Origin of the sequence: Pseudomonas sp. NFACC14 (assembly GCF_900106885.1) — a bacterium.
GTDB lineage: Bacteria > Pseudomonadota > Gammaproteobacteria > Pseudomonadales > Pseudomonadaceae > Aquipseudomonas > Aquipseudomonas fluorescens_AA.
The window spans coordinates 223,762-279,951 of the sequence record NZ_FNOA01000003.1 but is presented as its reverse complement, the minus strand read 5'-3'; the positions used below and the strand labels follow the sequence as shown (position 1 = coordinate 279,951).

The window sequence follows — 56,190 nt, the reverse complement described above, 5'->3', positions numbered from 1 at the left end:
ATCGAGATCGAGATCAACCCGGCGGACCTGCGCATCGACACCTACCGTTCCTCCGGGGCCGGTGGCCAGCACGTCAACACCACCGACTCGGCGGTACGGATTACCCACGTACCGACCAACACCGTGGTCAGTTGCCAGAACGAGCGCTCCCAGCACGCCAACAAAGACACCGCGATGAAGATGCTGCGGGCCCGCTTGTACGAGCAGGAAGTGCAGAAACGCAACGCGGCGTCCCAGGCGCTGGAAGACACCAAGTCGGACATCGGCTGGGGTCACCAGATCCGTTCGTACGTGCTCGACGCCTCGCGGATCAAGGACCTGCGTACCGGCATCGAACGCAGCGATTGCGACAAGGTGCTCGACGGCGATATCGATGAATACCTGATCGCCAGCCTCAAGCAAGGGCTGTAACGCGACACCCATGCGGCGGTCGGGCACGCTTCCCTCAGGAAGCGCGGCTCGCCCGCGAACTCCGGCCCGGGCCGGGGGCAACGAACCTGTGATGGAATCCTTAAAGACATGAGCGACCTAGAACTCGACCCGCAAGCCCTGCAACAGGAAGAAAACTCCCTGATCGCCCTGCGCAAGGAAAAGCTTGCTGCCGAGCGCGCCAAGGGCCAGGCCTTCCCCAACGACTTCCGCCGCGACGCCTACTGCGACGTCTTGCAGAAGCAGTATGCGGACAAGACCAAGGAGGAGCTGGCCGAGGCGGCGATTCCAGTCAAGGTGGCCGGTCGTATCATGCTCAATCGTGGTTCGTTCATGGTGATCCAGGACATGACCGGGCGCATCCAGGTCTACGTCAACCGCAAGACCCTGCCGGAAGAAACCCTGGCGGCCGTCAAGACCTGGGACCTGGGCGACATCATTGCCGCCGAAGGCACCCTGGCCCGTTCCGGCAAGGGTGACCTGTACGTCGAGATGACCAGCGTGCGCCTGCTGACCAAGTCCCTGCGCCCGCTTCCGGACAAGCACCATGGCCTGACCGACACCGAGCAGCGCTATCGCCAGCGCTACGTCGACCTGATCGTCAACGAAGAAGTGCGCCAGACGTTCCGCGTGCGTTCGCAAGTCATCGCCCACATCCGCAGCTTCCTGATGAAGCGTGACTTCCTGGAAGTCGAGACGCCGATGCTGCAGACCATCCCTGGCGGTGCGGCGGCCAAGCCGTTCGAAACCCACCACAATGCCCTGGACATGGAAATGTTCCTGCGCATCGCGCCGGAGCTGTACCTCAAGCGGCTGGTGGTCGGTGGCTTCGAGAAAGTCTTCGAGATCAACCGCAACTTCCGTAACGAAGGCGTTTCGACCCGGCACAACCCCGAGTTCACCATGCTCGAGTTCTACCAGGCCTACGCCGACTACGAAGACAACATGGACCTGACCGAGGAACTGTTCCGCGAGCTGGCGCAGCTGGTCCTGGGCAGCACCGACGTGCCGTACGGCGACAAGGTGTTCCACTTCGGCGAGCCGTTCGTGCGGCTGTCGGTGTTCGACTCGATCCTCAAGTACAACCCTGAGATCACCGCCGCCGACCTGCAGGACATCGACAAGGCCCGCGCCATCGCCAAGAAGGCCGGCGCCAAGGTGCTCGGTTTCGAAGGCCTGGGCAAGCTGCAAGTGATGATTTTCGAAGAGCTGGTCGAGCACAAGCTGGAACAGCCGCACTTCATCACCCAGTACCCGTTCGAAGTGTCGCCGCTGGCCCGTCGCAACGACGAGAACCCAAGCGTGACCGACCGTTTCGAGCTGTTCATCGGTGGTCGTGAAATCGCCAACGCCTATTCCGAGCTCAACGATGCCGAAGACCAGGCCGAGCGTTTCATGGCCCAGGTGGCCGACAAGGACGCCGGCGACGACGAAGCCATGCACTACGATGCCGACTTCGTACGCGCCCTGGAGTACGGCATGCCGCCGACCGCCGGCGAAGGCGTCGGCATCGATCGCCTGGTGATGTTGTTGACCAACTCACCGTCGATCCGGGATGTGATTCTCTTCCCGCACATGCGGCCTCAAGCGTAAGTGCTTCAACTAAAAAGCCGCCTCGATGGGCGGCTTTTTATTGCCTGTCTGGTACAAACGTATCAATTGGTTAGTTTTTCAAAGAGCGAGGAAGACCTGTCGTGAATCGTGCAATGGCTTCAGAAGGTGCAGCGGGCGTCGCCACGGCTGTCGCTGAAAGTGTTCAGTACCAGGGCCGCAAGGCCAGCCGACAGGGCAGTGAGCAGCGTCGCCAGGAGATTCTCGATGCGGCCATGCGCATTGTCGTGCGCGATGGCGTGCGTGCGGTGCGTCACCGCGCGGTGGCCGCTGAAGCGGGCGTGCCGCTGTCGGCCACCACCTATTATTTCAAGGACATCGATGACCTGCTCACCGATACCTTCGCCCAGTATGTGGAGCGCAGTGCCGCGTTCATGGCCAAGCTGTGGACCAACAAGGAAGGTCTGCTACGGGAAATGGTCGCCTACGGGGACGGCAGCGCCGGATCCCGCTCGCAACTGGCAGACGATATGGCACGCCTGGCCGCCGACTACGTGCAGCATCAGTTGCACACCCGCCGCGAATACCTGATGGCCGAACAGGCCTTTCGCCAGGAAGCGCTGCTCAACCCGCGACTGGCTGAACTGGTGCGTTCCCATCAGCAGATCCTGCTGCAAGGTACCTGTCATATTTTCCAGGTATTGGGCTCGCGTGATCCGCAACAGGATGCCAAAGTGTTGACGGCGATTATCGGACGGATGGAATATCAGGGCTTGCTCAATGGTGCCGAGCCAGTCGCCGATGAAGATATGCTCGGCATCCTGACCCGCTACATGCACCTGGTACTGGCGTCGGTGTGACCCATTTGTGGGCCACCACAGCCTTTGTGGCGAGGGAGTTCAAATGAAAGCCTGGCGTGCCGTTGTACTGGCCGTGTCGTTGCTGCTGCTCAGTGGCTGCCTGGTGTCGTTCAAGGCACCGTTGCCTGACAGCGAAGCCGCGCCCGCGGGCCTGCTCGGCCACTGGACCAGCACCAATGCCTGGGGAGAACCGTTGAACCTGGAGTTGACGCAGGTCGGCAAGCACCGCTACCAGGCCATCAGCTACTTCAGGGCCAGGCCCCATGAGCGCGAAGCCATTCCCCTGACCGTCTCCCGGCACGGCAGCCGCTGGTACCTGTCGGCCAAGGTGCCGGCCCGCTATGGGGGACATTTCCTGATCGCCGGTTTCGAATTGACCGATAAACAGGAACTGGTGGTCTACAACCTGGATCTGGAACAGATCAACCAGGCTATCGACCAGAAGCTCCTCAGCGGCCAGCCGAACCAGAGCGAGGAGGGCGAAGGCGTGTTGGTGGACAGCGACATGAACAAGGTTTTCAGCTACCTCGACGACCCGGCCAATTCCGATGTGTTCTCGGAAGCCGTGCGTTACCAAAGACCGGCCAAATCCCAATAATTGCTACAAGCGGACGTTTTTTCACAGGAGTTCCGGGTGGACGATTACCAGCAGACGATACGCAACTTGTCCGATCGCATTGTGCTGGCGCAAACGCCGATTCGCATCCTCGATGCGGTGAAGTGGGACGAGAACATCCGCAAGGGGTTTCTCAAGGCCAAGGGCAAGGAAATGCCTGCGGTGGATCGCGACTATTACCTCAACCGGCCACTGTCCTTCGACTCCAGCAAAGTGAAGCTGGAGTTCCAGAACATCGAGCGTGACATCACCCGTCAACTGGGGCAGTTCAACCCGGTTGGCCAGATCATGCGCCGCATGTGCAAGGAATACCGCATGGTGGTGCGCATGCTCGAAGCGCGTGGCACCGAGGATTTCGGGCTGATCTCCCAGGAACTCTATGGCGCCGCCTCCGATGCCTTCCACGCCGGCGACCCGACCCTGGCCGACCTGGGCCTGATGCTTTCCGATTACCTGAATAATATCGATGGCCGTGGCGACCTCAAGGACGAGCCGAAAGTCCTCAGCGCCAAGGAAGCCGTCAACCTGTTGCAACACCGTCTCAACCGGGTGTTCGGCGAAGCGGAGGAAACCATCCGGGTGTTCGAGTCCGACGGCATCGTGGCCGACGCGGCGGCGGGCGCGGACTACATCAAGATCCGCACCGATGCGATGTTCAACGAACGCGATGTGCGGGCGCTGGAGGTCCATGAAGGGCTGGTGCACGTCGGCACCACCCTCAACGGCCTGAACCAGCCGATCTGCACCTTCCTGTCCAAGGGCCCGCCCTCGTCCACGGTGACCCAGGAAGGCCTGGCGATCCTGATGGAAATCATCACCTTCGCCTCCTACCCCAGTCGCCTGCGCAAGCTGACCAACCGCACCCGGGCCATTCACATGGTGGAGGAGGGCGCCGATTTCCTGCAGGTCTTCGAGTTCTTCCGCGAGCAGGGTTTTGAAATGGCCGAAAGCTACGGCAACGCCAGCCGGGTGTTCCGTGGCTCGGTGCCGACCGGGCTGCCATTCACCAAGGACTTGTCCTACCTCAAGGGCTTCATCATGGTTTACAACTACATTCAGCTGGCCGTGCGCAAAGGCAAGCTGGAGCAGGTGCCGCTGCTGTTCTGCGGCAAGACTACCCTGGAGGACATGCGCACCTTGCGCCAGTTGGTGGACGAAGGCCTGGTGGTGCCGCCCAAATACCTGCCCGAGCAGTTCCGCGACATGAACGCCCTGTCGGCCTGGATGTGTTTCTCCAACTTCCTGAACCACCTGAGCCTGGACCGGATCGAGGCGGATTATTCCAATATCCTTTGAATACAACACTCACCCCCTGTGGGAGCGAGCTTGCTCGCGATAGCAGCAGGACAGTCAACACAGCCGTGACTGAACCGCCGCTATCGCGAGCAAGCTCGCTCCCACAAGGGGGGATGTTTCAACCTGATCTTGCGAGGTTTCACCGGATGCGAACCCTCGGCATCTTTTGCCTGTTGCTGGCCCTGAGCGGTTGCAGCTCACTGCTGTTCTACCCCGAGCGCGGCCTGCCGTTTACCCCCGAGCGGGCCAAGCTCGAGTACCGCGACGTCACCCTGACCACCGCTGACGGCCTCAAGCTCCGAGGCTGGTGGCTGCCCGTCAAACCAGGCGTGGAGGTCAAGGGCACGGTACTGCATTTGCACGGCAACGGCGGCAACCTGGCCTGGCACCTGGGCGGGAGCTGGTGGTTGCCGGAGCAGGGGTACCAGGTGTTGATGGTCGATTACCGGGGTTACGGCGTGTCCGAAGGCGAGCCGAGCCTGCCGGCGATTTACCAGGACATCGACGCCGCGTTCCAATGGCTCGACCAGTCGCCCGAGGTCCAGGGCAAGCCGCTGGTGCTGCTCGGCCAGAGCCTGGGCGGCGCGCTGGCGGTGCATTACCTGGTGGAACATCCCCTGCGGCAACGGCAGCTCAAGGCCTTGGTGCTCGATGGCGTGCCCGCCAGTTACCGCGACGTCGGGCAGTTTGCCCTGAGCACATCGTGGCTGACCTGGCCGTTTCAGGTGCCGTTGTCCTGGCTGGTGCCGGACGGTGACAGCGCGATCAGTTCCGTGGCGCAGTTGAATGGCGTACCGAAATTGATCTACCACAGCCTGGATGACCCTATCGTGCCTCTTTCCAACGGCATCCGCCTGTATCAAGCTGCGCCGCCACCGCGGGTCCTGCAACTGACCCGCGGCGGCCATGTGCAGACATTCGCCGACCCGACCTGGCGCACCGTGATGCTGCGCTACCTCGACGACCCCCAGCACTTTGACGGCCTGCGCCGCCTGGGCGAAGTCCCGAACTACCCGAAATCATCCGTTGAATCACCAGAGAAGCCGCAATGAGCGAAGAACGTAACGCCATCCCCCTGATCATCACCGGTATCTGCAGCATCCTCGGCACCGTTGCGGTGCTGTGGTACTACGGCTACCTGCACTTCGCCAAGCCCGAGGATGCGTTGCTGCTCAACCAATTCACGATGCTCAAGACCGTGCCGGGGGAGGACTACAAAGTGTCCCTGGAGCCGGCCCCCCAGGTCGCCCAATGCATCGACGGTGTACTGGTGTTGTTCGACACCGAGCAGAAAGGCCTGACCGGTGTGCTGATCAACGAGAAGAAACGCGCGGTGCGCTGCATGGGCCAGGAGACGCCGCAGAAGCTTCAGCCGTAACAATTCCCTGTGGGAGCGAGCTTGCTCGCGATAAAGGTGGATCAGCCAACGCCTATGTCGACTGACCTGTCGCCATCGCGAGCAAGCTCGCTCCCACAGGGGATACGACCAGCTCAACAAAATGTGCAGCCATTAAAAAGCCCCGCCTGATTGAAGTCAGGCGGGGCTTTTTTGTTGCGCTCAGCCGATCAGTTGGCGCTCATGGTCGAGCGCGGGGCCACTGGCTGGTTGTCGTTGGAGATGGTCACTTCCACGCGACGGTTCATGGCGCGGCCCGAGACGCTGGTGTTGTCAGCGACCGGGAATTCCTTGCCGTAGCCCTGGGTCACGATACGGGCTGGGTCGACGCCCATCTTCACCAGCTCGGTGCGCACGGAGCTCGCGCGGCGTTCCGACAGCGACTGGTTGTAGGAATCCGAACCGGTGCTGTCGGTGTAGCCTTCGATGATCACCTTGCGGTCCGGGTTTTCCTGGAGGAACTGCGCCAGTTTGTTCACGTTCGTTATGCCGCTGGCACGCAGGTCGGACTTGTTGGTGGCGAACAGCACGTCGCCGAAGGTCACCAGGGTGCCGCGTTCGGTCTGTTTGGCGTTCAGGCTGTCCTGCAGTTGCTTGATCTGCGCGTTGCGAGCGTCGAGCAGCGCACGGGCGCGTTCGTCGCCGGCGTTTTTCAGCTCGGCTTCGGCGTTGCGCAGGGCGATGGTCTGCTTGGCCACTTCGACGCGCTGATTGGTCAGGTAGGCCAACTGGTCGACCTTGGCTTCGTCTTCCTTGTCCAGGTAAGCCTTGTCGGCCTTGGCCAGGAAGTCCGCCGCGTCTTTGGTTTCCAGGGCCGCCACTTTGGTCGCCGCCGGGTCGGCCTGCAGGCCGTTGAAGTTGGTCCGCGCCTGTTCCAGGTTCGCGTTCGGGTCATGGGAGCAAGCGGCCAGGGCTACGCAGGCTGCGAGCAGGGCGGGCATCATCAAGTGTTTGTGCATCATAGTCTGTCGTCCTTTTATCAATGAGAAGTACGTCGTGGCGTGAACGGATTACTGAAGCTTGTTCATGCCTTCCTGACGCAGTTCCTGAACCCCTTTCTGAGAATCCTTGAGTGCTTGTTCGGCCTTGGCGGCCTGGGCCTTGCGCTCGGCGACGCGGGCATCCCATTCGGCCTGTTCGGCCAGTCGCTTGGCTTCGTCGTACTTCTTGTCATGCATGGCGATTTCGGCTTGCTTCAGTTTGTCCTGGGCCGATTTCATTTCCACGGCGGCGAATTCGGTGCCGCCGGCGCTGACCGCGCTGTTGACCGCCGATTGGGTCACCGCGTACTGCTCAGACGGTGGATTACCGGCGCAACCGGCGAGAATGAAGCTGCTACCGATCGCCAGGGCAGCCAGCTTCAAGCCGCGCAGGCCAGTGGATGAGGGTTTGGCAGTGCAGGTATTCATAGGCTTCAACTCCATTGGAAAACTCCTGAAAAAACGACAAATCCATGCTGGGACCGAAACCGTGACGTCTGGTTTGGCGTTGGCGCCAAGGCGCGTTTATTTAAACAACCGTTCCAGTATGGTTACTCGGTGTGACCCGAGGCGTTTTTCAAAAGTTCAGCGGGGATGGCCATTCGCCAAAAGGAATTACTGACTGATCGGTCAGTGGCAAAAAAGCTGAACTTTCAGGCCGCGCAGCGGTATTCCCGGCGTAGGGAGGCGTGCGTTTTTTGGGAGGGGGCGCGCGTAGGAGCTGCCGAGCGAAGCGAGGCTGCGATCTTTCCCCTGCCGCTTGAGTCTCAAGCGAAAGATCAAGATCGCAGCCTTCGGCAGCTCCTGCAAAGATTTTCGCCGTAGAGAAATCAGTGCTTGGACTTGTCGTTCTGCGAGGAAAGTTCGTGCAGATGCCGACGGGACAAGGCGAGGAATCGCGGGGTCGGGCCCACATCTTCGTACAGCGGGTCACCTTCTTCATCGGTGGCCACGACTTGCGAACCCTTGATATAGGGGAAGCTCGCTTCCAGCTCTTCCAGCGCCGCCCCGATCAGTTCGCCCAGCAGTTCCTCGGGCTGGCGCTTGGGGTACATGTCGCAAATCGCCGCCAGGCGCGCGGCGGCTTCCACGTCCAGATGGATCGTGTAGCCAGTCTGGGTCAGGCGACCCTTGGCGTTCTCTTCCCAATGCTGGGCAAGCTCACGAATTTTCATGATGACCTCAATCAGCCTGCTCGTGGCAGGCGCGGTGAGTGACGAGCCGTTGTGTGGCTTACTCATGAGACTAGCTGTGTTGGACAAGGTTTAAAGTCCCTTCGTCGCTTGTCATAAGTGGCGGGCATCGGCACTCTCTAAGCAAGAGCTGTCCGGACTTTTTTGCTGGAGAAATGCTGATGACCGATATCGATGCCCGCTTGCGCGAGGATGTCCACCTGCTCGGCGAACTGCTGGGCAATACCATCCGCGAACAGTACGGGGACACGTTTCTCGACAAGATCGAGCAGATCCGCAAGGGGGCCAAGGCTGACCGACGCGGCTCCGTGGACGCCGAACTCAGCGCCAGCCTCAACCAACTGAGCGAGGATGAATTGCTGCCGGTGGCGCGCGCGTTCAACCAGTTTCTCAACCTCGCCAACATTGCCGAACAGTACCAACTGATCCACCGTCGCGACGAGTCGCAACCGGCGCCCTTCGAGGCACGGGTCCTGCCCGAGCTGCTCGCCCGGTTGCGGGCCGAGGGCCATGGCGCCGAGGCGCTGGCCCGGCAGTTGGGGCGCCTGGAGATCGAACTGGTCCTCACGGCCCACCCCACGGAAGTGGCTCGCCGTACGCTGATCCAGAAATACGACGCCATCGCCGCGCAACTGGCCGCCCAGGATCACCGCGACCTGACCAGCGCCGAGCGCGCGCAGATTCACGAACGATTGCAACGCTTGATCGCCGAAGCCTGGCACACCGAAGAGATCCGCCGCACCCGGCCGACCCCGGTGGATGAAGCCAAGTGGGGGTTCGCGGTGATCGAGCATTCACTGTGGCACGCCATCCCCAATTACCTGCGCAAGGCCGATCAGGCCCTGCATGCCGCCACCGGCTTGCGTCTGCCGCTGGAGGCCGCACCCATCCGCTTTGCCTCGTGGATGGGCGGCGACCGTGACGGCAACCCGAATGTCACTGCTACCGTGACCCGCGAGGTGCTGTTGCTGGCGCGGTGGATGGCGGCGGACCTGTACCTGCGTGACGTCGACCAACTGGCGGCCGAGCTGTCCATGCAAAACGCCAGTGAGGCCTTGCGTGCCCAGGCCGGCGACAGCGCCGAACCTTATCGCGCCGTGCTCAAGCAACTGCGCGAACGCCTGCGCGCCACCCGCAACTGGGCCCACGCCTCGTTGAGTGCCGCCACGCCACCCGGCGCCGAGGTGTTGCGGCACAACCGCGAACTGTTGGACCCCCTGGAGCTGTGCTACCACTCCCTGCACGAGTGCGGCATGGGCGTGATTGCCGACGGGCCGTTGCTCGATTGCCTGCGTCGGGCGGTGACCTTCGGCTTGTTCCTGGTGCGCCTCGATGTGCGCCAGGACTCGACGCGCCATAGCGCCGCCATGACGGAAATAACCGACTACCTGGGCCTGGGCCGCTATGAGGATTGGAACGAGGAGCAGCGCATCGGCTTCCTGCTCGAGGAACTGAACAACCGGCGCCCGCTGTTGCCGGCCCATTTCAAGCCCTCGGCCGACACGGCGGAAGTGTTGGCGACGTGCCGGGAAGTGGCGGCGGCGCCAGCGGCGTCCCTGGGTTCTTACGTGATCTCCATGGCCGGCGCGGCTTCCGATGTCCTCGCCGTGCAGCTGTTGTTGAAGGACGCTGGCGTGTTGCGGCCGATGCGGGTGGTGCCGCTGTTCGAAACCCTGGCCGACCTGGACAACGCCGGGCCGGTGATCGAGCGGCTGTTGCTGCTGCCCGGCTATCGCTCACGGCTGCAAGGCCCCCAGGAAGTGATGATCGGCTATTCCGACTCGGCCAAGGATGCCGGGACCACGGCGGCGGCCTGGGCACAGTATCGGGCCCAGGAGCGGCTGGTGGACATCTGCCGCGAGCAGCAAGTCGAACTGCTGTTGTTCCACGGCCGTGGCGGCACCGTGGGCCGTGGCGGCGGTCCGGCGCACGCGGCGATCCTGTCCCAGCCACCCGGTTCGGTGGCCGGGCGTTTCCGCACCACCGAACAAGGCGAAATGATTCGTTTCAAATTCGGCCTACCGGACATCGCCGAACAGAACCTCAATCTTTACCTCGCCGCGGTGCTTGAAGCGACGTTGCTGCCACCGCCGCCACCCACGCCGCAGTGGCGGGACTTGATGGACGAACTGGCGGCCGATGGCGTCAGTGCCTACCGCGCCGTGGTGCGGGAGAACCCGCAATTCGTCGAGTACTTCCGCCAGTCCACCCCCGAGCAGGAACTCGGGCGCCTGCCCCTGGGCAGCCGTCCGGCCAAGCGTCGGGCCGGCGGCATCGAAAGCCTGCGGGCGATCCCGTGGATCTTCGGCTGGACCCAGACCCGCCTGATGCTGCCGGCCTGGCTCGGCTGGGAAACCGCGCTGAGCAAGGCCCTGGAGCGCGGCGAGGGTGAGTTGCTGGGGCAGATGCGCGAGCAATGGCCGTTCTTCCGGACCCGCATCGATATGTTGGAGATGGTGCTGGCCAAGGCCGACGCCGATATCGCACGCTCTTACGACGAGCGTTTGGTGGAACCTGGGCTGCTGCCTTTGGGTGCGCATTTACGCGACCTATTGTCGCAGGCTTGCTCGGTGGTCCTTGGCTTGACCGGGCAGTCGCAGCTACTGGCACATAGCCCTGCCACGCTGGAATTCATTCGCCTGCGCAACACCTACCTCGACCCGTTGCACCTGTTGCAGGCCGAGTTGTTGGCGCGCTCGCGGCAGCAGGATGTGGCCCAGGGCAGCCCCGTGGAACAGGCGTTGCTGGTGTCTGTGGCGGGGATCGCCGCCGGTTTGCGCAATACCGGCTAACATCAGACAACGCACCGAAACGGCTCGTCCGGCGTTGCCGGGCGTTGCCTGCAGGGGGAGGGAGCAGGTCGGGCAGGCGACAGTTTGTTGTTCGGTTGCGACGCTCGCCACCCCCTCCGAAGGTCGTATCGGGCGCGGGTTACTCCGACTTTCGGCGGCTTGTGTGGGTCGGGCCTGCTGTGTATCTTGATCAGCCTTTGGCCGTTTGGGCGGTCACGATCCTGTTTTTCGAAGATTGGCCCCACGAGGCGAATCCGAGCGTTTTACATAAAAAAATTGAGGAGCACATCGATGCGCGTCATTCTGCTGGGAGCTCCCGGGGCCGGTAAAGGTACTCAGGCAAAGTTCATCACCGAAAAATTCGGTATCCCGCAAATCTCCACTGGCGACATGCTGCGTGCCGCGGTCAAGGCGGGCACTCCACTGGGCGTTCAAGCCAAGAGCATCATGGATGCCGGCGGCCTGGTGTCGGATGACCTGATCATCGCCCTGGTCAAGGATCGCATCGCTCAACCCGACTGCGCCAATGGCTTCCTGTTCGATGGCTTCCCGCGCACCATTCCCCAGGCTGAAGCCCTGGTGACGGCTGGTGTCGAGCTGGATGCGGTGGTTGAAATTGCCGTCGAAGACGAGGAAATCGTCCAGCGCATTGCCGGTCGACGCGTTCATGAGCCTTCCGGTCGCGTTTACCACACCGTCTACAATCCGCCGAAAACCGAAGGCAAGGACGATGTGACGGGTGAAGACCTGGTGCAACGCAAGGACGACACCGAAGAAACCGTGCGTCATCGCCTGTCGGTCTACCATTCCCAGACCAAGCCGCTGGTGAATTTCTACCAGAAACTGTCGGCTGCCAATGGCAAGCCGAAATACAGCCACATCGAAGGTGTCGGTTCGGTTGAAGCGATCACGGCCAAGGTGCTTGCAGCCTTGAGCTGAAAAGTCTGATCCGTTGCAACAACTACGGCCCGCTTGCGGGCCGTAGTTGTTTATACTGGCGCACTTTTTTTCCACCTGATTTACGGACACATCGATGAGCACCTTGCTGGCCCTGGACACCGCGACTGAAGCTTGCTCCGTTGCCCTGCTGCACAACGGCAAGGTCACTAGCCATTACGAGGTGATCCCGCGCCTGCATGCGCAGAAACTGTTGCCGATGATCCAGCGACTGTTGAGCGATGCCGGGACGACCTTGCAGGCGGTGGACGCGATTGCCTTCGGTCGCGGGCCAGGGGCTTTTACTGGCGTGCGCATCGCCATCGGCGTGGTGCAGGGACTGGCCTTTGCCCTGGAGCGGCCGGTGTTGCCGGTCTCGAACCTGGCGGTACTGGCCCAGCGGGCGATGCGTGAGCACGGCGCCCGCCAGGTGGCGGCGGCTATCGATGCGCGTATGGACGAGGTGTACTGGGGTTGCTACCGCGAAACCGCCGGTGAGATGCGCCTGGTCGGTTCCGAGGCGGTATTGCCTCCCGAGGCCGCGGCGTTACCAAGCGGGGCCGACGGTGACTGGTTTGGCGCCGGCACAGGTTGGGGTTACGGCGAGCGCATTGCCGTCAGCCTGACCGGCCAGGACGCCACCCTGCTGCCTCACGCCGAAGACCTGCTGGCCCTGGCCCGTTTCGCCTGGGAACGCGGCGAAGCCATTCCGGCCGATGATGCGCAGCCGGTGTACCTGCGGGACAAGGTGGCAACGCCCAAGTCCGAGCGGTAACTCGACAGCGACGGGTATTCAAGCGAGCACCGTTGTGGCGAGGGGATTTATCCCCGTTCGAGTGCGCAGCACTCGCTAAATATGGCATGGCCCAGCACCGTCGGGGGGCGCTTCGCACCCCAGCGGGGATAAATCCCCTCGCCACAAAAGCATTCCCTGACACTGTGGAGTGCTTCATGCACACCCGGCACCCTCCCACCCAAAGTCATTTGCTCCTCCAAAAGTCACACCCGATATTGCCAGTCGTCACTTTTTCGGCCTGTTTTTAAACCTTTTTGACTTTATGTGTTCTAGTTATCACTTGCGCATTTGCGCGGCTGCGAAAGTGCCGCTAAATTGCCATCATTGATACCGAGCATTCTGTTATGCGTATAGACGGCTTTTCATCCCAGTCCTATCCCATCAAGCGTCGGCCTCGTGCGGGTAAAGCCACTGAGCCGGAAAACTTCGATGACATCGACGGTGACCTGGAATTTCCGTCCGAGGAACAATTGGCCGCCCGTGCCGCCAAAGCTTCCGCGCAACGCCTGAGCAATCTTCCCGCCCGTCAGCAAGACATGATTTATCACCGTGCGATGAGCCGCAGTGTCGCCACGGCCCTGGCGAGCTACCTGAGCACCGCCGGTTTCGTCGATTGGGATATGGAAGTGCTGGGACTCGATCTCTACATCTGATGGTCTTGCCTTACTACCTGGGCTGCCCGTCCTGGAGCGAAAACGCCTGGCGCGATTACCTTTATCCCCAGGACGCCAAAAGCACCGACTTCCTCGATCTCTATTCCCAAGTGTTCAATGCCGTGGAAGGCAATACAACCTTCTATGCCAGCCCGTCTGCGGCGACGGTCCAGCGCTGGGCCGACATCATGCCCGAGCACTTTCGTTTCACCGCCAAGTTTCCCGGTGACATCAGCCACAATGGCGACTTGCGCGAGCGCCTGACGGCCACCGAAACCTTCCTGCAACTGCTCAGCCCCCTGGGCGAGCGCGTCGCGCCGTACTGGCTGCAACTGTCCAAGGCCTTCACCCCGAATCGGTTAGCGGAACTGGCGGGGTTCATCGACGCCTTGCAGCGCCCCCTGGCCGTGGAAGTCCGTCACGATGAGTTCTTTGCCAAGGGCGACGCCGAGCGACGCCTCAATCGTCTGTTGCTCGATCGCGGCGTCGAACGCATCTGCCTCGATCCCCGGGCCTTGTTCAGCTGCACCTCCCTTGATCCCGCCGTGCTTCACGCGCAATCGAAAAAGCCCCGCGTGCCGCCCCGGCCCGCGGCGTTCACGCAATGTCCGCAAGTGCGCTTCATTGGCCATCCGGTGCTGGAAGCCAACGAGTCGTTCCTGACGCCCTGGGTGGAGAAAATCGCCGGTTGGATCGAAGAGGGGCGCACGCCCTATATCTTCCTGCACACTGCCGACAACCGGCTGGCGGCCCGGCTCGCGCAACGCTTTCACGAGCGTTTGATGAGTCGATTGCCTGGCTTGCCGGCCCTGCCTGCGCTATATAGAGAGCCCGCCGCCGAGCAACTGGGTTTGCTCTGAGGCCCACTCCTTCTCTGCTCAGGAGCGAACTACATGGATGCGCAAACTCGTCGAGCCCAGGCGTTCAAGGCCTTGCACGAACGCGAAGGGGCCTTTGTCATTCCCAACCCGTGGGATGCCGGTTCGGCCAAGATGCTGGCCAGCCTCGGCTTTGAAGCCTTGGCCACTACCAGTGCCGGTCATGCCTTTTCCTTGGGCCGACCCGATGGCGCGTTGGGCCTGGAGGACACGTTGGCTAACGTACGGGCGATTGTGGCGGCCACTGACCTGCCGGTGGCCGTCGACCTGGAGAACGGTTTTGCCGATGCCCCCGAGGACTGCGCCCGTAACCTGCTCCGTGCGGCGCAGGCCGGTGCGGTGGGTGGTTCGATCGAGGATGCCACGGGGCGCGAAGACAGCCCGATCTATTGCTTTGACCACGCCGTGGCGCGGGTCAAGGCCGCCGCCGAGGCCGTGCGCAGCTTACCGTATCCCTTCCTGCTGACGGCCCGGGCGGAAAACTTCCTGCACGGTAATCTGGATCTGGACGACACCCTTCGCCGCCTGACAGCTTTCGCGGACGCGGGGGCCGACGTGCTGTACGCCCCGGGGCTGAGCAGCGCCGGGCAAGTGCTCGCGGTGGTGCAGGCCGTGGCGCCGAAACCGGTGAATGTACTGATGTCCGGGGCACTGGACCTGACCGTCGCGCAGTTGAGCGAGTTGGGCGTCAAGCGCATCAGCGTCGGGTCGGCGCTGGCCCTGGCCGCGTATGGCGAGTTCTTCCGCGCCGCCGAGGAAATCCAGGAGCAGGGCTCGTTCACTTTCACGCGCCGCTCGATGCCGTTCAAGCAGGCCAACCAGTTGTTCAAGGGTTGATGCCGGAGGCCCCGCCGTGCGGTTCCTGAAAGGTATGGCGGTACTGACCCTGATCGTTGGTCTGGCCGTTTTCGGCGTATGGCGCGGCTGGCTGTCGCTGCCGCCACAGTGGAATCCGTGGGCGCCCCTGGACGTCAACCTGGCGCCCAACCTGCTGACCCGCTACAAGCTCATGGCCCTGCGCAACGACCCGCAGCTGTGTGACCAGGCCCTCGCCACCTCGGGGCTGCGCACCGCGCGCCAGGCCGACAGCGGTGCCAATACGACGTGCCCGTTGACCAACGTGCTGCGGGTGCAGGGCGGTGAGGTGGCGCTGAGCAGCAGTTTCCTCGCCAGTTGCCCGCTGGCGGTGGCGTTCGCGCTGTTCGAGCGCCATGGGTTGCAGCCGGCGGCAGTGGCGGCCTACGGGCAGAGAGTGACGCGGGTCGATCATCTCGGCAGTTTCGCCTGCCGCAACATGTACGGTCGCGAGAGCGGTGCGCGTAGCCAGCACGCTACCGCCAGTGCGTTGGATATCGCCGGGTTTCGCCTGGCCGATGGGCGCACGATCAGCGTGCTCAGGGACTGGCCCAAGGATAATGCCGATGCGCGTTTTCTGCGTCAGGCACGGGACGGCGCCTGCGATATGTTCAGTGTGGTCTTGAGCCCGGATTACAACGCGGCGCACCGCAACCATTTTCATCTGGACGTGGGGCCATGGTGGATCTGTCGCTGATTCAGGCGGCGATGCGCAGGTTCTGCAGCACGATCGGACGTGCCCAGCGGGTGTCGAAGTCCAGTTGTTTCTGCTGTGCCACGAGCTCTTCTTCCGGGAAGGGCGGGAACGGTTTGTCCAGCAGGTCCAGTTCGAACTCGGCGATCGGCAGGTGCAAGGGGCGCGGTTGTGGCGCCGGGCCTGGCTCTGGCAGCGGTTGGCCGGCGGCGAGGACGAGTGGGCGAACCCAGTTGCTTTCGAAGGTCTGCTGTTTTTGCTGGGCGGCGATTTCTTCCGGCGGGAAGGGTGGGAAGGGCTTGTCCAGCAGGTCGAGTTCGAATTCGGCGATGGGCAGGAACAGTGGTTCAGGCGGCTTGACCGGCGTGTCGGTCACTTCACAGGTGCGCTGGCTGACGATGTGCGCCAGCAGCTCGGCGCCGAGGGTCGGTTCAACGGCCTCATCGAGGGGCTCTGGCTGGTAGCTGCCAGGCACCGGTGCGTTATCACCCAGTTGATCGGCCAGGGCCCGGGCAAAAAAATCCTGCCACAGGTGACTGACGCCGCTCAGCGCTTGGGTGTTACGCAGGCTGTAATCGCCGTAAGGGGAGATAACGCCTATCGATGTGGATTGAATGTCTGACATTTTTCTCGGTCGACGCTCAGCTCTGGCAAAATGCCGTTCACCGTTGTTATCGGCCGTTTTTGCCGATCCTTAATTTTTTGAGCATGTTTCCATGAGTGAGCAACCCGCGGCCTGCCGCATCCATGTCGAGGCCCTGGCCCCGGCCTTCCAACCGCAGGCCGAACACTGGGCCGAGCGCCTTGGCCTGCCTATGCAAGTGGACGATGGCGAGTTTGCCTTGCAGGTCGGTGAGCAGGGTTTGCAATTGCAGCAGTTGGGTCCGGATGCACCAGGGCCGGTGCGCGTGGACTTCGTCGAAGGCGGTGCGGCCCACCGGCGCTTGTACGGCGGCGGCAGCGGCCAGATGATCGCCAAGGCGGTCGGCATCGCCCAGGGTGTGCGTCCGCGGGTGCTGGATGCCACGGCCGGGTTGGGCAAGGATGCGTTTGTGCTGGCCAGCCTGGGCTGCGACATGAGCCTGATCGAGCGCCAGCCGCTGATTGGCGCCTTGCTGGAGGATGGCCTGGCCCGTGGGGCCGAGGACTTCGAGGTGGCGCCGATCGTGGCGCGTATGCGTTTGCTCAAGGGCAATTCCATTGAGGTGATGCGCAACTGGGAAGGCGAACCGCCCCAGGTGATCTACCTCGACCCGATGTTCCCTCATCGTGAGAAAACCGCCCTGGTGAAGAAGGAAATGCGCCTGTTCCGCCCCCTGGTGGGCGATGACCCGGACGCTCCGGCACTGCTCGCCGCGGCCCTGGCCCTGGCGACGCACCGGGTGGTGGTCAAGCGCCCGCGCAAAGCCCCGTGCATCGAAGGGCCGAAGCCGAGCCATGGGCTCGATGGCAAGTCCAGTCGCTACGACATCTACCCGAAGAAAGCGCTCAAGCCCTGAGACCGGGTCGCCTGCATCGCGAGCAAGCTCGCTCCCACAGGGTTTGATGTGCACCACAGATCCAATGTGGGAGCGAGCTTGCTCGCGATGAGGCCCTTCCAGCCTGCGAAAGGCTACCGGTCGAGCTAAGGCCGATAAGCCCGCATGAACAACCCCACCACTTCCTGCACATGAGCCTCGGCCGCTTCCGGTTCCTGGGGTTCGCCGCAGCCAGACAATAACCGGAAATTCGCCGCGCCCTTGATCAGGCAGAAGAAATGCTCGGCGGCATTGCGTGGTTTATCGATGCTCAAGGCACCGCTCTGGTTGACCTTGGTCAGCAGCCGCTCCATGCCTGAGAGCATCCGCTGTGGGCCTGCTTCGTAGAAAATCGTCGACAGCTTCGGGTCCTGGCTGCCCAGGGCCATGATCAGCCGATGCAGGTTCAGGGATTCGGCGCTGTTGATCAGTTGGTTGAACCCGCGGGCGATGTTCAACAACACCTGTTCGATCGGAACGCCGTCGGGCCATTCATAAAACAGCGGCGGCACCTGCTCTTCGCACTTGGCTATCACGGCAGCGGAAAACAGCGTCTCCTTGTCGTTGAAATGGCTGTAGACCGTCAGTTTAGAAACCCCGGCCTCGGTGGCGACGGCGTCCATGCTGGTATTGGCATAACCCAGGCTCAGGAACAGGCGTTTCGCCGCGTCGAGAATGGCCTGGCGCTTGGCCAGGTCCTTGGGGCGACCAGGGCCGCTGGAGGGTGAAGGATTGTTCGACATTTCTTCGCTTTAATACTGGACTGGTGAGTTTGCTATTAATAACATACTCGCCAGTATAATTATTCCAAGCACCATTAGCGAAAGGTCACTCGCCATGTTCCGCTATGCCCTGCCCCTCGCCGTGCCAGTCACCCTGGTTTTTTTATTGTCTGCGTGTGGTCATGACGAGCCGGTGCCCGTCGCCGTGCGCCCGGCCATGGTGGTCAAGCCCGAGCCGTCGGCCCAGGCGATGGACAGTTACCCTGGCGAAGTGCGGGCGCGTTTCGAGCCCGACCTGGCTTTTCGCATTGGCGGCAAGGTGAGCCGACGCCTGGTGGAAGAGGGGCAGCGGGTCAAGGCCAATCAACCGTTGGCCGAACTCGATCCCGAAGACGTGCGCCTGCAACTGGAAGCGACCCGTGCCCAGGTCGCCGCCGCCGAGGCCAACCTGAACCTGGTCCGCGCCGAGCGTGACCGCTACAAAACCTTGATGGAGCGGCAGATGGTCAGTCGCTCCCAGTACGACAACGCCGAAAACCTTTATCGCTCCGGCACCGCGCGGCTCAAGCAGATCAAGGCCGAGTTCGATGTCGCCAACAACCAGGCCAGCTATTCGGTGCTGCGTGCGCCCCAGGATGGCGTGGTGGCCAGGCGTTCGGTGGAAGTCGGGCAGGTGGTCTCGGCCGGGCAAACCGTCTTCACCCTGGCCACCGACGGTGAACGTGAGGTGCTGATCAGTCTGCCGGAACAGGGGTTTGGCCGGTTCAAGATCGGCCAGCCGGTCTCGGTCGAACTGTGGAGCCAGCCCGACCAGCGTTTCAGCGGGCATATTCGCGAACTGTCACCCGCTGCCGACCCCAGGTCCCGTACCTTCGCCGCCCGCGTGGCCTTCACCTCCGGCAGCGTTCCGGCCGAGCTTGGCCAAAGCGCGCGGGTGTTTATCCAGACCGCCGACAAGGTGCCGCTGTCGGTGCCCTTGTCGGCCCTGACGGCTGAGAACGGCGCGACGTATGTCTGGGTAGTCAACGCCAACAACACCTTGAAAAAAGTCCCGGTGCGGGTTGGCGCCTTCGGCGAAAAGACGGTGCCGGTGCTGGAGGGCCTCAGCCCCGATGACTGGGTGGTGGCTGCCGGCGTGCATGTGCTCCTCGACGGCCAGCAGGTGCGACCGGTGGATCGCTCCAACCGCGTGGTCAACCTGACGGCCAAGGAGTAATCCGCGATGGGTTTCAATCTTTCCGAATGGGCGCTGCGTAACCGCCAGATCGTACTGTTCCTGATGCTGTTGCTGGCCATCGTCGGCGCGCTTTCCTACACCAAGCTTGGCCAGAGCGAAGACCCGCCGTTCACCTTCAAGGCCATGGTGATTCGCACCAACTGGCCAGGCGCCACGGCCGAGGAAGTTTCGCGACAAGTCACCGAGCGCATCGAAAAGAAACTGATGGAAACCGGTGACTACGAAAGGATCGTCTCGTTCTCCCGGCCGGGGGAATCCCAGGTGACCTTCATGGCCCGCGACTCCCTGCATTCGGCGCAGATCCCCGAGCTGTGGTACCAGTTGCGCAAGAAGGTCGGCGATATCCGCCACACCTTGCCGCCGGGTATCCAGGGGCCGTTCTTCAACGATGAGTTCGGGACCACCTTCGGCAATATCTACGCACTGACGGGCGACGGCTTCGACTATGCCGTGCTCAAGGATTACGCCGATCGCATCCAGCTCCAGCTACAGCGGGTCAAGGACGTGGGCAAGGTCGAGCTGATCGGCTTGCAGGACGAAAAGATCTGGATCGAATTGTCGAACGTGAAGCTGGCGACCCTCGGCCTGCCCTTGGCTGCGGTCCAGCAGGCGCTTGAGGCGCAGAATACGGTTTCCACTGCGGGCTTCTTCGAAACTGACAGCGAGCGCTTGCAGCTACGGGTTTCGGGGAATTTCCAGACGGTGGAAGAGATCCGCAACTTCCCGATCCGGGTCGGCGATCGTACGTTCCGCATCAGCGACCTGGCGGACGTGCGCCGTGGTTTCAACGACCCGCCAGCGCCACGCATGCGCTTCATGGGCGAGGACGCCATCGGCCTGGCCGTGGCGATGAAGGAAGGCGGGGATATCCTGATTCTGGGCAAGGCCCTTGAAGCCGACTTTGCCCGTATCCAGAACACCCTGCCGGCGGGCATGCAGTTGCGCAAGGTTTCAGACCAGCCGGCGGCGGTGAAGACCGGCGTCGGAGAGTTCGTCCAAGTGCTGGTGGAAGCGCTGACGATTGTACTGTTGGTGAGCTTCTTCTCCTTGGGGTTGCGCACCGGGATGGTGGTGGCCCTGGCGATCCCGCTGGTGCTGGCGATGACGTTCGCCGCCATGTACTACCTGGGGATCGGCCTGCACAAGATTTCCCTCGGCGCGCTGGTATTGGCCCTGGGGCTGCTGGTGGACGACGCGATCATTGCGGTGGAGATGATGGCGATCAAGATGGAGCAGGGCTTCGACCGGATCAAGGCCGCCAGCTTCGCCTGGACCAGCACCGCATTCCCGATGCTCACCGGTACGTTGATCACGGCGGCGGGCTTCCTGCCGATCGCCACCGCGCAATCGGGCACTGGCGAATACACCCGTTCGATTTTCCAGGTGGTAACCCTGGCGTTGCTGGCGTCCTGGGTGGCCGCCGTGGTGTTCGTGCCGTACCTGGGGGAAAGGCTCCTGCCAGACCTGGCGAAAATTCATGCGGCCAAACATGGCACGACTGACGGCCAGACCGACCCTTATGGCACGCCGTTCTATCAGCGTGTCCGGCGGATGGTGGAATGGTGCGTGCGTCGGCGCAAAACCGTCATCCTGCTGACCGTGCTGTTGTTCGTCGGCTCGGTGGTGTTGTTCCGGTTCGTGCCGCAGCAGTTTTTCCCGGCATCGGGGCGGCTGGAGCTGATGGTCGACTTGAAGCTGCAGGAAGGCGCCTCCCTGAGCAATACCGCCGAACAGGTCAAGCGCCTGGAAGCGCTGCTCAAGGACCATGCCGGCATCGACAACTACGTGGCCTACGTCGGCACCGGTTCACCGCGTTTCTATCTACCGCTGGATCAACAACTGCCGGCTTCCAGCTTTGCCCAGTTCGTGGTGCTGGCCAAGACTATCGAAGACCGCGAGCCTTTGCGCAGTTGGTTGATCGCGACCCTGAACGAGCAATTCCCGACCCTGCGCTCGCGGGTCACGCGCCTGGAAAACGGCCCGCCGGTCGGCTATCCGGTGCAGTTCCGCGTCACGGGCGAGCACATCGAAGAAGTCCGGGCCCTGGCGCGGAAAGTGGCGACGAAAGTTCGCGAAAACCCCTACGTGGTCAATGTGCACCTGGATTGGGAAGAGCCGAGCAAGGTGGTGTACCTGAACGTCGACCAGGACCGCGCCCGGGCCCTGGGCGTCAGCACCACCGATCTGGCGAGTTTCCTGCGCAGCTCCCTCACCGGCTCCAGCGTCAGCCAGTACCGGGAAGACAACGAACTGATCGAAATCCTGCTGCGCGGTACGGTGCATGAACGCACCGAGCTGTCGTTGCTGTCGAGCCTGGCGGTGCCAACCGACAACGGCAAGAGCGTGGCCCTGTCGCAGATCGCGACCCTGGAATACGGCTTCGAAGAGGGTGTGATCTGGCACCGCAATCGCTTGCCGAGCGTGACCGTGCGGGCCGATATCTATGGCAAGGAGCAACCGGCGACCCTGGTCCAGCAGATCTTCCCGACCCTGGAGCCGATTCGTGCCGAACTGCCGGATGGTTACCTGTTGGAGGTAGGCGGTACGGTGGAGGATTCGGCCCGTGGCCAGAAATCGGTGAATGCCGGTGTACCGTTGTTCATCGTGGTGGTGCTGACGTTGCTGATGCTGCAACTGCGCAGTTTTTCCCGCACGGCCATGGTGTTTCTCACCGCTCCCCTGGGGTTGATCGGCGTCACGCTGTTCCTGTTGGTGTTCCGCCAGCCGTTCGGCTTCGTCGCCATGCTCGGCACTATCGCGCTGTCGGGGATGATCATGCGCAACTCGGTGATCCTGGTGGACCAGATCGAACAGGACATCAAGGCTGGCCTGACGCCCTGGCAGGCTATCATCGAAGCCACGGTGCGCCGCTTCCGCCCGATTGTGCTCACCGCACTGGCTGCGGTGCTGGCGATGATCCCACTGTCACGCAGCCTGTTCTTCGGGCCCATGGCGGTGGCGATCATGGGCGGCTTGATCGTGGCCACGGCGTTGACGCTGTTGTTCCTGCCGGCGTTGTATGCGGCGTGGTTCAGGGTCAAGAAAACCTGAACCGATCCAGCGACCAGCGCAGATCCAATGTGGGAGCGAGCTTGCTCGCGATAGCGGTGCAACAGCCAACAAAGATGTTGAAGCTGATACCGTCATCGCGAGCAAGCTCGCTCCCACAGTTGGTTCGGGTTGGGGCTCAGAGGGTGCCGAAGACTTTCTTCGCCAAACTGGTCGCCGCAGCCGCCGGGTTCTGGCGAATGGTGGCTTCCTGCTCGCCGATCATCTCGAACAACCCATCCAGCGCCTGTTCGGTCACGTAGTTCTCGATGTTGGCGCTCTTGGCATCCAGCACGCCGAGCGTCGCGGCCTGGCCGGCGAAGGCATTGTATTTCTGGGCCAGGCCGACCTTGTCGGTGGCTTGCTTGACGATGGGCAGGAACTTGGCGCGGATCTGCTCGCGGCTGCTCTTGTTCAGGTATTGCGTGGCCGAGTCGTTGCCGCCGCTCAAGATGCCCTTGGCATCGCTCACGCTCATGTTCTTCACGGCATTGACCAGGATCGGCTGGGCCTGGACCACGGCGGCCTCGGCAGCCTGGTTCATGCTGGTTTCCAATTGATCGACCTGTTCACCCATGCCGAAGGCCTTCATCTTGCTGGCGACTTTGCCCAGCTTGCCTGGCAGTTCGATTTTCACATCCGGGTTGTTGCTGAAGCCGCCGGGTTTACCCAGCTGCTTGACCGCCACCTGTGCACCTTGGGTCAAGGCGTCCTTGAGGCCGCCCGTGGCATCTTGTTGCGACAGGTCGCCCAGGGACAGGGCCATGGCATTGGCGCAGATCAACAGGCCCGCGCACAGGCCGGTGAAACGGAGGGTAGAGCGGAGCATGATGGCGTCCTTGAAAAAAGTTGGAAAAAGCAATCAGCGTGCGGCGTTGACGCGGATCTTCAACGGCTGCGGATCCTTGCCATCGAGTTGTACGGCGTGTTGTTCGGTGGTGATGAACATCAACTGGCCGTCCACTTCGATGCGGGCGCTCACGGCATAACGATGGCCGGGCTTGACCTGGGCGGGATCATAACTGAGGTGGAACGGCAGCGGGACCTGGCCTTTGATCGGGCCGCTCTGTTCATCGAGCACCACCGCAGGAGCGTCGGCCAGGGAAACGTCCTGCAGGCTCACGCTCAAGGTGGCGTTGGGCGGCAGGGCGATGCGTTGCAGATAGAAGACTTCGCCGTCGAGGGACGCAGGGGGGGGCGTTGTCGATTGGCAAGCGGCCAGCAAGGCCATGGAGGCAAGCAGAGCGAGTTTTTTCATGGGGCAAGCACCTGGCTCGTTGACGCCAGCCACACATGGGCGTCAACGAGCATTTAACGGATTTGCGTCCAAGCATCCCTGCGTAATGTCGCGGCTCAGGAACCGAGCGCAGGCGCTTGAACAGTTTCAGCCAGCGATGCTGGCGCCAGGCTCAGGGGGATGTCAACGTGTTGATCGCCGCCATCCCAGGTGAAGGCCTGTTCGGTATCAAGGAGAAGAGCGGTACCACCTTGGTACATCTGCACCTTTACCGAGAGCTTCTCGCCGACGGACGCCCTCTCGGAATTGATCTGGAAGCGATATTGCCAAGGCTGCTGGAGCGGCTCCCTTGGCGCCATGTTGGAGCCCTGGCCGCCGCTGGTGCTGATCTGCACACCGGCGGCATTTCGAACGCTGATTTCGGCACGGCCGGCTTCCGGGAGTTGATAGCCTTCGGGCAAACGCAGGGTGAGGGTGATGATGTTCATGTTGAATTCCTTTTCAATACGTCGACATTGACGTGGGCTCATCCTAGAGGCCTGCTCCAAAGTTCTCTGTAGGTCTTTTCTTCGTTTGACGTCGCCTTGGCCGCTGCGCAGCGTCGGAGTACGCCTGTCGACTGACCGATCCACTCACCAGAACCGTTCCATGTCCGGGGTGAGTGATCGGTCAATGTCAAAGGTCTGGACTGACGGCGATCTCCGCCGCATCTTCACTGCGATGCAACGCCACCTGGCGAATCGACAGGCGAATCTCCGCCGGCAGCACCCGCTTGGCCGCGCCTTCGGCCAGTTCGCCCAGCAATTGGTGGTAGCTGAGCTTGCCGGCCTCGTCGCGGCGCAGTACATCCAGGTCCAGCATCGTCTGGATGAAGTGGCGGAACAGGCTCTTGTCGAAGAATTCCGGTGCGTTCAGGCCATGGAGGATCGACAGGCGCTGGGCCATGACGGTGCAGAGGTCTTCCAGTTCTTCGGCGCTGACGCTGTTCTGACCGCTGTTGAGCAGCAGCGAGACGGTCATGTAGAAGCGCTGCAAGGTCTGGGCAATGCTTTTGGACAGCAGGGTCAGCAGCACGAAGTGCCGTGAACTCGGCGCCGGACGCAGGTACAGGTCGTTTTCGAAACGCAGCAGGCCCTGTTCGACAAACGCGTCGAGCCATTGGTCGACCACACCGTCCAGCTCTTCCAGCGACCAGCGAATGAACAACTCCGATTGCAGGTACGGGTACAGCGCATGGGTGTAGCGCAGGATCTGTTCGCGGCTCATGCGCGAGCTGCTCTGGAAGAAGCTCGCCAGCAACGCCGGCAGGGCGAAGATGTGCAGTACGTTGTTGCGGTAGTAGGTCATCAGTACCGCGTTCTGCTCGTCCAGGTACAGAATCTTGCCCAGGGCGTCGCTCTGTTCCGACAGCAGGTCCATGCCCTTCACGTGTTCGATCAGCGCTTGGCCATCGCCTTCGGGCAGGGTGGTGTGGGGGGAGTACGGGACTTTGCGCAGCAACGCCAGGTACAGGTCGAGTACCCGCGCCATGGCGCGGTCGTCCAGGGCCAGGCGGCTGGTGGACAACAGTGCCAGGGCGACAAGGTTGACCGGGTTGATGGCCGCGGCCTCGTTCAGGTGCCGGGCCACGCGCTCGCCGAGGCGATGGGTGGTTGCATTGAGCCAGGCCGGTTTGAATTGCGGGCCCAGTTCCTGTTGGCGCCAACCGGGTTGTTCGCCGTCGAGGAATTCCGCCAGCTTGATCGGTTCGCCGAAGTTCACCGCCACCTGGCCGAAGCGCTGCTTGAGGGCGCCGATGACTTTGAAGATGTCGAAGATCGATTCTTTCTTCTTGCTGGCCCCGCGCAGTTCGCCCAGGTAGGTGCGGCCTTCCAACACCCGCTCATAACCGATGTAGACCGGCACGAACACGATGGGCATGCGCGAGGAGCGCAGGAAGCTGCGCAGGGTGATGGCGAGCATGCCGGTCTTGGGTTGCAGCATGCGCCCGGTGCGCGAGCGCCCGCCCTCGACGAAATACTCCACCGGAAAGCCTTTGGTGAACAGGGTGTGCAGGTATTCGTTGAACACCGCGGTGTAGAGCGGGTTGCCCTTGAACGTGCGGCGCATGAAGAACGCCCCGCCTCGGCGCAGCAGGCCGCCGATCACCGGCATGTTGAGGTTGATGCCGGCGGCGATGTGCGGTGGTGTCAGGCCGTTGCGAAACAGCAGGTACGACAGCAGCAGGTAGTCGATGTGGCTGCGGTGGCACGGTACATAGATGACTTCGTGGCCCTGGGCGACGTTCTGCACGCCTTCGATGTGGTTGACCTTGATGCCGTCGTAGATCTTGTTCCAGAACCAGCTCAGCACCACTTCCAGGAAGCGGATCGCGGTGTAGGTGTAATCCGAAGCGATCTCGTTGCCGTAACGCAGGGCCTGGGCCTTGGCTTTTTCCGGGGAGATCTTTTCCCGTTCGGCTTCCTCGGTGATCGCCTGCTTGACCAGCGGCTGGTTCAAAAGACCCTTGACCAGGTTGCGACGGTGGGAGATGTCGGGGCCGATGACCGCCGCTTTCAAGTTGCGGAAGTGCACCCGCAGGATCCGCTGGGCCATGCGCACGGTGCGCTCGTGGCCTTTGCCGTGTTCGATCAGTTCGCGCAGGTGGATCGGTGCGGAGAATTGCACGCGGGTCTTGCGCCCCAGGATCATGATGCTCAACAGGCGACGCAAGCGCCCGGTGACGGCCCAGCTGTCGGCGAACAACAGTTTCCAGGGGCTGGACTCGCTGTCGGGCGACTGGCCCCAGAACACGCTGACCGGGATGATCTGGGCGTCTTCGGCGGCATTGTGGGTCAGGGCGTCGACCAATCGGGTCAGGGTGGGCGGCGCACCACGTTTGTCCTGGCGGCCGAGCCAGTCCGGCGCGGGGGTCAGGTAGAAAAACGCCGCCGGCTCCAGCAGGTTACCCACCGAGACCGGCAGCACCGGACGGGGCAGGCCGGCCTTGGTGCATTCGGTGTCGAGCACTGCCAGGTCGGTGAGCGAAGGGTCTTGCAGGACGTAGAACACCGGACGACTGCGGTCGAGGTTGAGGGTAAAGGACGACTGGTTGATGGTCTCGGAGCGAACCCAGAGATACAACAGTCGGCGCAGGGTGCCAAACACAAGACGGCGGAACGGGGAGCGGGTCATACGGCTTCTGCATGAGTGGATAAAACCGAGCGGCTGCTCGGGCCCGCTAGTGTGCCGGATTCATCGAAAATCGGCAAAAAAGCGCCGAAGTAAAGTCAGTTGAGAGTTTTTTCGGGTGTCATATACTCGGCAGTTACCGCCCCGGCCTCCCATGGACGGCCAGACAGTGGTGAAAGTTCGTACGGCTTTCCATCGAAAAGTCGACTTATAAGATAAAAATGGGAGTGAGCATCATGGCAGCACGGGAAACCGGCAGTGTGAAGTGGTTCAACGACGCCAAGGGTTACGGCTTCATCCAACGTGAAGGCGGGGCGGATGTGTTCGTGCATTACCGCGCCATCCGCGGTGAAGGCCACCGTTCCCTGACCGAAGGCCAGCAGGTCGAGTACGCGGTCGTGGAAGGGCAGAAGGGCCTGCAGGCTGAGGATGTGGTGGGGTTGTAAGCTGGCTACACAAAACCCCTTGTGGAGCGAGCTTGCTCGCGATAGCGGTGTGTCAGTCACTTCTAATCTGGCTGATCTACCGCTATCGCGAGCAAGCTCGCTCCCACAGTTTTGAATGGGGTGTTCACATATTTCGTGCCCGCCATACATCCCCTGTGGGAGCGAGCTTGCTCGCGATGACGGCGGTACATTCAACATCATCGTTTCAGGCAGACCGTCATTGCGGGTTAGCTCGCTCCCACATTGGCTTTTCGCCTCAGGCCGTTTTCCAGGTAATCTCTTCTTCCCCGTCGGCGCTGATGCGAATCCAGCGGTCCGCCGATTCTTCCCCTTCTTCCTCCACCCATGACCCAGGCGCGCAACGCACTTCGACGTTCAGTGCGGCGAAGGCGGCGCGGGCGCAGGCGATGTCGTCTTCCCACGGGGTCTGGTCGCTTTCCAGGTACAGGCTGTTCCATTTGCCCACGGCCTTGGGCAGCCAGGTCACTGGAATGCTGCCGGCCTTGCACTTGTAGGTCTGGCCTTTCTGGACCCAGTCGCTGCACGGGCCCAGGGCCTGGCCGAGCCAGGCGGCGATGGCCTTGTGGTCGACGTCGGCGTCCTTGAGGTAAATCTCGATATCGGGTTGGCGCATGGATGTCCTCGCTGCGGTCTTGAAAAATCCATTCGCGGATTTAACGGGCCCCGGGCGGTTGCCCGGGACCGGAATCAAAAGGTTATTGAAGAACGAAATAATCGTAGCGCATCGACACCGTGACCTCGAATGGCTCGGCCTGCTCGATCACGCTGGCGCGGCGTTCGGCGCTGGCGCGCCAACCATGGGGCGTCATGGCCAGCAGGTTGGCGCGATCCTGGCCATTGTCGAGGGTCAGCTTGAATTCGAGGGTTTCGCTGTGATCCAGCGCCATGCCCGAGGGCACCAGGGCCAGGTGCTTGTCGTCGGTGTAGGCGCGCACTTCGTCGTACAGGCGCTCGCGCAACTCCATCAGGTGGCCGGCGGTAGGGCCGACCTTCATCAGGCCGCCGCCAGGACTGAGCAGGCGCTTGGCCTCTTGCCAGTCCAGCGGGCTGAACACGCTGGCCAGGAACTGGCAGCAACCGTCCGCCAACGGCACCCGGGCCATGCTGGCGATCAACCAGGTCAGTTGCGGGTTGCGTTTGCAGGCGCGCTTGACCGCCTCGCGGGAAATGTCCAGGGCATAGCCGTCGGCATGGGGCAACGCCTCGGCGATCTGCGCGGTGTAGTAACCCTCGCCGCAGCCGATGTCCAGCCAGCGCCCGGGCGCGCGCTCGGCGGCCAGTTCCGCCAGGCGCCGGGCGACCGGGGCGTAGTGCCCGGCGTTGAGAAAGTCGCGGCGGGCTTCGACCATCGCCTGGTTGTCACCGGGGTCGCGGCTGTTCTTGTGCTGCACCGGCAGCAGGTTCAGGTAACCCTGCCGCGCGCGGTCGAAGCGGTGGCCGGCCGGGCACGCCACGCCATTGTCCACCGCGTTCAGCGGTTCACTGCAGATCGGGCAGGCGAGCATCAGGCGAGCAACTTGATCAGCGTCTTGTAGTAGATCTCGGTCAGCACGTCGAGATCGGCAGCCAGCACGCGCTCGTTGACCTGGTGGATGGTCGCGTTGACCGGCCCGAGTTCCACCACTTGCGTGCCCATGGTGGCGATGAAGCGACCGTCGGACGTGCCGCCGCTGGTGGACGCCTGGGTCTCGCGCCCTGTGACATCCCGGATGCTCGACGACACCGCATCGAGCAGCGCGCCCGGTTCGGTGAGGAACGGCAGGCCGGACAAGGCCCAGTCGATGTGCCAGTCCAGTTGATGCTTGTCGAGAATGTCGGCGACGCGCTGTTGCAGGCCTTCGACGGTGGACTCGGTGGAAAAGCGGAAATTGAAGACCGCTTCCAGGTCTCCGGGGATCACGTTGGTCGCGCCGGTGCCGGAATTGAGGTTGGAGATCTGGAAACTGGTCGGCGGGAAGAAGTCGTTGCCGTGGTCCCAGTGCTCGGCGGCCAATTCGGCCAAGGCGGGCGCGGCCAGGTGGATCGGATTCTTCGCCAGGTGTGGATAAGCCACGTGGCCTTGCTTGCCGCGCACGGTCAGTTTTGCGCCGAGGGAGCCGCGGCGGCCGTTCTTGACCACATCGCCCACCAAGGTGGTGCTCGACGGCTCGCCGACGATGCACCAGTCCAGTCGTTCCTGGCGGGCCTTGAGCCGTTCGACCACAGCTTTGGTGCCGTGGTGGGCCGGGCCTTCTTCATCGCTGGTGATCAGGAAGGTCAGCGAACCCTTGTGGTCCGGGTAGTCGGCGACGAACCGTTCGGCCGCCACGACCATCGCCGCCAGGCTGCCTTTCATGTCCGCCGCGCCACGGCCGCAGAGCATGCCCTGTTCGTCGATGACCGCATCGAACGGGTCGAGCTGCCAGGCCTTTACCGGACCGGTCGGCACCACATCGGTGTGCCCGGCGAAACACAGCACCGGACCGTCATGCTTGCCATGGCTGGCCCAGAAGTTATCCACATCCTCGATGCGCATCGGCTCGAGCGTGAAGCCCGCGTTGCCCAGGCGCTGCATCATCAGTTTCTGGCAATCGGCATCCACCGGCGTCACGGACGGACGGCGGATCAGGTCGCAGGCGAGTTGCAGGGTCGGCGAGAGGTCGGCGTGGGCCGTCATGAAAACTCCGGGAATATAGTGTGAACACAAGGCTTGTGCAGGCGCGGGCTGGCTCGCGCAAAATGGCGGTTATCTTATAGCAAAACGACCACCATTGGCCCAAGTATGCCAACGGTGTGTGACACAGAACCTGTGGGAGCGAGCTTGCTCGCGATAGCGGTGGATCAGTCGATACTCTATTGACTGGACTGACGCCATCGCGAGCAAGCTCGCCCCCACAAGGGAAATGGTGAGATTCATTTTGCGACCCGCTCGAATTGCCACGGCAAAGCCCTATAATGCGCGCCGGTTTTTGGGGTAATGGTCATGAGTACAGAAGATCCACGGTTTGCCGGCATCGCCCGTTTGTATGGCATTGAGGGCCTGGAACGCCTGCGGGCGGCCCATGTGGCGATCGTCGGCGTCGGTGGTGTCGGTTCCTGGGCGGCGGAAGCCATCGCCCGTTGCGGCGTGGGCGAGATTTCGCTGTTCGACCTGGACGATGTCTGTGTCAGCAACGCCAACCGCCAGTTGCACGCCCTGGACAGCACCGTCGGCAAGCCCAAGGTCGACGTGATGGCCGAGCGGCTGCGGGGGATCAACCCCGACTGCACGGTGCACGCGGTGGCGGACTTCGTCACCCGCGACACCATGGCCGAATACATCACGCCGAACATCGACTGCGTGATCGACTGCATCGACAGCGTCAACGCCAAGGCTGCGCTGATCGCCTGGTGCAAGCGCCGCAAGATCCAGATCATCACCACCGGCGGCGCGGGCGGGCAGATCGACCCGACGCTGATCCAGGTCTGCGACCTCAACCGTACGTTCAACGATCCCCTGGCCTCCAAGGTGCGCTCCACCTTGCGCCGCGACTACGGTTTCTCCCGCACCGTGACCCGCCACTACAGCGTGCCCTGCGTGTTCTCCACCGAACAACTGCGCTACCCGAAACCGGACGGCAGTATTTGCTTGCAGAAGAGTTTTGTCGGCGACGGCGTCAAGCTCGACTGCGCCGGTGGGTTTGGTGCGGTGATGATGGTCACGGCGACGTTTGGCATGGTCGCGGCGACCAAGGCTGTGGATAAGATTGTGGCGGGTGTGCGGCGACCGGCGGACAGGGTCAAGCCTCAGGTTTGAGGGGGGCTGATGGCCTCATCGCGAGCAAGCTCGCTCCCACATGGGGTCGGGCTGAATGCAGTATTTGCGTACACCAAATCCCCTGTGGGAGCGAGCTTGCTCGCGATGGCGGTTACTGAGTCAACTCAAACATCCGCTTCAACACCGCATTCAAGCCATTGCTGCGCGACGGCGACAGCTGCCGCGACAATCCCAGTTGGTTGAACCAATCCGGCAGATCCACCTGCTGCAACTCGTCAGCGGACAACCCGTTGACCCGCGCCAGCAGCAACGCCACCAACCCACGGATCAACCGCGCATCGCTGCTGGCACAAAACTGCCAGTGCCCGTCGTGCAAGCGACCCACCAACCACACCTGGCTCTCACAGCCGTGGACAAGGTTGGCCTCGCATTTGTCCTCGTCGCTCAGGGGCGGCAGACGTTCGCCCCATTGCATCAGCAATCGGGCCCGTTGCTCCCAGCCTGACGCGTCCCTAAAGATCTGCAGCGCCGTGGCGGCATCGGCTGGCAGGTTCATCGCAACATCTCCAAGGCTTGGTCGAGGGCTTCGAAGAACCGTTCGATGTCGGCGGAATCGTTGTACAACGCCAACGACACGCGGATCGCCCCGGACAGCTTCAAATGCTTGAACAGCGGCATCGCGCAGTGATGCCCGGCGCGCACGGCAATGCCTTGCTCGGTCAGCAGGTGCGCCAGATCGGCGTTGTGGATGCCTTCGACCACGAAACTGACCAGGGCCAGGCGTGGGTTGCCCAGCAGGCGAATGCCGTTGCGGGCCTGCAGGCCATGGAGCAGGTAGTCATGCAGCGCCGCCTCATGGTCGATGAGCGCTTGCGGATCGAGGGCGGACAGGTAGTCCAGGGTCGCGCCCAAGCCGATCACGCTGGCAATCGGCGGCGTACCGGCTTCGAAGCCCAGCGGCGCCGGACGGAAGGTGGCGCTGTGGTAATCGGCCTGTTGCACCATTTCACCGCCGAACTGCCAATGGCGCAGCTTGCCGAGGGCTTCGGTACGGCCGAACAGCACGCCCAGCCCGTCGGGGCCATAGAGTTTGTGGCTGGAAAACACGTAAAAGTCGCAGCCCAGCGCTTCCACGTCGTGGCGGCCATGGACCACGCCCTGGGCGCCGTCGATCACTGTCAGCGCGCCTTGGGCCTTGGCCAGTGCCAGCAGCGCCGGCACGGGCTGCCAGGCCCCCAGCACGTTGGATAACTGGCTCACCGCCAGCAAGCGCGTACGGGGGCCGATCAGTTCGGCGGCGGCGCCAGGATCGATCACGCCGTCGGCATCCAGTGGCAACACCACCAGGGTCAACGAACGGCGCTCGGCCAGTTGCTGCCACGGCAGCAGGTTGGCGTGATGTTCCAGAGCGCTGATGACGATCTCATCGCCCGGGTTGAATAGATGTTCCAGCCCGTAGGCCAGCAGATTCAGCGCCGAAGTGGCGCCGTGGGTGAAGACCACTTGCCCGCAGTTTCCGGCATTGAGCCATTGCGAAGCCTTGAGGCGGCTGTCCTCGAATGCCTGGGTGGCATGGGCGCCCGGCAAATGTTGCGCACGGTGCACGTTGGCCGCGCCATTGGCGTAGTAATGCGTCAGGGCGTCCAACAGGGCCTGGGGTTTTTGTGTGGTGGCGGCGCTGTCCAGGTAGGTCTGGCCTTGCCGTTGCAGGGCGGCGATGGCCGGGAAATCGGCACGCCAGGGGGATTGGATCAACATGCTTTCGGGCCCTGCTGGAGTTACGCCGGACCTTGGGGGAGCAGGCTTTTTTGTGGGAGCCAAGCTTGCTCGCGATGGCAGCGACACGGTTTAACTGCAAGACCGTGTCATCGTTCATCGCGAGCAAGCTCGGCTCCCACAAAAGCTCGCCCCCACAGGTGCTGGTGTGAAGCTTAGTTGTGGGCGTGCAGTGCTTCGTTCAGCTCGATGGCCGACTTGTGCGTCTTGCATTCCACCGCGCCGGTCTCGGAATTGCGGCGGAACAACAGGTCGGGCTGGCCGGCCAGGTCGCGGGCCTTGACCACTTTCACCAGTTGGTTGTTTTCGTCCAGCAGGGCGACTTTGGTGCCGGCGGTCACGTACAGGCCCGACTCCACGGTGTTGCGGTCGCCCAACGGAATGCCGATGCCGGCGTTGGCGCCGATCAGGCAGCCTTCGCCGACCTTGATCACGATGTTGCCGCCGCCCGACAGGGTGCCCATGGTCGAGCAACCGCCGCCCAGGTCCGAACCCTTGCCGACGAACACGCCCGCCGAGACACGGCCTTCGATCATGCCCGGGCCTTCGGTGCCGGCGTTGAAGTTGACGAAACCTTCGTGCATGACCGTGGTGCCTTCGCCCACATAGGCACCCAGGCGGATACGCGCGGCGTCGGCGATGCGCACGCCGGCCGGGACCACGTAGTCGGTCATTTTCGGGAACTTGTCCACAGAGAACACTTCCAGCAGTTCGCCACGCAGGCGGGCTTCGAGCTGGTGCTCGGCCAGTTCGGCCAGGTCGATCGCGCCCTGGCTGGTCCAGGCCACGTTCGGCAGCAGAGGGAAAATGCCGGCCAGGTTCAGGCCGTGAGGCTTGACCAAACGATGGGACAGCAGATGCAGCTTGAGGTAGGCCTCAGGGGTGGAGCTCAGTTGGGCATCTTCGGCCAGCAAGGTGGCGACCAAGGGCTTGTGGCTTTCAGCCAGGCGGGTCAACAGGGCCGCTTGTGCGGCATCGACGCCCTTGAGGGCTTCAGCCAGTTGCGAGGCCTGGGCGGTGGTGAAGGTGATGGCCTGGTTGCCTTCGCTGTAGCCAAGGATCGGCGCGATGGCTTTGACGATGTCAGCCGACGGCTTGAGCAGCGGCTGCGCGTAGAACACTTCCAGCCAGGCGCCTTGACGGTTTTGGGTGCCGACACCGAAGGCCAGGCTGAACAGGGTAGTGGACATGAAATTACCTCTACAAAATGGACTGGGCAGGCTTACTTGATCTCTGCCGCATAAATATCTGGCTTGAAGCCAATCAGGGTTCGGTCACCGAGATCGAGCACCGGGCGCTTGATCATCGAGGGTTGGGCGAGCATCAGTTCGATGGCTTTCGTCTGGTCGAGATCGGCTTTGCGTTCGTCGTCGAGTTTGCGAAAGGTCGTACCGGCACGGTTCAACACCACCTGCCAGCCATGCTCGTTGCACCATTGGGTCAGGTGCTCACGGTCGATGCCGGCGGTCTTGTAGTCGTGAAAGTCGTAGCGTACAGCGTGTTCATCGAGCCAGGTGCGCGCCTTTTTCATCGTGTCACAGGCTTTGATGCCGAAAAGGTGCAACGTTTTGCTTGAATCGGTCAAGGAACTGCCCCCTTTGCAGGTGCTGGGAATAAAAGGTGAAGGATTATGCCATGACCGGACGGTTTCGCGACGGCCCAGGTTGTTGTACGCCAAAACCTGTGGGAGCGAGCTTGCTCGCGATGGCGGTCTTACATCCAACATTGATGTCGACACCGCTATCGCGAGCAAGCTCGCTCCCACAAGAGGTGGGGCTGCGACATAGGTGTAACGGCCAAGTTAATCCTAGGCGGTTAATATGGCACTTCAACGGCAAGCTGTTGCCGGATGTGTGTCGCTGCCAGTGGAAAACCGTTATGCAAAGCGCTTATACCGTCCTGATCCTGTTGATGCTGGTAGGCGTGTCGCGCCTGATCGGACGGTTGATCCCGCTGCCGTTGCCCCTGGTACAGATCGGCGCCGGTGCTGTGCTGGCCTGGCCGTCCCTGGGCCTGCATGTGGCCCTCGATCCTGAGTTGTTCCTGTTTCTCTTCCTGCCACCGCTGCTGTTCTCCGACGGTTGGCGCATGCCCAAGCGCGAGTTGTGGCGCCTGCGCGGGTCGATCCTGACGCTGGCGGTGGGGCTGGTGTTGTTCACGGTGGTGGGCGCCGGCTACTTCATTCATTGGCTCTTGCCGAGTATCCCGCTGCCGGTGGCCTTCGCCCTGGCAGCGGTGCTGTCACCGACCGACGCGGTGGCGGTGTCGGCGATTGCCCGCGACCGTCTGCCCGCGCCGTTGATGCACATGCTTCAGGGCGAGGCGCTGATGAACGATGCATCGGGCCTGGTGACCTTCAAGTTCGCCCTGGCGGCGGCCATCACCGGGGTGTTTTCCCTGACCAGTGCGAGCCTGACGTTCGTATTGGTGGCGGTGGGTGGCCTGCTGGTCGGCGTGGCCCTGAGTTGGCTGCTGGGCCGACTGCGGGCGTGGATGATTGCCCGGGGTTGGGACGACCCGGCCACCCATGTGGTGTTCATGTTGCTGCTGCCGTTTGCCGCCTATGTGCTGGCTGAGCGCTTGGGTGCCTCGGGCATTCTCTCGGCGGTGGCGGCGGGGATGATGCAGAGCTGGCTCGACCTGCTGCCGCGCCAGACCGGCACGCGGCTGCTCAATCGCAGTGTCTGGTCGCTGTTGGAGTTTGCCTTCAACGGGTTGATCTTCCTGCTGCTGGGCTTGCAACTGCCGGACATCATCAAGGCGGTGACCCGCCTCGAGCCCACGCTCTGGCCGACGCTGTTCTACCGTTGCCTGGATGTGCTGGCGATTTTCCTGGTGCTGCTGGTACTGCGGTTTGTCTGGGTGCAAAGCATCTGGCGCCTGTCCGGGCTGTTGCGACGCTGGCGTGGCCAGGGCGAACTGACGCCGGTGCCGACCGCACGTTCTTGCTGGTTGCTGACTTTCGGTGGCGTGCGCGGCGCGGTGACGCTGGCGGGCGTGCTGTCGGTGCCGATGCTGTTGGACGCGGGCGAGGCGTTTCCCGAGCGGGACCTGCTGATCTTCATTGCCGCCGGGGTGATTCTGTTGTCGCTGATCGCGGCGTGCATCGCCTTGCCGTTGTTGCTGCGGGGCATCGAAAAGAGCCCTGATGACAAACGGCGCAACGAAGTCCGCGAGGCCTGGCGCAAAACCGCTGAAGCGGCGATTCATGCGCTGGAAGTGGAAGAACCGACCGAGGCGGGCAGTACGCCGGATGCGGCCCAGGCGGCGCTGGCGACCGAGGTCAAGGCACGGCTGATGTCCGAGTATCGTCACCAGCTCGACGTGTTCAACGACTCCGCCGAAGCCCAGGCGCTGGCATTCGAGATGGACCTGCTGGAACGCCGGCTGCGCTTGAAGGCGTTCCGGGCGCAGCGGCTGGAGTTGTATCGCCTTAGTCGTCATCACCAGATTGGCGATGATGTGCTGCGTGAGGTGCTGGGGGAGTTGGATTTGGCGGAGGCGAATTTGGGGTTGGGTAAATAGAAGCCATTGCGCAAAGCTAATTGTGGCGAGGGAGCTTGCTCCCGCTGAGGCGCGAAGCGCACCCAAAACCTGACAACCCGGTATGCCAGGTAAATTGAGTTGACCGCTTGGGGCCGCTACGCAGCCCGGCGGGAGCAAGCTCTCTCGCCACAGAGATGGTGGTCTGTCAGACGCACCGAAGTTTCCGACAAGTTTTTAAGGTCGGAAACGAGGGCTCTAGCCTCTGGGTGTCGCTGCTAATTCAGCGACCGGACGTGAGAATCCGAACTTTCCCTAGGAGCACATACTTCTGCGCTATTTCGCCCCTGAAAGCTGCAAGAAGCCGCTGATCGTGCGCTGGATCATTACCTCAAGCCTGACGACAGCGAGTCAGACCCCAGGCCCTCGGTACAGTTGTTCACCGTGTCGGACAGCGTTGATACCGAAGCCTTGCTAGCCAACCTCAGCGAAACCCTGGCTTCGGCCAATGCGATGCTCAGCGACCTGGCGTTTGGCCTGGAAGGCTCGCGGCGGCATGTGGCGTTGGGAGTGGCGCAGATGATTGAGTTGGGGGCGTTGTTGGCGAACAAGGCGTTGGATCGGGTAGAGCTTCGGACTTGATGCAATAAGTGCCGGCCCCATCGCGAGCAAGCTCGCTCCCACAGGAGGCAGGTGTCGATCACAAGTTTTGTGAACAACACCCGTCCACTGTGGGAGCGAGCTTGCTCGCGATAAATCGAAAGGCAAACACAAAAATCCCGAGCACTGGACCTGTGGCGAGGGAATTTAGCGAAACGTCGCACCGCCCCGTTGGGCTGCGCAGCAGCCCTAAAGCAGTGAACTCAATCTTTCTGGTACACCGAGTTGTCTGTTTTGGGGGCCGCTGCGCAGCCCAGCGGGAGCAAGCTCCCTCGCCACAGCAGCGGTCCACTTCAGCGCGATACAGCCATCAACCCCGACGCTGGATAAACGCGCGGATCCGCTCCGCCGCCTCCACGCATTCGGCCAATGGCGCAACCAGGGCCATGCGCACACGCCCGGCGCCCGGGTTGACGCCATCCACATCGCGGGACAGGTAGGAGCCCGGCACCACGGTCACGTGTTCCTGTTCGAACAGGTCGCGGCAGAACGCTGCATCATCGCCGGCCACGTTCGGCCACAGGTAGAAGCTGCCGTCGGGGCGTTGCACGTCCAGCACCGGGCTGAGGATTTCCAGTACGGCGTCGAACTTCTCCCGGTACAGCGCGCGGTTGGCCCGTACGTGCACTTCGTCGTTCCACGCCGCGATGCTCGCCAGTTGGGTCTGAACCGGCATCGCGCAGCCGTGATAGGTGCGGTACAGCAGGAAACCCTTGAGGATGTCCGCGTCGCCAGCGACGAAACCGGAGCGCAGGCCGGGCAGGTTGGAGCGTTTGGACAGGCTGTGGAACACCACGCAGCGCTTGAAATCCTTGCGACCCAGTTCGACGCAGGCGCTGAGCAGCCCTGGCGGCGGGGTCTGTTCGTCGAAGTACAGTTCGCTGTAGCACTCGTCCGCCGCGATGACGAAGTCATGCTCGTCGGCCAAGGCGATGAGTTTTTTCAGCACGTCCACCGGGATCAACGCGCCGGTCGGGTTGCCCGGGGAACACAGGAACAGGATCTGGCAGCGTTTCCAGATGTCCGGCGAGACCGCATCGAAATCCGGGTTGAAACCGTTCGCGTCCAGGCACGGCAGGTAGTGCGGCTTGGCCCCGGCCAGGAACGCCGCGCCTTCGTAGATCTGGTAGAACGGGTTCGGGCTGACCACCAGGGCGTCGTCGCCCCGGTTGACCACGGTCTGGGTGAAGGCGAACAAGGCTTCACGCGTGCCATTGACCGGCAGCACATGGCGCGCCGGGTCCAGCCAGCCGTTCGGCACGTTGAAGCGACGCTCGCACCAGCCGGTGATGGCTTCACGCAGTTCCGGGATGCCGAGGGTGGTCGGGTACACGGCCATTTTCTCCAGATTGCTGGCCAGGGCTTCAGCCACGAAGCTGGGCGAGCGATGCTTGGGTTCGCCGATGGACAACGCGATGGGGCGTTTGTCGGGGTTGGGCGTGACGCTGCCGAGCAGGGCGCGGAGCTTTTCGAACGGGTAGGGTTGCAACTGGTTCAAAGCGTTGTTCATCGGGGCCTCGTCAATGTGGGCACGGTCCTTGTGGGAGCGAGCTTGCTCGCGATGGCGGTGTGTCAGCAGCCTCAATGCTGGATGTTCCGCCGCTATCGCGAGCAAGCTCGCTCCCACAGAGGGGGATTGTTCGTTCAGATGCTGATGCGTGTCAGGTGAGCATCGGGTTCCTGGTTGACGCTCAGGTGCTGGACGATGGCCTCCTGCAGGCGGCTGCACAGTTGCGGATCGGACAGCGGCTGGTTGTGAGCGTCGGTGATGAAAAACACGTCTTCTACCCGTTCGCCGAGGGTGGCGATCTTGGCGTTTTGCAGCGACAGATCGAACTCCAGGAAAATATGGCCGACCCGCGCCAGCAGGCCCGGGCGGTCCGGGGCGCTGAGTTCCAGCACGGTGACCTGGCGCTGGGCGTCGTTGTGGATCGTCACCTGTGGCGCAAACGCAAAATGCTTGAGTTGGCGCGGTACCCGGCGCTGGATGATGGTCGGGTAGTCCGCCGGGTTGCGCAGGGCTTCGGTGAGGCCGTCGCGAATCTGCTTGACCCGCGCGGGGTTGTCGCCAATCGAGTCGCCGTCGGTGTCGAGCACGATGTAGGTGTCGAGGGTGAACTGGCTGCTGGAGGTAATGACCCGGGCGTCATGGATGTTGAGGTTGAGCTGGTCCATCGCCGCCACGGTCACGGCGAAGAAGTCGTGCTGGTCCGGCGCATAGATGAAGATCTGCGTGCCGCCCTCGAACTCGCGCTGGGTGGTTTCCTTGATCAGCACCAGCGGCCCGCCATCGGCCGGTTGCTGCAGGATCGCGTCGCTGTGCCAGGCCACGTCGCCGGCGGTGTGGCGCAGGAAATAGTCATCGCCCAATTGCGACCAGAGCTGCTCGACATCGTCCGGATCGGTGCCGCCGCGTACCAGGATGTCCAGGGCCGCGCTTTGGGTGCGACGGATCTGTTCTTCGCGGTCCACCGGGTTTTCCAGGCCACGGCGCAAGGCCCGCTTGGTCTCGGTGTAGAGCTGGCGCAACAGGCTGGCGCGCCAGGAATTCCACAGGCTCGGGTTGGTGGCGTTGATGTCGGCCACGGTCAGCACGTAGAGGTAATCCAGGCGCGTTTCATCACCGACGATCTGGGCGAAGTCGTGGATCACCTGCGGGTCGGACAAGTCCTTGCGCTGGGCGGTGGTGGACATCACCAGGTGGTTCTGCACCAGCCAGACGATCAGCCGGCTGTCCCACAGGGGCAGTTGATGGCGCTGGCAGAACGCTTCGGCATCCACCGCGCCGATTTCGGAGTGGTCACCGTGGCGGCCCTTGCCAATGTCGTGGTACAGCCCGGCCATGTAGATCAGCTCGGGCTTGGGCAGCTTGCCCATGAGCTTGCTGGCCAGCGGGAATTTCTCCGACACCTGGGTGTACTGCAGCTTACGCAGGTGCTTGATCAGGTTCAGGGTGTGGGCATCGACCGTATAGATGTGGAACAGGTCGTGCTGCATCTGTCCGACGATGAAGCCGAACTCCGGCAAATAACGCCCGAGAATCCCGTAGCGGTTCATCCGGCGCAGGTTGCGGTGCACGCCGATCTTGCACTTGAACAACTCGATGAACAGGCTGGTGTTGCGGATATCGTGGCGGAAATCTTCATCGATCAGATGACGGTTTTCCCGCAGCAGGCGGATGGTGTCGGCGCGTACGCCCTTGATTTCCGGCTGCTGGGCCATGAGCACGAAGATCTCGAGCATGGCGAAGGGCGTGCGGCGGAACACGTTGGGGTTGCGCGCTTCGATGTAGCCGTCGTGCAATTGGAAGCGTGAGTTGATCGGCTGTGGCGGCTCTTCGTCCTCGGGGGCGAGGATGACTTCCTCGAAGTGCTGGATGATCAGTTCGCTGAGCTGGGCGATGCTCATTACCACACGGTAGTACTGCTGCATGAAGTTTTCGATGGACTGCTTGGCATCCTGCCCTTCGAAACCCAACAGGCCGGCGATGGAGCGTTGGTGATCGAACAGCAGGCGGTCCTCGGAGCGCCCGGCGAGCATGTGCAGGGCGTAGCGGACCTTCCACAGGAATTCCTGGGACGAGGCCAGCAAGGCGTTTTCGCTTTCCACCAGGAAACCTTCGCCGGCCAGGGCGCGCAGGTTCAGCGTGCCGTACTGGCGACGGGCGACCCACAGGATCGTCTGGATGTCCCGCAGCCCGCCGGGCGAGCCCTTGACGTTGGGTTCCAGGTTGTATTCGGTGTCGTTGTACTTGTGGTGGCGGGCCTTCTGCTCGGCGCGCTTGGCCAGGAAAAAATCCTTGCTGGGCCACATGTGCTCGGTGCTGGTGACATCGAGCATGCGCTGGCGCAAGCGCTCGGGGCCGGCAATGGTGCGGCTTTCCATCAGGTTGGTGATCACCGTCAGGTCGGCGCGGGCCTCGTCGGCGCATTCCTGTACCGAGCGCACGCTCTGGCCGACTTCCAGGCCGATGTCCCACAGTAGCGTCAGGAAACGCTCGATGGAATCGCGGAAAACCTCATGGTCGGCGCTGTCCAGCAGGATCAGCAGGTCGATGTCGGAGTAGGGGTGCAGCTCCCCGCGCCCATAGCCGCCCACGGCCACCAGGGCGATGTCGGCGTCTTCGCTCCAATCGAACTGCTCCCAGGCCTTTTGCAGGATGTTATCGACGAACCAGGCGCGGTCCTCGATCAGCCGGCGAATGTCCCGGCCATTGCGAAAGCGCTGGTCGAGCACTTCATGGGCCTGGCGGATCGCCTTCTTGAACGCCGAGATGGGGCTTGCCTTCAGGGCCAGTTCAGCCTGGAACTGGCCGCGGTCGAAGAGTTCGGGATCCACCTGCGGCATTGAATGGCTTTCCTTTCTATCTATATCTAACGGATCTATAGGCTGGGTTCGGATCAGGCGGAAACGCGCGCGATGGTGTCATCGCTACGCAGGGTGAAGATTTCATAGCCGGTCTCAGTGACCAGCAGGGTGTGTTCCCACTGGGCCGACAGCTTGCGGTCCTTGGTGATGGCGGTCCAGCCGTCGCCCAGCACCTTGGTGTCGGCGCGGCCCTGGTTGATCATCGGCTCGATGGTGAAGGTCATGCCCGCCTGCAGTTCCATGCCGGTGCCGGCACGGCCGTAGTGCAGGATCTGCGGTTCTTCGTGGAACACCTTGCCGATGCCGTGGCCGCAGAACTCGCGCACCACCGAGAAACCGTTCTTCTGCGCGTGCTTCTGGATCACTTCGCCGATGTCCCCCAGGCGGCAGCCCGGCTTCACCAGTTCGATGGCCATGTACATGCATTCCTGGGTGACCTTGGACAGGCGCTGGGCCCACTCCGGCACGTTGCCGACATGGAACATGCGGCTGGTGTCGCCGTGATAGCCGTCCTTGATGACGGTGACGTCGATGTTCAGGGTGTCGCCATCCTTCAACGGTTTTTCGTTGGGGATGCCGTGGCAGACCACGTGGTTGATCGAGGTACAGATCGACTTCGGGAAGCCTTTATAGTTGAGCGGGGCCGGAATGGCCTTCTGCTCGTTGACGATGTAGTCGTGGCAGATGCGGTCCAGCTCTTCGGTGGTCACGCCCGGCTTGACGTAGTCGGCGATCATCTCCAGCACTTCGGCGGCGAGTTTGCCGGCGACACGCATTTTGGCGATGTCCTCGGGTGTCTTGAGGGTAACGGTCATACAGGCTCTCTCTGCGCCCGACGGCGCTGTTCAAAACGAAATGGGCGGCGGATGATGACCAGCGCGGCCCTGAAAACGCGATTCTAACAGACGATCAGTACAAAGAACTCCCCAGCCCGAACTCAGCGGCGAGGGGAGCCCCGCTGGTGCGCGCCCGTAGGAGCTGTCGAGCGAAGCGAGGCTGCGATCTTTCTCCAGACGCTTGAGTCTCAAGCGAAAGGTCAAAAGATCGCAGGCTTCGCCAGCTCCTACAACGTCCAGCGGGATGCTGCGACGTTTCGCTAAATCCCCCCGCCACAGAGGATTTCAGAATCCGTGTTCCGTTTTCGCCCTTGCTGTGGTATAAAATGCGCCGCTTTCCGGGGATGACCCCGTAAGCTTAAATCCACACACGTGTCGACACGATGACCTGGGTGCCTTCGGTTATATAGCCGCTGGTTGGTCATTGGGATACGTGGAGGCCAAACCCGACTTATTCAAGGAACTATCATGTCCCAAGTCAACATGCGCGATATGCTGAAGGCCGGTGTGCACTTCGGTCACCAGACCCGTTACTGGAACCCGAAAATGGGCAAGTACATTTTCGGCGCGCGTAACAAGATCCACATCATCAACCTTGAAAAAACCCTGCCGATGTTCAACGAAGCACTGACCTTCGTAGAGCGCCTGGCCCAGGGCAAAAACAAGATTCTGTTCGTCGGCACCAAGCGTTCCGCTGGCAAGATCGTTGCTGAAGAAGCGGCACGTTGCGGTTCGCCGTACGTCGATCACCGCTGGTTGGGCGGCATGCTGACCAACTTCAAGACCATTCGCGCTTCCATCAAGCGTCTGCGTGACCTTGAAGTCCAGTCCGAAGACGGTACTTTCGCCAAGCTGACCAAGAAAGAAGCGCTGATGCGCACTCGCGATCTTGAGAAGCTGGACCGCTCCCTGGGCGGTATCAAGGACATGGGCGGTCTGCCTGACGCACTGTTCGTGATCGACGTTGACCACGAGCGCATCGCGATCACCGAAGCCAACAAGCTGGGTATCCCGGTCATCGGCGTTGTCGATACCAACAGCAGCCCGGAAGGCGTTGACTACATCATCCCAGGCAACGATGACGCCATCCGCGCCATCCAGCTGTACATGGGTTCGATGGCTGACGCTGTGATCCGTGGTCGCAACAACGTGAATGGCGGCACCGAAGTCTTCGCTGAAGAAGCTCCGGCAGCAGCCGCTGAGTAATTGACGCCCCTGGCGTTGACTCAGTAAGCAAAAAGGGGGCTTGGCCCCCTTTTTGCCACCTCGAAAACCATTTGCCGCCAGCGCAGTGACCTGTTTGTAACCTGCCGCGGCCTATAAGCAGTGGTTTTCCAGGAAGAATTGATCGCCCGTTCGATCGGGTGGAATGGTTGAAAACCTATCCAAGAGGATTTTGAAATGGCAGAGATTACTGCAGCGTTGGTCAAAGAACTGCGCGAGCGTACCGGCGAAGGCATGATGGATTGCAAGAAAGCCTTGACCAAGGCTGGCGGCGACATCGAGAAAGCCATTGATGACATGCGTGCTTCGGGCGCCATCAAGGCTGCCAAGAAAGCCGGCAACGTTGCCGCTGAAGGCGCCATCGCCATCAAGGACGACGGCAAGGCCGCCGTTCTGCTGGAAGTCAACTCCCAGACCGACTTCCTGGCTCTGCAGGATGACTTCAAGGCATTCGTCGCTGCCAGCGTCGAGAAAGCCTTCGCTGACAAACTGACCGACGCAGCTCCGCTGATCGAAGCCCAGGAAGAAGCACGCCTGGTACTGGTCGGCAAGACTGGCGAGAACGTCAACATCCGTCGCCTGGTTCGCGTTGAAGGTGATGTGGTCGGTACCTACCTGCACGGCAACAAGATCGGTGTTGCGGTTGTCCTGAAGGGCGGCGACACCGAGCTGGCGAAAGACATCGCCATGCACGTGGCAGCTACCAACCCTGAGTTCCTGCTGCCTTCGGACGTTTCGGCTGAAGCGATCGAGCGCGAGAAGGGCGTTTTCCTGCAGCTGAACGAAGAGAAGCTCAAAGGCAAGCCTGCTGAAATCGCAGAAAAAATGGTCAGCGGCCGTATCTCCAAGTTCCTGGCCGAAGCCAGCCTGGTTGAGCAGGCCTTCGTCAAGAACCCGGAAGTCAAGGTCGGCGACCTGGCGAAGAAAGCCGGTGCTGAAATCGTTTCGTTCACCTACTTCAAAGTAGGCGAAGGCATCGAGAAGCCGGTTGATGACTTCGCTGCTGAAGTTGCTGCCCAGGTAGCTGCTGCCAGCAAGCAATAAGACGGTTTTCATAACTGTCGCCCTGAAGAGGCTGCCCGCTTAACGCGCGCAGCCTCTTTTCGGATGGGGATGCCGATTTTTATTGGTTTCCTGTCGGAACTGGCTTACAAAGCCGTGTTCCGATGGCGCTGTGTCAGCGTCAAGCTAGAGTGAACGCAGGCTGCAAACAGCCTGCAAAGAATTTTTTGAACACATACGCCGCAGGAGAGATTCGCAATGGCTCAGCAGGGCAGTGGTTATCAGGCTCGCTATAAACGCATTCTACTCAAGCTTAGCGGCGAGGCCCTGATGGGCTCGGAAGAGTTCGGGATCGATCCGAAAGTGCTGGATCGCATGGCCCTGGAAGTTGGCCAGTTGGTCGGGATCGGCGTTCAGGTCGGCCTGGTCATCGGCGGCGGCAACCTGTTCCGCGGCGCGGCGCTGAGCGCGGCCGGCATGGATCGGGTCACGGGCGACCACATGGGCATGCTGGCCACTGTGATGAACGCCCTGGCTATGCGTGATGCGCTGGAGCGTGCCAATATCTCGGCCATCGTGATGTCGGCCATTTCCATGGTTGGCGTGACCGATCACTACGACCGCCGCAAAGCCATGCGCCACCTCAACGCCAAGGAAGTGGTGATTTTTGCCGCCGGTACCGGTAATCCGTTCTTCACCACGGATTCGGCCGCTTGCCTGCGAGCGATCGAGATCGATGCCGATGTCGTGCTCAAGGCAACCAAGGTCGATGGCGTCTATACCGCTGACCCGTTCAAAGACCCGCATGCCGAGAAGTTCGATCATCTGACCTACGATGAAGTGCTGGATCGCAAGCTGGGTGTCATGGACCTGACGGCTATCTGCCTGTGCCGCGACCACAAGATGCCACTGCGCGTCTTTAACATGAACAAGCCCGGTGCCCTGTTGAATATCGTCCATGGCGGCGCCGAAGGAACACTGATCGAGGAAGTTCAACAATGATCAATGAAATCAAAAAAGACGCTCAAGAGCGCATGCAGAAATCCCTGGACTCTCTGAACCACGCATTCGGCCAGATTCGTACCGGCAAGGCTCACCCCAGCATCCTCGGCAGCGTCATGGTGCCTTACTACGGCACTGACACACCGCTGAGCAGCGTTGCCAACGTCACCGTGAAAGACTCGCGCACCCTGCAGGTCGTGGCTTTCGAGCGCAACATGCTCGCTGCTGTAGACAAGGCGATCCAGAGCGCCGGTCTGAACCTCAACCCAACTAACTTGGGGGAGCTGCTGCTGATCCCGATGCCGGCCCTCACCGAGGAAACGCGCAAAGGCTTCACCAAACAAGCCCGTAGCGCAGCGGAAGATGCGCGTGTTGCTGTGCGCAATATCCGTCGTGACGCGTTGGGTGAGCTGAAGAAGTTGGTCAAGGATAAGGAAATCAGTGAAGACGAAGAGCGTCGTGCCATCGCTGATATCGATAAGCTGACCAAAGAATCCGAGGCCCAGATCACCAAGGCCACGGACGAGAAAGAAAAAGACCTGATGGCCGTATAAGGGTCTCGTTTTCATGGAAAAGACCAAGCAGGCCGTGCCGTTCGCGGTTCCGCGCCACGTGGCGATCATCATGGACGGCAACAACCGCTGGGCCAAGAAACGCTTTATGCCTGGCGTCGCCGGGCACAAGGCGGGGGTCGATGCGGTTCGTGCGGTCATCGAGGTGTGCGCCGAGGCGGGGGTCGAGGTGCTGACCCTGTTCGCCTTCTCCAGCGAAAACTGGCAGCGGCCGGCCGATGAAGTCAGCGCCTTGATGGATTTGTTCCTCAAGGCTCTGCGTCGTGAGGCCAAGCGCCTCAACGACAACAAGATCAGCTTGCGCATCATCGGTGATCGCTCGCGCTTCCATCCTGAATTGCAGGCTGCGATGCGCGAAGCCGAGGCCGCGACGGCGGGCACCAATCGGTTCGTCCTGCAGATCGCCGCCAACTACGGTGGCCAGTGGGACATTGCCCAGGCTGCCCAGCGGTTGGCGCGGGAAGTCCAGGCCGGGCACTTGCGCCCGGAAGACATTACCCCTGAACTGTTGCAGACCTGCCTGGCGACCGGCGACCTGCCATTGCCGGACCTGTGCATCCGTACCGGTGGCGAGCATCGCATCAGCAACTTCCTGCTCTGGCAGTTGGCTTATGCCGAGCTGTACTTCTCCGACCTGTTCTGGCCGGACTTCAAACACGAAGCCATGCGCACCGCACTGGCCGATTTCGCTTCCCGTCAGCGTCGCTTCGGTAAAACGAGCGAGCAGATCGAAGCTGGAGCCCGGGTTTAATGCTTAAACAACGAATCATCACTGCCTTGATCCTGTTGCCTGTCGCCCTGGGTGGCTTCTTCCTGCTCGAAGGTGGCAGCTTTGCGCTGTTCATCGGGCTGGTCGTGACCCTGGGTGCGTGGGAGTGGGCGCGGCTGGCGGGCTTTCCTGCGCAGGCGGCGCGCGTGACCTATGCGACGGCCGTGGCGGCCATGCTGTTCATCATGTACGTGGTGCCCGGCCTCGCGCCTTGGGTGCTGGGTGCCGCGGTGCTGTGGTGGGCGACGGCGACCTTCCTGGTCCTGACCTATCCACGGACGACGCATCATTGGGCCAATACGGCGACCAAGCTGGTGATCGGCCTGTTGATCCTGCTGCCGGCCTGGCAGGGGCTGATCTGGATCAAGCAAGGCCCGTTGGGCAACTGGCAGATCATGGCCGTGATGGTGCTGGTCTGGGGTGCCGACGTTGGCGCCTATTTCTCCGGTCGGGCCTTCGGCAAGCGCAAGCTCGCGCCGAAAGTCAGCCCTGGCAAGAGCTGGGAAGGGGTCTATGGTGGCCTGGCCTTGAGCCTGGTGAGCACCACTGTGGTCGGTTTCGTGCGGGACTGGACGGTCGCGCAACTGTTCATGGGCCTTATTGGCGCCGCCCTGATCGTATTCGTGTCGGTGGTCGGCGACCTGACCGAAAGCATGTTCAAGCGTCAGTCCGGGATCAAGGACAGCAGTAACCTGTTGCCCGGTCACGGTGGTGTGCTGGATCGCATCGACAGCCTGACTGCCGCGATCCCGATCTTTGCCGTGCTGTTGTGGATGGCGGCATCGTGAGTCGCCCCCAGCAGATCACTGTTCTTGGCGCGACCGGTTCGATTGGCCTCAGTACGCTGGACGTCATTGGCCGGCATCCGGCGCGCTACCAGGTGTTCGCCCTCAGTGGCTTCACGCGTTTGAGCGAATTGCTGGCGTTGTGCATTCGTCACACGCCGCGGTTTGCCGTGGTGCCTGAGGTCGGCGTGGCGCGGGCGTTGCAGGACGATCTGCGCGCAGCCGGCCTGCAAACCCGCGTGCTGGTGGGGGAAGAGGGGCTCTGCCAAGTGGCTGCCGACCCTGAAGTCGACGCCGTAATGGCGGCGATCGTCGGTGCGGCGGGCCTGCGTCCGACCCTGGCGGCGGTGGAGGCTGGCAAGAAGATCCTGCTGGCCAATAAAGAGGCGCTGGTGATGTCCGGCGCGCTGTTCATGCAAGCTGTACGCAAGAGCGGCTCGGTGCTGCTGCCGATCGACAGTGAGCACAATGCGATTTTTCAATGCATGCCGCGGGATTTTTCCCGTGGTCTCGGCGCGGTAGGTGTCCGGCGGATTTTGCTGACGGCCTCCGGTGGTCCGTTCCGGCAGACGCCGCTGGAAGAATTGGTGCATGTTTCACCCGAACAGGCCTGTGCCCATCCGAACTGGTCCATGGGGCGCAAGATTTCCGTGGATTCGGCGAGCATGATGAACAAGGGCCTGGAGCTGATCGAGGCTTGTTGGCTGTTTGATGCCAAGCCGTCGCAGGTCGAGGTGGTGATTCATCCCCAGAGCGTGATTCACTCCCTGGTGGACTACGTCGACGGGTCCGTGCTGGCCCAGTTGGGTAACCCGGACATGCGCACCCCGATCGCCAATGCCCTGGCCTGGCCGGAGCGTATCGACTCGGGTGTTGCGCCGCTGGACCTGTTCGCTATCGCTCGCCTGGATTTCCAGGCGCCCGATGAGCAGCGCTTCCCCTGCCTGCGCCTGGCGCGCCAGGCGGCCGAGGCGGGCAACAGTGCGCCGGCCATGTTGAACGCTGCCAATGAAGTGGCCGTTGCCGCGTTTCTCGATGGACGTGTCCGTTACCTCGAGATCGCGAGTATCATCGAGGAAGTCTTGAATCTCGAGGCCGTGGTTTCGGTCGATGACCTCGATACAGTATTTACGGCGGATGCCAGGGCTCGTGAGTTGGCGGGCCAATGGCTGCAGCGCCACGGGCGTTGAAGCTGCGATACGTTAGCCAGGGTTGCCCTGGACAGGATTGCGGAGAAAACAGATGAGCGCGCTCTATATGATTGTCGGCACCCTGGTTGCCTTGGGGGTGTTGGTCACTTTTCACGAATTCGGTCATTTCTGGGTTGCGCGTCGCTGTGGCGTCAAGGTCCTGCGTTTTTCCGTGGGCTTCGGCATGCCATTGCTGCGCTGGCACGACAAGAAAGGCACCGAGTTCGTCGTGGCGGCCATCCCGTTGGGTGGCTACGTCAAGATGCTCGACGAGCGCGAAGGCGAAGTCCCGGCCGATCAGCTCGACCAATCCTTCAATCGCAAGACCGTCCGTCAGCGTATTGCCATCGTCGCGGCGGGGCCGATTGCCAACTTCCTGCTGGCCATGGTGTTTTTCTGGGGCCTGGCCATGCTGGGCAGCGAACAGGTGCGCCCGGTCATCGGTGGGGTAGAGGCCGGTAGCGTTGCCGCCCGTGCCGGGCTGGGTGCCGGGCAGGAAATCGTCGCCATCGATGGCGAGCCGACATCGGGCTGGGCGGCGGTCAATCTGCAGTTGGTACGTCGCCTGGGTGAGAGCGGTTCGTTGCAATTGATGGTGCGCGAGCAGGGCTCCACAGTGGATTCGCCTCGCGAGCTCATCCTGGACAACTGGCTCAAGGGTGCGGACGAGCCGGATCCGATCCGTTCCCTGGGGATCCGGCCATGGCGTCCGGCCTTGCCGCCGATCCTCGCGGAACTCGATCCGAAAGGCCCGGCCCAGGCGGCTGGCCTGAAGACCGGCGATCGGTTGCTGGCCCTCGACGGCCAGCCGGTCAGCGATTGGCAGCAGGTGGTCGATTCGGTTCGTGTACGTCCTGATACCAAAATTGTGCTGCGCCTCGAGCGCGACGGTGCTCCAATCGACGTCCCGGTAACCCTGGCCGCCCGTGGCGAAAGCAAGGCGCCGACCGGTTACCTGGGAGCGGGCGTCAAGGCGGTAGACTGGCCACCGGAAATGATCCGCGAGGTCAGTTTCGGCCCGGTGGCGGCGATTGGCGAGGGTGCGCGTCGTACCTGGACCATGAGCATCCTGACGCTGGACTCGCTCAAGAAAATGTTGTTCGGCGAGCTCTCGGTAAAAAACTTGAGTGGACCGATAACCATTGCTAAAGTGGCGGGCGCTTCTGCCCAGTCGGGCGTCGCTGATTTCCTGAATTTCCTTGCTTATCTGAGCATTAGCCTGGGGGTTCTGAATTTGCTGCCCATTCCGGTACTGGATGGGGGGCATCTGCTGTTTTATCTGATCGAGTGGGCGCGTGGTCGTCCCTTGTCGGATCGGGTGCAAGGTTGGGGGATACAGATCGGCATCAGCTTGGTGGTCGGGGTCATGTTGCTTGCCCTCGTCAACGATCTGGGTCGTCTGTAACGCTTCGCTGAATTGCGAATCTGCCGCATTTTGCGGCAGTTTGTTTATTGCCAGTTGGAATAAGAAAGGACTTCATGAAACGTCTGCTGCTAACTGCGGTTCTCACCGTATTGATGATCGCCGAAGTTCACGCCGAGTCCTTCACTATCTCTGATATTCGCGTCAATGGCCTCCAGCGGGTCTCCGCGGGTAGCGTCTTTGGTGCCTTGCCGTTGAACGTCGGCGAGCAGGCGGATGATCGGCGCCTGGTGGAATCCACGCGTGCGCTGTTCAAGACCGGCTTCTTTCAAGATATCCAGCTGGGCCGTGACGGCAATGTCCTGGTCATCACGGTAGTCGAGCGCCCATCGGTCGCCAGTATCGAGATCGAAGGCAACAAGGCGATCTCCACCGAAGACCTGATGAAGGGCCTCAAGCAGTCCGGCCTGGCCGAAGGCGAGATCTTCCAGCGCGCCACCCTCGAAGGCGTGCGTAACGAGCTGCAGCGCCAGTACGTTGCCCAGGGCCGCTACTCGGCCACCGTCGACACCGAAGTGGTGCCGCAGCCACGCAACCGCGTCGGCCTGAAGGTCAACATCAACGAAGGCACCGTGGCGGCCATCCAGCACATCAACGTGGTGGGCAACACGGTTTTCCCGGATGAAGACCTGATCGACCTGTTCGAACTCAAGACCACCAACTGGCTGTCGTTCTTCAAGAACGACGACAAGTACGCCCGTGAAAAACTCTCCGGTGACCTGGAGCGCCTGCGTTCCTACTACCTGGACCGTGGCTACATCAACATGGACATCGCTTCGACCCAGGTGTCCATCACCCCGGACAAGAAGCACGTCTACATCACCGTCAACGTCAACGAAGGCGAGAAGTACACCGTTCGTGACGTCAAGCTCAGCGGTGACCTGAAGGTTCCAGAGGACCAGGTCAAGTCGCTGCTGCTGGTACAGAAGGGCCAGGTGTTCTCGCGCAAGCTGATGACCACCACCTCCGAGCTGATCACCCGCCGCCTGGGTAACGAGGGCTACACCTTCGCCAACGTCAATGGCGTGCCGCAGCCACACGATGAAGACCACACCGTCGACATCACCTTCGCCGTGGACCCGGGCAAGCGTGCCTACGTCAACCGCATCAACTTCCGTGGCAACACCAAGTCCGAGGACGAAGTGCTGCGTCGTGAAATGCGCCAGATGGAAGGTGGCTGGGCGTCGACCTACCTGATCGACCAGTCCAAGACCCGCCTGGAGCGCCTGGGCTTCTTCAAGGAAGTGAACGTCGAGACGCCGGCCGTGCCAGGCGTCGATGACCAGGTCGATGTGAACTACAGCGTCGAAGAGCAGGCTTCCGGCTCGATCACCGCCAGCGTCGGTTTCGCCCAGAGCGCCGGCCTGATCCTCGGTGGTTCCATTACCCAGAACAACTTCCTGGGTACCGGTAACAAGGTCAGCATCGGCTTGACCCGCAGTGAATACCAGACCCGCTACAACTTCGGTTACGTGGACCCCTACTGGACCGCTGACGGCGTGAGCCTGGGCTACAACGCCTTCTATCGCACCACCGACTACGACGAGCTCGACTCCGATATCTCCAGCTATGCGGTGGACAGCTACGGTGTCGGCGCCAACATCGGCTATCCGATCAGCGAGACCTCGCGCCTGACCTTCGGCCTCACCGCCCAGCAGGACAAGATCAACACCGGTCGCTACACCGTCGACGAGATCTTCGACTTCGTTAACAAGGAAGGCGACAGCTACCTGAACTTCAAGGCGTCCGCCGGCTGGTCCGAATCGACCCTGAACAAGGGCGTGCTGGCAACCCGTGGTCATTCCCAGAGCCTGGTACTGGAAACGACTACGCCAGGCAGTGACCTGTCGTTCTTCAAGCTCGACTACCGTGGCCAGTTGTTCCAGCCGCTGACCGACACCTACACCATGCGCCTGCACACCGAGCTGGGCTATGGTGACGGCTACGGCTCGACCGATGGCCTGCCGTTCTACGAGAACTACTACGCTGGTGGTTTCAACTCGGTGCGTGGCTTCAAGGACAGTACCCTGGGCCCGCGCAGTACGCCGAGCCGAGGCAACAATCCAGGTACCATTGCCGACCCGGACCAGGATCCGCTTCCGTTCGGTGGCAACGTCCTTATCCAGGGTGGTCTGGAAGTCCTCTTCCCGATGCCGTTCGTCAAGGATCAGCGTTCCCTGCGTACCTCGGTATTCTGGGACGTGGGTAACGTATTCGACTCCAAGTGCAGCGACACTACCAACGCCAACGGCACCAGGTCCGACACTCAGTGCAACGACATCAGCCTGAGCAACATGGCCAGTTCCGTCGGTGTGGGCGTGACCTGGGTCACCGCGCTGGGTCCGTTGAGCTTCGCATTGGCGATGCCGATCAAGAAACCGGATGACGCTGAAACCCAAGTGTTCCAATTCTCCCTCGGCCAGACGTTCTAAGCGTCTGACCCATGACAACGACAATGGATTTTGTAGGAGTGCATCGTGCGTAAGTTGACTCAATTGGTTCTCCTGGCGACCGTACTGGTCGCAGGTCCGGCTTTTGCCGACATGAAGATTGCCGTGCTGAATTATCAGATGGCCCTGCTGGAATCCGACGCGGCGAAGAAATACGCCGTGGATGCCGAGAAGAAATTCGGTCCGCAACTGACCAAGCTCAAGGGCCTGGAAAGCAGCGCCAAGGGCATCCAGGATCGTCTGGTCGCCGGTGGCGACAAGATGGCCCAGGGCGAGCGCGAGCGTCTGGAGCTTGAATTCAAGCAAAAGGCCCGTGACTTCCAGTTCCAGTCCAAGGAGCTGAACGAAGCGAAAGCCGTTGCCGACCGCGAAATGCTCAAGCAACTCAAGCCGAAACTCGATAGCGCGGTGGAAGAAGTCATCAAGAAAGGTGGTTTTGACCTGGTGTTCGAGCGTGGCGCAGTGATCGATGTCAAGCCTCAATACGACATCACGCGCCAAGTGATCGAGCGCATGAATCAGCTGAAGTAATCCATGACAGCGACTATCAAGCTCGGCCAGTTGGCCGAGTTCCTCGGCGCCACCCTGCGTGGCGACCCGGAGAAGACAATTACTGGGCTAGCCACTTTGCAAGAGGCTGGCCCAGCTCAGTTGAGCTTTCTGGCAAACCCTCAATACCGCAAGTACCTGGTCGACAGCCGGGCGGCCGCGCTGTTGCTCAAGGCCGCTGATGCCGATGGGTTTGCCGGCGATGCCCTGATCGTGCCCGATCCGTACCTGGCGTATGCCCGCATTTCCCATCTGTTCGATCCCAAGCCGACATCGGCCGCCGGTATTCATCCCAGTGCCGTGATCGCTGCGGATGCCGTGGTGGACCCTACCGCCAGCGTCGGCCCGTTCGTGGTCATCGAAAGCGCGGCCCGAATCGGTGCCGGCGTCACGCTGGGCGCCCATTGCTTCATCGGCGCACGCAGCGAGGTCGGCGAAGGCGGCTGGCTGGCGCCACGGGTCACCCTGTATCACGATGTGCGCATCGGCAAGCGGGTGGTGATCCAGTCCGGCGCCGTGCTGGGTGGTGAAGGGTTCGGTTTTGCCAACGAGAAAGGCATCTGGCAGAAGATCGCCCAGATCGGCGGTGTCACCATTGGCGATGACGTGGAAATCGGCGTCAACACCGCGATCGACCGCGGGGCCCTGGCCGACACGGTCATCGGCAATGGCGTCAAGCTCGACAACCAGATCCAGATCGCCCACAACGTCCAGGTCGGTGACCACACCGCCATGGCCGCCTGCGTGGGTATCTCCGGCAGCACCAAGATCGGCAAGCATTGCATGCTCGCCGGTGGCGTCGGCCTGGTGGGCCATATCGACATCTGTGACAACGTATTCCTGACCGGGATGACCATGGTGACCCACTCGATTACCGAGCCGGGTGCCTATTCTTCCGGCACAGCCATGCAACCGGCAGCCGAATGGCGCAAGAGCGCGGCCCGTATCCGCCAGCTCGACGACATCGCACGGCGCCTCAAGCAGGTGGAAAAGCGTGTAGGGGACGTGACCCCTGGCGGTAATGCTTCATCAGATGGCTGATACCATTTCCATATCAAGTGTGCACAGCCGTTAGGGCATCTTGATTTGCTAGCGGAGTGCGCGTCACTCGTGCGCTCCCAATCTTTACATAGGCTTCCCCCCGAAATGATGGACATCAACGAGATTCGCGAATACCTGCCTCACCGTTACCCGTTCCTGCTGGTGGATCGGGTGGTGGACCTGGACGTTGAAGGCAAGCGCATTCGCGCCTATAAGAATGTCAGCATCAACGAGCCGTTCTTCAATGGTCACTTCCCCGCGCATCCCATCATGCCGGGCGTATTGATCATCGAGGCGATGGCCCAGGCTGCCGGGATCCTTGGTTTCAAAATGCTTGACGTCAAGCCTGCCGACGGCACGCTCTATTACTTCGTCGGCTCCGACAAGCTGCGCTTCCGCCAGCCGGTCACCCCGGGTGATCAGTTGATCCTCGAAGCCAAGTTCATCAGTTGCAAGCGCCAGATCTGGAAATTCGAATGCCAGGCTTCGGTCGACGGCAAGCCAGTCTGCTCCGCTGAAATCATCTGTGCGGAACGCAAACTATGAGTTTGATTGACCCTCGCGCAATCATCGATCCGACGGCCGTCCTGGCCGCCGATGTCGAGGTCGGCCCGTGGTCGATTGTCGGCGCAGGTGTGGAAGTCGGCGAGGGTACGGTGATCGGTCCCCACGTAATTCTCAAAGGGCCGACCCGGATCGGTCGGCACAATCGCATCTACCAGTTTTCTTCGGTAGGCGAGGACACGCCCGATCTCAAGTACAAAGGTGAAGAAACCCGTCTGGTCATTGGCGATCACAACGTGATCCGCGAAGGCGTGACGATTCACCGTGGCACCGTTCAGGATCGTTCCGAAACGACCCTGGGCGACCATAACCTGATCATGGCTTACGCACACATCGGCCATGACAGCGTGATTGGCAACCATTGCATCCTGGTCAACAACACCGCGTTGGCCGGCCATGTGCACGTGGACGATTGGGCGATCCTGTCGGGGTTCACCCTGGTGCACCAGTACTGCCATATCGGCGCCCACAGTTTCTCTGGCATGGGTACCGCCATCGGCAAGGACGTCCCGGCCTATGTCACGGTGTTCGGCAACCCGGCCGAAGCCCGCAGCATGAACTTCGAAGGCATGCGCCGTCGTGGTTTCAGCGAAGAGGCGATTACGGCCCTGCGTCGCGCCTACAAGGTGGTGTACCGCCAGGGCCTGACCGTCGAGCAGGCGCTCGCCGAACTGGCCGAGGCGTCGGTGCAACACCCGGAAGTCGCGATCTTCCGCGATTCCATCCAGTCTTCGACCCGCGGCATCACTCGCTGACCATGGCTAACGTGCGCGTTGCACTGGTGGCGGGAGAGGCTTCCGGTGACATTCTGGGCGCGGGTCTGATGCGAGCGCTCAAGGCGCAGCACCCCGCGGTGGAATTCATCGGGGTCGGTGGGCCATTGATGCAGGCCGAAGGCCTGATCTCCTATTTTCCGATGGAACGCCTGTCGGTGATGGGCCTGGTGGAGGTGCTCGGTCGCCTGCGCGAGCTGCTGGCCCGGCGCAAGAAGCTGATCCAGACCCTGATCGAAGAAAAACCGGATGTGTTCATCGGCATCGATGCGCCGGATTTCACCCTCACTATCGAACTCAAATTGCGTCAGGCCGGGATCAAGACCGTGCACTACGTCAGCCCGTCGGTCTGGGCCTGGCGGCAGAAGCGGGTGCTGAAGATCCGCGAAGGCTGCGACCTGATGCTGACGCTGCTGCCGTTCGAGGCCAGGTTCTACGAAGAGAAGGGCGTGCCGGTGCGGTTTGTCGGGCACACCCTGGCCGATACCATTCCCCTGGAGGCCGACCGCGAGGCGGCTCGCCGGACGTTGGGCTTGCCCGACGGGCCGCTGGTGGCCTTGATGCCCGGTAGCCGGGGCGGCGAGGTGAGTCGCCTGGGGGGCTTGTTCTTCGACGCCGCCGAACGCCTTCGGGCGATGCGCCCAGGTGTGCGTTTTGTCCTGC

At 61.9% G+C, this 56,190-nt stretch carries 54 protein-coding genes (2 of these 54 cut by a window edge); 35 read left to right on the top strand and 19 right to left on the bottom strand.

Annotation, left to right across the window (positions count from 1 at the left end):
• The 7 genes from prfB to BLU85_RS07895 all read left to right on the top strand — a co-directional run.
• Positions 1–411, top strand: a protein-coding gene (gene prfB, locus BLU85_RS07925; protein WP_139207972.1) for a peptide chain release factor 2; it begins 685 nt to the left of the window's first position. Within the gene, positions 1–411 belong to an annotated coding region that runs on past the window's edge; the region does not span the whole gene.
• A 108-nt stretch (positions 412–519) separates the two neighbouring features.
• A complete protein-coding gene (gene lysS / locus BLU85_RS07920; protein WP_092202263.1) occupies positions 520–2,022 on the top strand; it encodes a lysine--tRNA ligase in 1,503 nt (500 codons plus the stop codon).
• Positions 2,023–2,123: 101 nt separating this feature from the next.
• Positions 2,124–2,840 carry a TetR/AcrR family transcriptional regulator gene (locus BLU85_RS07915; RefSeq protein WP_092202261.1) on the top strand — a complete coding sequence of 239 codons (717 nt, stop codon included), beginning with the start codon at positions 2,124–2,126 and terminating at the stop codon, positions 2,838–2,840.
• Positions 2,841–2,883: 43 nt separating this feature from the next.
• Positions 2,884–3,438 (top strand): hypothetical protein, encoded by a 555-nt coding sequence (locus BLU85_RS07910; RefSeq protein ID WP_092202259.1) that lies wholly within the window; start codon positions 2,884–2,886, stop codon positions 3,436–3,438.
• A 36-nt stretch (positions 3,439–3,474) separates the two neighbouring features.
• The gene (locus BLU85_RS07905) at positions 3,475–4,752 is read left to right on the top strand and encodes a flavohemoglobin expression-modulating QEGLA motif protein (RefSeq protein WP_092202257.1); all 1,278 of its coding nucleotides are present in this window, start codon (positions 3,475–3,477) and stop codon (positions 4,750–4,752) included.
• Positions 4,753–4,898: 146 nt separating this feature from the next.
• Positions 4,899–5,804, top strand: coding sequence for an alpha/beta hydrolase (locus BLU85_RS07900; protein WP_092202255.1), 906 nt, complete (start codon positions 4,899–4,901; stop codon positions 5,802–5,804).
• A complete protein-coding gene (locus BLU85_RS07895; RefSeq protein ID WP_030139524.1) occupies positions 5,801–6,130 on the top strand; it encodes a PA3694 family proteiin in 330 nt (109 codons plus the stop codon). The genes BLU85_RS07900 and BLU85_RS07895 overlap by 4 nt, the downstream gene beginning before the upstream one ends.
• A 188-nt stretch (positions 6,131–6,318) precedes the next feature.
• On the opposite strand, the gene BLU85_RS07890 is transcribed toward BLU85_RS07895, so the two are convergent.
• The 3 genes from BLU85_RS07890 to BLU85_RS07880 form a co-directional block, all read right to left on the bottom strand.
• The gene (locus BLU85_RS07890) at positions 6,319–7,107 is read right to left on the bottom strand and encodes a lipotoxin F family OmpA-related lipoprotein LptF (RefSeq protein ID WP_092202370.1); all 789 of its coding nucleotides are present in this window, start codon (positions 7,105–7,107) and stop codon (positions 6,319–6,321) included.
• 51 nt (positions 7,108–7,158) lie between these two features.
• Entirely contained in the window at positions 7,159–7,572 is a 414-nt protein-coding gene (locus BLU85_RS07885; protein ID WP_092202253.1) for a DUF4398 domain-containing protein, read from the bottom strand.
• Between the two features lie 386 nt (positions 7,573–7,958).
• Positions 7,959–8,303 (bottom strand): hypothetical protein, encoded by a 345-nt coding sequence (locus tag BLU85_RS07880; protein WP_003198166.1) that lies wholly within the window; start codon positions 8,301–8,303, stop codon positions 7,959–7,961.
• 179 nt (positions 8,304–8,482) lie between these two features.
• Between BLU85_RS07880 and ppc the strand changes: the two genes are divergently transcribed.
• The 7 genes from ppc (at position 8,483) to BLU85_RS07845 (ending at position 15,928) form a co-directional block, all read left to right on the top strand.
• Positions 8,483–11,113: a phosphoenolpyruvate carboxylase gene (gene ppc, locus BLU85_RS07875; RefSeq protein ID WP_092202251.1), complete on the top strand. Its 2,631-nt coding sequence runs from the start codon at positions 8,483–8,485 to the stop codon at positions 11,111–11,113.
• 291 nt (positions 11,114–11,404) lie between these two features.
• Entirely contained in the window at positions 11,405–12,052 is a 648-nt protein-coding gene (gene adk / locus BLU85_RS07870; RefSeq protein ID WP_092165800.1) for an adenylate kinase, read from the top strand.
• A 94-nt stretch (positions 12,053–12,146) separates the two neighbouring features.
• A complete protein-coding gene (tsaB, locus tag BLU85_RS07865; RefSeq protein WP_092202249.1) occupies positions 12,147–12,824 on the top strand; it encodes a tRNA (adenosine(37)-N6)-threonylcarbamoyltransferase complex dimerization subunit type 1 TsaB in 678 nt (225 codons plus the stop codon).
• A gap of 365 nt (positions 12,825–13,189) precedes the next feature.
• Entirely contained in the window at positions 13,190–13,498 is a 309-nt protein-coding gene (locus BLU85_RS07860; RefSeq protein WP_072343505.1) for a hypothetical protein, read from the top strand.
• A complete protein-coding gene (locus BLU85_RS07855) occupies positions 13,498–14,358 on the top strand; it encodes a DUF72 domain-containing protein (RefSeq protein WP_092202247.1) in 861 nt (286 codons plus the stop codon). The genes BLU85_RS07860 and BLU85_RS07855 overlap by 1 nt, the downstream gene beginning before the upstream one ends.
• 33 nt (positions 14,359–14,391) lie before the next feature.
• Positions 14,392–15,213 carry an isocitrate lyase/PEP mutase family protein gene (locus BLU85_RS07850; protein ID WP_092202245.1) on the top strand — a complete coding sequence of 274 codons (822 nt, stop codon included), beginning with the start codon at positions 14,392–14,394 and terminating at the stop codon, positions 15,211–15,213.
• 34 nt (positions 15,214–15,247) lie between these two features.
• On the top strand, positions 15,248–15,928 hold the full coding sequence (locus BLU85_RS07845) for an extensin-like domain-containing protein (RefSeq protein WP_371128528.1): 681 nt from the start codon (positions 15,248–15,250) through the stop codon (positions 15,926–15,928).
• Between the two features lies 1 nt (position 15,929).
• On the opposite strand, the gene BLU85_RS07840 is transcribed toward BLU85_RS07845, so the two are convergent.
• A complete protein-coding gene (locus BLU85_RS07840; RefSeq protein WP_092202241.1) occupies positions 15,930–16,550 on the bottom strand; it encodes an energy transducer TonB in 621 nt (206 codons plus the stop codon).
• A gap of 91 nt (positions 16,551–16,641) precedes the next feature.
• On the opposite strand from BLU85_RS07840, the gene BLU85_RS07835 reads away from it, so the two are divergent.
• Complete coding sequence (locus BLU85_RS07835) at positions 16,642–17,424, top strand: class I SAM-dependent methyltransferase (protein ID WP_092202239.1); 783 nt, start codon at positions 16,642–16,644, stop codon at positions 17,422–17,424.
• 125 nt (positions 17,425–17,549) lie between these two features.
• On the opposite strand, the gene BLU85_RS07830 is transcribed toward BLU85_RS07835, so the two are convergent.
• Positions 17,550–18,185 carry a TetR/AcrR family transcriptional regulator gene (locus BLU85_RS07830; RefSeq protein WP_092202237.1) on the bottom strand — a complete coding sequence of 212 codons (636 nt, stop codon included), beginning with the start codon at positions 18,183–18,185 and terminating at the stop codon, positions 17,550–17,552.
• Positions 18,186–18,279: 94 nt separating this feature from the next.
• Here BLU85_RS07830 and BLU85_RS07825 point away from each other — a divergent pair, with 94 nt between their 5' ends.
• Positions 18,280–19,380 (top strand): efflux RND transporter periplasmic adaptor subunit, encoded by a 1,101-nt coding sequence (locus tag BLU85_RS07825; protein ID WP_092202235.1) that lies wholly within the window; start codon positions 18,280–18,282, stop codon positions 19,378–19,380.
• Positions 19,381–19,386: 6 nt separating this feature from the next.
• Entirely contained in the window at positions 19,387–22,452 is a 3,066-nt protein-coding gene (locus BLU85_RS07820) for an efflux RND transporter permease subunit (protein ID WP_092202233.1), read from the top strand.
• A 136-nt stretch (positions 22,453–22,588) separates the two neighbouring features.
• On the opposite strand, the gene BLU85_RS07815 is transcribed toward BLU85_RS07820, so the two are convergent.
• The 4 genes from BLU85_RS07815 to plsB all read right to left on the bottom strand — a co-directional run bounded on the left by BLU85_RS07815 (position 22,589) and on the right by plsB (position 26,860).
• Positions 22,589–23,278, bottom strand: coding sequence for a DUF4197 domain-containing protein (locus BLU85_RS07815; protein WP_092202231.1), 690 nt, complete (start codon positions 23,276–23,278; stop codon positions 22,589–22,591).
• A 33-nt stretch (positions 23,279–23,311) separates the two neighbouring features.
• Positions 23,312–23,707 carry a YbaY family lipoprotein gene (locus BLU85_RS07810; RefSeq protein ID WP_092202229.1) on the bottom strand — a complete coding sequence of 132 codons (396 nt, stop codon included), beginning with the start codon at positions 23,705–23,707 and terminating at the stop codon, positions 23,312–23,314.
• A 95-nt stretch (positions 23,708–23,802) separates the two neighbouring features.
• Complete coding sequence (locus BLU85_RS07805) at positions 23,803–24,174, bottom strand: hypothetical protein (RefSeq protein ID WP_092202228.1); 372 nt, start codon at positions 24,172–24,174, stop codon at positions 23,803–23,805.
• Positions 24,175–24,361: 187 nt separating this feature from the next.
• Positions 24,362–26,860: a glycerol-3-phosphate 1-O-acyltransferase PlsB gene (gene plsB, locus BLU85_RS07800; RefSeq protein ID WP_092202227.1), complete on the bottom strand. Its 2,499-nt coding sequence runs from the start codon at positions 26,858–26,860 to the stop codon at positions 24,362–24,364.
• Positions 26,861–27,093: 233 nt separating this feature from the next.
• Between plsB and BLU85_RS07795 the strand changes: the two genes are divergently transcribed.
• Positions 27,094–27,303, top strand: a complete 210-nt coding sequence (locus tag BLU85_RS07795) for a cold shock domain-containing protein (RefSeq protein ID WP_003198198.1) — start codon at positions 27,094–27,096, stop codon at positions 27,301–27,303.
• 256 nt (positions 27,304–27,559) lie between these two features.
• Here the strand turns inward: BLU85_RS07795 and BLU85_RS07790 are convergent, their stop codons facing one another.
• The 3 genes from BLU85_RS07790 to dapE form a co-directional block, all read right to left on the bottom strand.
• Positions 27,560–27,937: a hypothetical protein gene (locus BLU85_RS07790; RefSeq protein ID WP_053182357.1), complete on the bottom strand. Its 378-nt coding sequence runs from the start codon at positions 27,935–27,937 to the stop codon at positions 27,560–27,562.
• An 82-nt stretch (positions 27,938–28,019) separates the two neighbouring features.
• A complete protein-coding gene (locus tag BLU85_RS07785; protein ID WP_092202225.1) occupies positions 28,020–28,829 on the bottom strand; it encodes a putative RNA methyltransferase in 810 nt (269 codons plus the stop codon).
• Entirely contained in the window at positions 28,829–29,980 is a 1,152-nt protein-coding gene (gene dapE / locus BLU85_RS07780; protein WP_092202223.1) for a succinyl-diaminopimelate desuccinylase, read from the bottom strand. Before dapE ends, BLU85_RS07785 begins: the two co-directional genes overlap by 1 nt.
• A gap of 300 nt (positions 29,981–30,280) precedes the next feature.
• Here dapE and tcdA point away from each other — a divergent pair, with 300 nt between their 5' ends.
• Positions 30,281–31,099: a tRNA cyclic N6-threonylcarbamoyladenosine(37) synthase TcdA gene (gene tcdA / locus BLU85_RS07775; protein ID WP_092202220.1), complete on the top strand. Its 819-nt coding sequence runs from the start codon at positions 30,281–30,283 to the stop codon at positions 31,097–31,099.
• 112 nt (positions 31,100–31,211) lie between these two features.
• On the opposite strand, the gene BLU85_RS07770 is transcribed toward tcdA, so the two are convergent.
• The 4 genes from BLU85_RS07770 to BLU85_RS07755 form a co-directional block, all read right to left on the bottom strand.
• Positions 31,212–31,616, bottom strand: a complete 405-nt coding sequence (locus BLU85_RS07770) for a SufE family protein (RefSeq protein WP_092202218.1) — start codon at positions 31,614–31,616, stop codon at positions 31,212–31,214.
• Positions 31,613–32,818, bottom strand: a complete 1,206-nt coding sequence (locus tag BLU85_RS07765) for an aminotransferase class V-fold PLP-dependent enzyme (protein ID WP_092202216.1) — start codon at positions 32,816–32,818, stop codon at positions 31,613–31,615. Before BLU85_RS07765 ends, BLU85_RS07770 begins: the two co-directional genes overlap by 4 nt.
• Before the next feature lie 173 nt (positions 32,819–32,991).
• Positions 32,992–34,026: a 2,3,4,5-tetrahydropyridine-2,6-dicarboxylate N-succinyltransferase gene (gene dapD / locus BLU85_RS07760; RefSeq protein WP_092202214.1), complete on the bottom strand. Its 1,035-nt coding sequence runs from the start codon at positions 34,024–34,026 to the stop codon at positions 32,992–32,994.
• 32 nt (positions 34,027–34,058) lie between these two features.
• Entirely contained in the window at positions 34,059–34,421 is a 363-nt protein-coding gene (locus BLU85_RS07755; RefSeq protein WP_123342552.1) for an ArsC family reductase, read from the bottom strand.
• A gap of 293 nt (positions 34,422–34,714) precedes the next feature.
• Between BLU85_RS07755 and BLU85_RS07750 the strand changes: the two genes are divergently transcribed.
• Entirely contained in the window at positions 34,715–36,361 is a 1,647-nt protein-coding gene (locus BLU85_RS07750; RefSeq protein ID WP_092202212.1) for a Na+/H+ antiporter, read from the top strand.
• A gap of 312 nt (positions 36,362–36,673) precedes the next feature.
• Positions 36,674–36,961 carry a DUF6124 family protein gene (locus tag BLU85_RS07745; protein ID WP_092202210.1) on the top strand — a complete coding sequence of 96 codons (288 nt, stop codon included), beginning with the start codon at positions 36,674–36,676 and terminating at the stop codon, positions 36,959–36,961.
• 328 nt (positions 36,962–37,289) lie between these two features.
• On the opposite strand, the gene dapC is transcribed toward BLU85_RS07745, so the two are convergent.
• From dapC to map, 3 genes are all read right to left on the bottom strand, one after another.
• Entirely contained in the window at positions 37,290–38,489 is a 1,200-nt protein-coding gene (dapC, locus tag BLU85_RS07740; protein WP_018603735.1) for a succinyldiaminopimelate transaminase, read from the bottom strand.
• A 134-nt stretch (positions 38,490–38,623) separates the two neighbouring features.
• Positions 38,624–41,326: a [protein-PII] uridylyltransferase gene (locus tag BLU85_RS07735; protein ID WP_092202208.1), complete on the bottom strand. Its 2,703-nt coding sequence runs from the start codon at positions 41,324–41,326 to the stop codon at positions 38,624–38,626.
• A 53-nt stretch (positions 41,327–41,379) separates the two neighbouring features.
• Entirely contained in the window at positions 41,380–42,162 is a 783-nt protein-coding gene (gene map / locus BLU85_RS07730) for a type I methionyl aminopeptidase (protein WP_053118843.1), read from the bottom strand.
• Between the two features lie 489 nt (positions 42,163–42,651).
• Here map and rpsB point away from each other — a divergent pair, with 489 nt between their 5' ends.
• The 14 genes from rpsB to lpxB all read left to right on the top strand — a co-directional run.
• Positions 42,652–43,389, top strand: a complete 738-nt coding sequence (gene rpsB, locus BLU85_RS07725) for a 30S ribosomal protein S2 (protein WP_003198231.1) — start codon at positions 42,652–42,654, stop codon at positions 43,387–43,389.
• 195 nt (positions 43,390–43,584) lie between these two features.
• Positions 43,585–44,451, top strand: coding sequence for a translation elongation factor Ts (gene tsf / locus BLU85_RS07720; RefSeq protein WP_092202205.1), 867 nt, complete (start codon positions 43,585–43,587; stop codon positions 44,449–44,451).
• 216 nt (positions 44,452–44,667) lie between these two features.
• On the top strand, positions 44,668–45,411 hold the full coding sequence (pyrH, locus tag BLU85_RS07715; protein ID WP_024779012.1) for a UMP kinase: 744 nt from the start codon (positions 44,668–44,670) through the stop codon (positions 45,409–45,411).
• Positions 45,408–45,965, top strand: a complete 558-nt coding sequence (frr, locus tag BLU85_RS07710) for a ribosome recycling factor (RefSeq protein ID WP_060739001.1) — start codon at positions 45,408–45,410, stop codon at positions 45,963–45,965. The genes pyrH and frr overlap by 4 nt, the downstream gene beginning before the upstream one ends.
• Positions 45,966–45,978: 13 nt before the next feature.
• Positions 45,979–46,734 carry a polyprenyl diphosphate synthase gene (gene uppS / locus BLU85_RS07705; RefSeq protein WP_060739000.1) on the top strand — a complete coding sequence of 252 codons (756 nt, stop codon included), beginning with the start codon at positions 45,979–45,981 and terminating at the stop codon, positions 46,732–46,734.
• Positions 46,734–47,540 carry a phosphatidate cytidylyltransferase gene (locus tag BLU85_RS07700; protein ID WP_092202203.1) on the top strand — a complete coding sequence of 269 codons (807 nt, stop codon included), beginning with the start codon at positions 46,734–46,736 and terminating at the stop codon, positions 47,538–47,540. The genes uppS and BLU85_RS07700 overlap by 1 nt, the downstream gene beginning before the upstream one ends.
• Positions 47,537–48,727 (top strand): 1-deoxy-D-xylulose-5-phosphate reductoisomerase, encoded by a 1,191-nt coding sequence (ispC, locus tag BLU85_RS07695; protein WP_092202201.1) that lies wholly within the window; start codon positions 47,537–47,539, stop codon positions 48,725–48,727. Before BLU85_RS07700 ends, ispC begins: the two co-directional genes overlap by 4 nt.
• 52 nt (positions 48,728–48,779) lie before the next feature.
• Positions 48,780–50,132 carry an RIP metalloprotease RseP gene (gene rseP, locus BLU85_RS07690; RefSeq protein WP_092202199.1) on the top strand — a complete coding sequence of 451 codons (1,353 nt, stop codon included), beginning with the start codon at positions 48,780–48,782 and terminating at the stop codon, positions 50,130–50,132.
• Between the two features lie 74 nt (positions 50,133–50,206).
• Positions 50,207–52,582, top strand: a complete 2,376-nt coding sequence (gene bamA / locus BLU85_RS07685) for an outer membrane protein assembly factor BamA (RefSeq protein WP_092202197.1) — start codon at positions 50,207–50,209, stop codon at positions 52,580–52,582.
• A gap of 45 nt (positions 52,583–52,627) precedes the next feature.
• Complete coding sequence (locus BLU85_RS07680) at positions 52,628–53,131, top strand: OmpH/Skp family outer membrane protein (protein WP_003184901.1); 504 nt, start codon at positions 52,628–52,630, stop codon at positions 53,129–53,131.
• Positions 53,132–53,134: 3 nt separating this feature from the next.
• On the top strand, positions 53,135–54,190 hold the full coding sequence (gene lpxD / locus BLU85_RS07675; protein ID WP_092202195.1) for a UDP-3-O-(3-hydroxymyristoyl)glucosamine N-acyltransferase: 1,056 nt from the start codon (positions 53,135–53,137) through the stop codon (positions 54,188–54,190).
• Positions 54,191–54,295: 105 nt separating this feature from the next.
• Entirely contained in the window at positions 54,296–54,736 is a 441-nt protein-coding gene (gene fabZ / locus BLU85_RS07670) for a 3-hydroxyacyl-ACP dehydratase FabZ (RefSeq protein WP_003184897.1), read from the top strand.
• The gene (gene lpxA / locus BLU85_RS07665) at positions 54,733–55,509 is read left to right on the top strand and encodes an acyl-ACP--UDP-N-acetylglucosamine O-acyltransferase (protein ID WP_092202193.1); all 777 of its coding nucleotides are present in this window, start codon (positions 54,733–54,735) and stop codon (positions 55,507–55,509) included. The genes fabZ and lpxA overlap by 4 nt, the downstream gene beginning before the upstream one ends.
• 2 nt (positions 55,510–55,511) lie before the next feature.
• A protein-coding gene (gene lpxB, locus BLU85_RS07660) for a lipid-A-disaccharide synthase (protein WP_092202191.1) crosses the window boundary here: on the top strand, positions 55,512–56,190 show its 5' portion. The gene runs 452 nt beyond the window's last position; 679 of the gene's 1,131 nt are visible here — the first part of the coding sequence; it begins with the start codon at positions 55,512–55,514; the stop codon falls past the right edge of the window.

Coding starts and splice junctions, on each gene's coding strand:
- BLU85_RS07880 (WP_003198166.1), bottom strand. CDS start 8,303: ATGAAAATTCGTGAGCTTGCCCAGCATTGGGAAGAGAACGCCAAGGGT.
- BLU85_RS07785 (WP_092202225.1), bottom strand. CDS start 28,829: ATGCTCGCCTGCCCGATCTGCAGTGAACCGCTGAACGCGGTGGACAAT.
- BLU85_RS07815 (WP_092202231.1), bottom strand. CDS start 23,278: ATGCTCCGCTCTACCCTCCGTTTCACCGGCCTGTGCGCGGGCCTGTTG.
- BLU85_RS07910 (WP_092202259.1), top strand. CDS start 2,884: ATGAAAGCCTGGCGTGCCGTTGTACTGGCCGTGTCGTTGCTGCTGCTC.
- lysS (WP_092202263.1), top strand. CDS start 520: ATGAGCGACCTAGAACTCGACCCGCAAGCCCTGCAACAGGAAGAAAAC.
- plsB (WP_092202227.1), bottom strand. CDS start 26,860: ATGACCCGCTCCCCGTTCCGCCGTCTTGTGTTTGGCACCCTGCGCCGA.
- dapC (WP_018603735.1), bottom strand. CDS start 38,489: ATGAACAACGCTTTGAACCAGTTGCAACCCTACCCGTTCGAAAAGCTC.
- dapE (WP_092202223.1), bottom strand. CDS start 29,980: ATGACGGCCCACGCCGACCTCTCGCCGACCCTGCAACTCGCCTGCGAC.
- BLU85_RS07765 (WP_092202216.1), bottom strand. CDS start 32,818: ATGTTGATCCAATCCCCCTGGCGTGCCGATTTCCCGGCCATCGCCGCC.
- BLU85_RS07790 (WP_053182357.1), bottom strand. CDS start 27,937: ATGCGCCAACCCGATATCGAGATTTACCTCAAGGACGCCGACGTCGAC.
- lpxA (WP_092202193.1), top strand. CDS start 54,733: ATGAGTTTGATTGACCCTCGCGCAATCATCGATCCGACGGCCGTCCTG.
- uppS (WP_060739000.1), top strand. CDS start 45,979: ATGGAAAAGACCAAGCAGGCCGTGCCGTTCGCGGTTCCGCGCCACGTG.
- adk (WP_092165800.1), top strand. CDS start 11,405: ATGCGCGTCATTCTGCTGGGAGCTCCCGGGGCCGGTAAAGGTACTCAG.
- BLU85_RS07810 (WP_092202229.1), bottom strand. CDS start 23,707: ATGAAAAAACTCGCTCTGCTTGCCTCCATGGCCTTGCTGGCCGCTTGC.
- BLU85_RS07900 (WP_092202255.1), top strand. CDS start 4,899: ATGCGAACCCTCGGCATCTTTTGCCTGTTGCTGGCCCTGAGCGGTTGC.
- ppc (WP_092202251.1), top strand. CDS start 8,483: ATGACCGATATCGATGCCCGCTTGCGCGAGGATGTCCACCTGCTCGGC.
- bamA (WP_092202197.1), top strand. CDS start 50,207: ATGAAACGTCTGCTGCTAACTGCGGTTCTCACCGTATTGATGATCGCC.
- BLU85_RS07770 (WP_092202218.1), bottom strand. CDS start 31,616: ATGAACCTGCCAGCCGATGCCGCCACGGCGCTGCAGATCTTTAGGGAC.
- BLU85_RS07860 (WP_072343505.1), top strand. CDS start 13,190: ATGCGTATAGACGGCTTTTCATCCCAGTCCTATCCCATCAAGCGTCGG.
- BLU85_RS07795 (WP_003198198.1), top strand. CDS start 27,094: ATGGCAGCACGGGAAACCGGCAGTGTGAAGTGGTTCAACGACGCCAAG.
- BLU85_RS07855 (WP_092202247.1), top strand. CDS start 13,498: ATGGTCTTGCCTTACTACCTGGGCTGCCCGTCCTGGAGCGAAAACGCC.
- BLU85_RS07805 (WP_092202228.1), bottom strand. CDS start 24,174: ATGAACATCATCACCCTCACCCTGCGTTTGCCCGAAGGCTATCAACTC.
- BLU85_RS07825 (WP_092202235.1), top strand. CDS start 18,280: ATGTTCCGCTATGCCCTGCCCCTCGCCGTGCCAGTCACCCTGGTTTTT.
- fabZ (WP_003184897.1), top strand. CDS start 54,296: ATGATGGACATCAACGAGATTCGCGAATACCTGCCTCACCGTTACCCG.
- frr (WP_060739001.1), top strand. CDS start 45,408: ATGATCAATGAAATCAAAAAAGACGCTCAAGAGCGCATGCAGAAATCC.
- pyrH (WP_024779012.1), top strand. CDS start 44,668: ATGGCTCAGCAGGGCAGTGGTTATCAGGCTCGCTATAAACGCATTCTA.
- BLU85_RS07820 (WP_092202233.1), top strand. CDS start 19,387: ATGGGTTTCAATCTTTCCGAATGGGCGCTGCGTAACCGCCAGATCGTA.
- BLU85_RS07735 (WP_092202208.1), bottom strand. CDS start 41,326: ATGCCGCAGGTGGATCCCGAACTCTTCGACCGCGGCCAGTTCCAGGCT.
- lpxD (WP_092202195.1), top strand. CDS start 53,135: ATGACAGCGACTATCAAGCTCGGCCAGTTGGCCGAGTTCCTCGGCGCC.
- BLU85_RS07845 (WP_371128528.1), top strand. CDS start 15,248: ATGGCGGTACTGACCCTGATCGTTGGTCTGGCCGTTTTCGGCGTATGG.
- BLU85_RS07750 (WP_092202212.1), top strand. CDS start 34,715: ATGCAAAGCGCTTATACCGTCCTGATCCTGTTGATGCTGGTAGGCGTG.
- BLU85_RS07840 (WP_092202241.1), bottom strand. CDS start 16,550: ATGTCAGACATTCAATCCACATCGATAGGCGTTATCTCCCCTTACGGC.
- tcdA (WP_092202220.1), top strand. CDS start 30,281: ATGGTCATGAGTACAGAAGATCCACGGTTTGCCGGCATCGCCCGTTTG.
- tsf (WP_092202205.1), top strand. CDS start 43,585: ATGGCAGAGATTACTGCAGCGTTGGTCAAAGAACTGCGCGAGCGTACC.
- BLU85_RS07895 (WP_030139524.1), top strand. CDS start 5,801: ATGAGCGAAGAACGTAACGCCATCCCCCTGATCATCACCGGTATCTGC.
- dapD (WP_092202214.1), bottom strand. CDS start 34,026: ATGTCCACTACCCTGTTCAGCCTGGCCTTCGGTGTCGGCACCCAAAAC.
- tsaB (WP_092202249.1), top strand. CDS start 12,147: ATGAGCACCTTGCTGGCCCTGGACACCGCGACTGAAGCTTGCTCCGTT.
- rpsB (WP_003198231.1), top strand. CDS start 42,652: ATGTCCCAAGTCAACATGCGCGATATGCTGAAGGCCGGTGTGCACTTC.
- BLU85_RS07835 (WP_092202239.1), top strand. CDS start 16,642: ATGAGTGAGCAACCCGCGGCCTGCCGCATCCATGTCGAGGCCCTGGCC.
- BLU85_RS07885 (WP_092202253.1), bottom strand. CDS start 7,572: ATGGAGTTGAAGCCTATGAATACCTGCACTGCCAAACCCTCATCCACT.
- rseP (WP_092202199.1), top strand. CDS start 48,780: ATGAGCGCGCTCTATATGATTGTCGGCACCCTGGTTGCCTTGGGGGTG.
- map (WP_053118843.1), bottom strand. CDS start 42,162: ATGACCGTTACCCTCAAGACACCCGAGGACATCGCCAAAATGCGTGTC.
- BLU85_RS07830 (WP_092202237.1), bottom strand. CDS start 18,185: ATGTCGAACAATCCTTCACCCTCCAGCGGCCCTGGTCGCCCCAAGGAC.
- BLU85_RS07850 (WP_092202245.1), top strand. CDS start 14,392: ATGGATGCGCAAACTCGTCGAGCCCAGGCGTTCAAGGCCTTGCACGAA.
- BLU85_RS07700 (WP_092202203.1), top strand. CDS start 46,734: ATGCTTAAACAACGAATCATCACTGCCTTGATCCTGTTGCCTGTCGCC.
- BLU85_RS07890 (WP_092202370.1), bottom strand. CDS start 7,107: ATGCACAAACACTTGATGATGCCCGCCCTGCTCGCAGCCTGCGTAGCC.